The following is a 57,671-nucleotide window of genomic DNA, read 5'->3' as shown; positions in this document are numbered from 1 at the left end:
TGCTCATCAACAATGCGGGGCTGGGCAATTGGTCGTGGTTTGAAGAGAAGGAGATAGCTTTTTATAAAATGCAGATAGAGCTTAATGTAGTAACGCCGGTATTGCTTACCCGTTTGTTTTTAAAGCAGGCCGATGGTAAAGTAACATCTTACATTTTAAATGTGGGTAGCCTTGGCGGCTTGTTTGTAGTACCAAAAAAGCAGGTTTATGGCGCCACTAAATCATTTATCCGTTATTTTACAAAATGTTTGCAGCTGGAGTTATCCGGCTCAAATGTAAGCATCAGCTTACTTAGCCCCGGTGGCATTAATACCAAACCAGAATTGCTGGTGCTTAATAATAAATTAAAAGGTGTATCAAGGGCCACCATCCTGGAAGCCGAGGATGTGGCGCGTATTGCTATTGATGGCCTGTTAAAAGGAAAAAAAGAGATTATCCCCGGCGTAATTAATAAAATGATGTTTATTTTAGATAGTATTTTACCTGGATTTTTAAAACAAGCTATTATTCAAAGCCGTTTAAAAGTCATCCTTAAAAATCAATGATCATAGCCCTGCACGCATATCGCCCTATTAAACAACTTTGTCGTTATTGCCGGATCAGCAGTAGCGGCTTCAGGTTGCTTGATGAAGAAACAGTGGCATTTATCTCCGGTATTTTTCGCGGTATCACATTTGAGTTTCACAGCGATTACTGTGACGTAAAGATTGGGCATATGCATACCAGTTTAGATTTGGCCGGAGATTTTTCGACAGATGTTTTGATTGGTTTTTTGACAAAACATAATGTACTCAGGGCAGGCGAGCTGGATAACCAGGCGTATATGGCTTAAAAGAAGTTAAACCCGGCATTCCAGCCCAGCCACCAGGAATGATGCTGGTTTGCGCTGAAATTGTGCTGCAGGTTTTGCGCCAAGCCGTAGTCTTTAACCGCATTTTCCTGGTCCGAGTAGTAAAAATTCAGGGAGGGGCCACCAAATAATGATGCTTTTTTGCCCAGTTTAAGGTTCAGATTAGCATCAAGCCGTTGCAGCAGGTTGGTATAGCGCCAGTTTCCTTCATACAGGTAACGACTGCTAATTTCGGGGTTAAAAGTAAGGTGTTTGCCCATGTCAAGTACTGTACCCAGTCCCATTCCCATGCCGTATATCTTACTGTTTTGGTTAATCCTTATGCCTCCGGTGTAAACCGTATAAAAATTATTGCTGCCGGTTTTTATGGCTATGTTGGCATTCAACGTTTCGCTTGATGACAAAGTTAATTTGTTATACCCATTGCGGATATAGTTGATAAGCCCAAAACTGAACCCCGATGAGGTATCGGCCACATTAATCAATCCTAACTGAACGCCCCTTAGTTTTTTGGCAAAATTGAAAAAACCAAATTGCACGCCCTCAAATTTTTGCTGCGCTATATTGCCCACGCCTATCTGCAGGCCGCTTACGTTTTTGCCGGCAATATTGCCCAATAGCGCTACCTGTAAACCAGAAACCTTACCCCGCACATGGTTGTAAGTGCTTAATTGCACGCCCGATAAGTCGCGCTTAATGCTGTTGTGTAAAAATGTAAACTGAAAGCCTTCTACACTGCCCAAAACATTGTTGTACAAGCCGCTTAACTGCACGCCGCTAACGTTACCGCCAACCACATTAAAAGCGCCTGCCACCTGTACGCTTTGTACATCGCCTTTATCAAGGTTAAATATAATGCCCATTTCGGCACCACGTACCCCGGCACTGTAGCCGCCTATAGCGTTTATAGATACAATATTGATAATTTGGCCGTTTAAGGCGCCATGTGTGCTTACATTGGGTATAGCCGACGCCTGGAACGGTGCATTAGCCACCAGGCCGCGCAAATTGGCTGCCTGTATTTGTTGTTTTGTTGACAGCAGCAAACGGCCCAGCCCTGTTTTGGTTATATCGTCGTTGCTATCATTGGCTATATAGCTAAACAGGCCACTATCCGGCCGGCTTGTAATTTGTACATCGTTTAAAAATGTGATGGTTGTATCTTTATAAAGTTCTTTACTGATGGTTAACCGAACCGGCCGGCCTTCATTTTTCAGGTGCAACTCAAAGTAACCGTTCTGGTCGGTCATGGCCGATTGCAGCAGGCTTTTTTCGTATACACTTGCGTTAGGTAGTTTTTTTCCGGTTTGCTCGTCGGCAACAAAACCGGTTATAATGTATTCCCTGTTTTCGGTATTTGATTTTTCGGTAGTTAAGCCAAGTTGCAGGGGGGCGTAACGCAGGATGATAAAGCCTTTGGCATCCTTGTATTCAAAACGCTTCATCAACATCTGGTCAAGCACCTCTTTAACGGTCCAGTTATCGGCATCAAGGCTTACCAGGCTATCGGCTTTTATCAGGTTGCTGTTATATGAAAAGTAAAAGCTACCCTTATCTTCCATCGTTTTAAAAACCATGCCCAGGCGCTGTTTTTTTACGTGAATGGTGATATTACGGGCTAGATTAACCTGCGCCGCTGCATGGTTATGCAGGCTGGCGAAAAACGCGACCGTAAAAAAGACTAAAAGCACCCGGTTTAAATAATACATAGTACGAGGTAGAAATAGTAATTATTTCAGGATGATTTGGTTGCTTTTGTGTACCGCTGTAATGGGGAATGTGCCTGTGACTACCAATAAAATTTGCTCAAGCGATTGATTTTTAAACACGGTTGTAATGGGCAGTTTATTTAATGATGGTTTTGCTATTACAATATGTGCGCCGTAAATCTCATTCAGGGCGGCTACCAGTTCGCTTAAAGGGGTGCTGTCGCATACTAACTCTTTGTTGATATAGTAGCTGTACAATTTACCCCGCGTGCTTTGTTTGGTAAGGCTGTTACCGCTTTTTAATACCACAGTCTTTTCGCCGGGCTTTAGACTGATGCTGTTTTTATCCCTGTTTACATTCACAATTCCGGTTTCAACAATCACTTCGGTTTTTCCATTCCTGCTTTTTACATTAAATGACGTGCCAACCACCCTAACCGTTACACCATTTACATTAATAATAAAAGGTTTTGTTTTATCAGGAGTGATTTTGAAAAAAGCCTCGCCAGATAGATAAACCGCGCGGGTATCGCCGCTAAACCTGTTTGGATAGGATAATTGCGATAACGCGTTCATGGTAACTACAGATCCGTCGGAAAGCGTATCTACCAGTACTTTATTATTGCTTTGCAGGTTAATGATAGTAACCCTGCTAAAATAATTTAGCCCCCAATAGCTGAGCATGCAAACCAATACCACGGATGCTGCTATAGCCAGCCAGTTTGCCCGATTTAAACGGCGTGTTTGAGTTTTGGATGTGGCCTGGTTATTATTTATCCTGTTTTGCAGTCGTATAAACGCGGCGTCCTCGTCAACAAGGCGGGTGCCGGCAATCTTTAAGCTTTGGTCCCACAGTTTTTTAAACTGGTCATAATACCGGCGGTTTTCCTCCGCGGCATTACACCATGCCTGCACTTGTTCCTGCTCTTCAATGGTGGCTTCGCCAAGCAGGTGTTTTACCAGCAAATCATCGGTCATATGGGGGGTACTGTTGCTCATGTGCTAACGGCTGATAATTAAATACAAAATGATCATTAAAAATTCGGCCAGTTTGGTTCGCATCAGTTTTAATGCTTTGCCCATCTGGTTTTCTATGGTTTTTATAGAAAGCCCCATCTGGTCGGCAATTTGCTGGTATTTCAGTTGCTCAAAGCGGCTGAGCTGAAAAATGGTGCGGCATTGCTGCGGCAGCTCGCTCATAGCCCGGCTAATGTGTTTTTCCAATTCATCGGCCAGCATTGCTTTGGCCGAATGATCTTGCACCTGGTCCATTTCATCAGCATAATAAACCTGGAAAGATGCTTTTACTTTTTGATGTTTCAGGTAGTTCAGGCTTTCGTTATGAACGGCCCGGTATAGGTATGATTTTATCGATCCATCGGTTTTTAACAAGTCGCGCTTTTCCCAAATCCGGCAAAATACGTTTTGAACTACTTCTTCGGCTTGTCCGTCGTCCTTTAAAAAAGTATAGGCATAAGCATGTAGGTTTTTAAAATGGCTTTTGAACACCATTTCAAATACCTTTTGGTTGCCTTGCTTTAATAAGGAAATGACCGTGCTATCGCTGTATTCCACTGATAAAGGGTGAAAATATGCGTTAAATATAGGGGCTTTCCCGGTCATATACCTCATGTTGTTTACTATGGCTTAGGCCAGCTGTACCTGGATGGTGTATAAAGAATGGTGGATATCTACCTTACTGCAAATACCATTGGCGTAAGTATAATAGTTGTAATTGCCATCGGGCAGGTCAATCCGGTATACATGCGCCGCCGCCTTTTTTACAGTTAAAAATTGCTGAAAGTTATCGGAGTAAACAAGGTTGCCATCTTCCGGCTCATGGCAATACAACAGCATCAAGTTATTGCTTATACCGGCTTGCTCAACCCGGCCGCTTTTGCCTTCGGCCAGGGTGAGGTAGGCGTTCCCTGCTGCCTTTGTTTCCCGGTTAGCCTTCTCTTTACCATTAACATGCCGCAAAACATGCGAGCTGATGAGCTTGCCGTTCTTAAAGGTCGACTCTTCGTTGCAATTAACATTAATACTGAAGATGAACTTCATTTTAACTTCTGATACCATTTTGAGGTAAAGTTCATCGCCTGTGTTTTTTTGATAAAAGTTAAGATGGCCAACCACTTTACCGCTGTGCAAAACATTGTATTTGGTTACTGTTTCGGTAGCATATAACCGCACACTGGTTATCGACAGCAGAACTACGGCCACAGGTACTTTTAGCAACTTGCCAAATTTTAAAGCTGCCCTGCCTTTATAATTAACCATGGCAGGTATGGCATATTTTTTAAACAACCAGATAATTAAAGTGATAATCATGGACGGTGTATTTTGTTTTTATACACCTGATACAACTCAAAAGCAAAACACCCCTATTGGAGGAAGGGAAAATTCTAAATAAAAAAACTCTAAATTCTAATCCCGTCGCAACTTAACATCTACAGGTAAGCCTTTCCTTTTAGATTTAGAATTTACGATTTAGAGTTTTTCCCTTCAGCTACTCGCTTTTACTTTTTTTCTATACTCGTTGGGTGAAGTACCCATCAGTTTGGTAAACATTCTTGAGAAATAATATTGATCTTCTATACCCAAAGTCAGGGCAATGTTTTTGATAGACATGGCAGTAAATGAGATATACTGACAGGCTTTTTGAACCTTTAGCTGGTTAAAATACTCAATAGGAGAGTAGCCGGTTTTTGACCGGAAAATGGCCGAATAGTGCGAGGTGGACAACTTGGCAAAGCTGCTCAGATCGTCAAGCCTTATCATGGTATTTACATGATCCTGCATGTACTGGATGGTTTTTTCAACAATATCGTTATCGGCAGGCTTGTCATCAACATGGTTAAACTTATCCTCGTAAATAAGCGATGACAGGAAGTGCGAGAATATCATATTTACATAACGCAGCGCATCGCTGCTATAGCCTTTCTCCAGGTTAAAGCAAATATCTTCAAACAGCTTTATCCGGTCTTCATTAAAAGACAGGTATGGCTTGTAATTTTCTGAGTTTTTCAGGATCAGTTCTACTATAAAAGATGCTATCTCGCCTTTGAAATGAATCCAGTATATCGTCCATGGTTTATCCATGTTGGCGGCGTACTTATGCGGGGTGTTGGCTGGTATGGCAATAAATTGCGATGGCGAAACTTCTACCTTTTTCTTGTTGATCTCCAGCCAGCCATAGCCTTCGGTACAGTAAATTATTATATGCTGGTTAATGCCGTTGGGGCGCTCGGCGTAATGGTGCCGGGCTTTGGGGTAATAGCCGATATCGGTAATGTAAATTTGTTTGGTAACCAAATCCTTACTTAAAAAGTTGGTAATGATCTTTTTGGGTAGCACAATAAGCTTTTGCCCTTCAAAACCGTCCCGCCGCCTGATAGCTGTACTTTTAGTCATTTTTTTGAATGGATACCGTGATAATTGGTGCTCCGTGTTAACTGGTTGATCTTCGGATACAAACATTAACAAAAAATATCAAAACATTGGTAAAAAATAGAAATAATTGAAATTGACAGGGCGTAATAAAGTCCATCATTTCCGTAACATTGACTATTTTTTTATTCTGCTCAATCCATGACATTTACATTGTAACCAATTAGCGATACCAATAGTAGGAAATGCCTTTTAATTGTTTCTATAAAAGAGATAAGCCGGCAATATTAGTGTGTTAAGCGTTCAGTGTTTATTCCTGATAATAACAGGAATAGATGTACCGACGAACACGATTCAAAAGATTTAACAAGGTTATCGCGATAACAAAAACTATAACAACATTAAATGCAGCACTTAAAAAAAACAACAGGTAATTATAAAATCAGCTTCATCAAAACTTCCGGCCTGATAGCTTTTTTGATTTTATCCGTGACTGTGTTGAGCGCACAGGAACTCCAACAAAGTGCAGATAATACCGCTATTAGCAGCCCGCAGGTAAAAATTACGGTTGATAAAACTACCGGTGCAATTAGCTATGTGTTTGCCAATGGTATGCACATGGATAACACGGTAGCTTACGTGCGCGATTTAACTTCGGGATATTTATCAACTACTGATCTTTCTAACCATGCCTGCACAACCCGGCAGGTTAACGATAATGTAGGCAAAGGCTTAAGCCTTGTTGTCAAGCACGGTGATGCAAAGCACAACATCAGCATCACACAATCCTTTACCCTTTACCAGGGCAAGCAATATGCGCTTGTTAATGTAAGTGCTACATCCACGGGTAAACCTATCGAAACCCGGGATATCAGCCCGATAGCTATCCTGCCGGCCAATAAAGGCAGGTTATTTATTCCCGGTACCGAGCCGCGCATTTTGGATGTACCTTTTGATAACGACAATTGGACCCCAACTTTAGAGCGGAGCTGGCCGAAAGGCGACGAGCCCAAAAGCAAAGGCATCAGCTACGAGTTTTTAGCGGTGTATGATCAGCTTAAAAATTCGGGCCTGGTAATAGGTAGCGTAAGTCATGATTTCTGGAAAACAGGTTTATCCTATCAAACCGGAACCCAATTGGGTTATGTAGATTCATTAAATGTTTTTGGCGGTGTGGCTACGGCCGATAATCCATCCCTTAAATCGGGATATGGCGGCCTGGATGGTACGCATGACCATGCCGACCACGGTACCATGCTTGGCCAAACCGTAAGCTCGGCCACTGTTTATATCTGCGGATCGGATGATTTGCACGAGGCTTTTAAGGATTATGGGCGGGTAAATTCCATCATCAATGGCAAGCAAACCTGGGAGGGACCGGCCCCCGTTTACTGGAACAGTTTTGGGGTTGAAGGCGTGCTGGGTTACGAAAAGGTGATGATGCCACCCGCTGTAAACCAGATCTCGGATTTTATCCACTCTATGCCCAACTTTGGTGCTTACTCCAAACCGGTTTTGAGTATCGACTCGTACGACCAGGGCATCTATTCAACAGACGTTTTAAAATCGATAGGAGAATATGGCGCGAAAAACGGCCAGCAGATGGGATTTTATTTTACGCCATTTGCCATGTGGAGCTGGAAGAATGATACCAAAGGGCGCAAGCTGCCGGGTACCGATGTAATGTTTGAGGATGTGCTGTTGCAGGATAAAAACGGTAAAGCTATCATGTACAAAGATGGCGAATGGGGTGCTTATGCCATGGATCCCACGCATCCGGCGGTCAGGCTTGCTATCATATCGCAGCTGAGAAAGGCAAAAGCCATCAACGCCAAATTTATCAAGATAGACTTTTTAACGGCCGGTGCTTTGGAGAGCACCAAACGTTACGATCCAAAGATCCGTACCGGGATACAGGCTTACAATTATGGGATGAAAACGTTGCGGCACCTGGTTGATTCAATTATGGGTAAGGATGTTTTTATCACCCAGGCCATCTCGCCGTTGTTTCCGCACCAATATACCCATACGCGGTTTGTATCTACCGATGTATACTCGCACCTGCGCGATGATCAGAAAGGTTTTCCTAACTGGGGTAGTACGGAGTCGTCGTTAGCCACAGGATCACATATGGGCTGGGTGCAGGGTACTTTGTTCCCTTATACCAACCTGGATGTAAGCATCATGAAAAACTTCCAGAAAAACCCGGATCTGAACGAGCAGGAAATAAAAGTGCGCCTGTATGCTATGATGGTGATGGGCAGTATTTTGGGCGATGGATCTGATTTCAGGAACCCGATAGCCGCCTACCGGGCACAGGAATTTTTGAATAATAAAAACATAGCCAAATTTTTTAGCGATCCTAAAGCATTTATGCCCCTTAAAACAGCCGATGGCGAAAGCTTTGATCAGCAACTGTCGTTTTACCTGCCGGGCGATACCACCATGCTGGCCTTATTCAATTTCGACCTTAAAAATGATTTTAAACAATCGTTTACCAGGCAGGCCTTGGGCCTTGATGCGCATAGAAAATACGAGTTCCGCGATTTTATGACCGATATGGCAATTGGTGAACTTAAAGCTGACGCCCAAACATTTAGCATGGCTGCCAACACAGGCGATGCCCTGCTGGTAAAAATAGTAGCGGTAAATTAATGATAAAAATAAACTGTAATATTATGCCACCACCAGTTAACCATATCCAACCTAAAAAATGAGTAGTTCAAAAAACTTCAACAGTAGTTATATTATTGGCATTTCCTTTATTTCGGCCCTGGGCGGGTACCTGTTCGGGTTCGATTTTGCGGTGATTTCGGGCGCGTTACCTTTTCTGCGCACCCAGTTTGCCTTAACGCCGGTATGGGAGGGCTTTTTAACCGGTTCACTGGCTTTAGGCTGCATAGTTGGCTGTTTGCTGGCCGGTAACATTGCCGATAAATATGGCCGTAAGCCGGGGCTTATTATCGCTGCCCTAATTTTCGCGGTATCATCTATAGGGATAGCGTTTTCTGCATCCTTAACTTACTTTTTAATCCTGCGTTTTGCCGCCGGGATAGGCGTGGGCATGGCGTCGATGCTTTGCCCCATGTATATTGCTGAGGTTTCGCCTGCCGAAGTACGCGGCCGAAACGTGGCTATAAATCAGCTTACAGTAGTAATAGGCATATTGGTGACCAACCTGGTCAACTACTTCCTGGCCGATCATGGTGCCGATTCATGGCGCTGGATGTTTGGCCTGGGGGCAGTACCATCGGCTATATTTTTGATAGGTGTTACCTGGCTGCCCGAAAGCCCGAGATGGCTCATGAAATCGGGTCAGCCTGATAAAGCCAGGGTTATCCTCAACAAAATTGGCTCGCCTGATTTTGCCGAATCAACCTTTAAAGCGGTCGAAAAATCATTGATTGGGTCAACAAAACAATCATACGCCATGGTGTTTGAAAAAGCCGTACGCCCGGCTGTGGTGGTGGGTATAACGCTGGCGGTGTTTCAGCAGTTTTGCGGTATCAATGTGGTATTTAACTATACATCTACCATATTTGAATCGGTAGGCGCTAACCTGAACCGGCAATTGTTCGAGACCGTGGCCATAGGCGTAGTGAACCTGGTATTTACCTTATTAGCCATGTGGCAGGTTGATAGACTTGGCCGCCGCCCGCTAATGCTTTGGGGATCGCTGGGCTTATCAGTATTGTACATTATACTGGCTTTTCTGCTGCAAAATCATTTCCCGGCGGGGCTGGTATCCATATTTGTGTTGCTGGCTATCAGTACTTATGCTATTTCGCTGGCGCCCGTTACCTGGGTGCTTATATCCGAGATCTTCCCCAACAAAATTCGTGGTGTGGCATCGTCGGTAGCCATTGTATCGCTTTGGGGGGCCTACTTTATCCTGGTGTTTACATTTCCTATCCTGGCCAAAATATTAGGCGCATACGGGCCATTTTACCTGTACGCGGCCATCTGTTTTGCAGGCTTCCTGTTTGTAAAAGCAAAAGTGAAAGAAACCAAGGGCCAAACTTTAGAAGAGTTAGAAGACAATTTAATAAGACATTAAAATATAATACATAGTATGCAAAGTTCAACTGTTTCCGTTTGGGAAGAGCAAGTAATTATCCCCACTTATGGCGTTGGCAAGCCGGATAAAAACCCCATGTTTTTTGAGAAACGGGTTTACCAGGGCAGCAGCGGGGTGGTTTATCCAAACCCGGTGATTGAGAAAATTGCCGACGAAAAAGAAGATAAAGAATACACAGGCCTGTTCCTGGAGAATAAATACCTCAGAGTGATGATACTGCCGCAGTTAGGCGGCCGTATTCAAACAGCCTTTGATAAGGTGAAACAGCGCCATTTTATTTACCATAACCAGGTAATTAAGCCCRCCCTGGTAGGTTTAACCGGCCCCTGGATTTCGGGCGGCATCGAATTTAACTGGCCGCAGCACCACAGGCCAAGCACCTTTGATCCGGTTGATTACAAGTTGGAAGAGCATGCCGATGGCAGCAAAACCGTTTGGGTTAACGAGGTGGAACGCATGTTCCACACCAAAGGCATGGCAGGTTTTACCCTGCATCCCGATACGGCTTATATCGAAATAAAGGCGAAACTGTTTAACCGCTCGGCCCTGCCGCAAACCTTTTTATGGTGGGCAAACCCGGCAGTTAAGGTGAATGATTATTTCCAATCGGTATTCCCGCCAGATGTGAACGCTGTTTTTGACCACGGTAAGCGCGATGTATCCGATTTTCCGATAGCTACAGGTACTTACTACAAGGTCGATTATTCGCCCGGTACCGATATCTCGATGTACAAAAACATCCCGGTACCCACATCATACATGGCCATCAACTCCGATTATGATTTTGTGGGTGGCTATGAGCACGATAGCGAGGCCGGTTTACTGCACGTAGCCAATCACCATGTATCGCCCGGTAAAAAACAATGGACCTGGGGCCACAGCGATTTTGGCCAGGCCTGGGACAGGAACCTCACCGATGAGGATGGTCCGTACATTGAACTAATGACGGGCGTATTTACAGATAATCAGCCCGATTTTAGCTGGCTGATGCCTTACGAAGAAAAAACTTTTACCCAGTATTTTTTGCCCTACCGCGAGTTAGGCATGGTAAAAAATGCATCTAAGGATATACTGTTAGCTTTAAGCAAAAATGGGGATAAGGTAACCATCAAAGTGCAGGTAACATCGGCCCAAACAAACCTGCATATCAGCCTCAGCTATAGCGGCGAAGAGCTGTTTGCACACACCTGCACAATTGTGCCTGAAATTGTTTTTGTAAAGGAACTGACGGTAGCCGCAGGTTTGAACGAGAATGAACTGCTGCTCATCATCACCAACAGCAGCAACCAGGAAGTGTTACGTTACGAACCCGTCAAAAACAAAAAGAACGAGATGCCCATCCCGGCCAAACCCGCTTTGGAGCCAGCCAATGTGGAAAGCGTGGAGCAATTGTTTTTAACTGCACAACATTTGGAACAATACCGCCACGCCACGTATAGCCCGGTACCATATTATGAGGAAGCCTTGCGTCGCGAACCAACCGATATCCGCAACAACAACGCTTTGGGTAAATGGTATATCCGCAAAGGGCAGTTTGCCAAAGCCGAGCCTTTTTTACGGCAGGCGGTGGAAACCAGCATTCAGCGCAACCCTAACCCATATGATAGCGAGGCTTATTATAACCTGGGCTTATGCTTAAAATATTTAGGCAGGGCCGATGAAGCTTATACGGTTTTTTACAAATCAACCTGGAGCAATGCCTGGAAAGATACCGGCTTTTTTGAGGTGGCCAAAACAGATATGGCACGTGGTCACTTTGCGTTGGCTTTAGATCATATCAACCAATCGCTGGATAGAAATGCCAATAACAGCAAGGCCTACGTAATAAAAATGGCTGCCCTGCGCAACCTGAAAGAGCTGGATAAGGCGCAAAATGTGGCCGGTGTGGCGCTTGAAAGGGATGGCTTTAACCTTGGGGTTATTTTTGAAAAAATTGAGCTTTATAAGCTGGATAGTAATGCCGCTATGGTTGCCAAATGCCTGGATGAGTTGATAGCCCTGTCAAGAAACGACGATCAAAATTATATAGAATACGCACATGATTATGCCGCCGCCGGTTTATATACCGAGGCTGGCGAGCTATTGCAGTTGGCGTTGAAGGATAACGGTAACAACCCAATGGTTTATTACAGCCTGGGCTATTTTTGCCATAAAAACGGGGCACAGGATGAAGCCCAAAAATGGTTTGAAAAAGCCGCCGCTGCTGATCCTTACCTGTGCTTTCCTAATCGTTTGGATGAGGTGAATATCCTTCAGCTGGCTATGGAACTTAACCCCGCCGATGCTAAAGCGCCTTACTATTTGGGCAACCTGTTTTATGATAAGCGCCAGTATGATGATGCCGTAAGCAACTGGGAAAAAGCGGCAAAGCTGGATGAAAGCTTCCCTACAGTATTCAGGAATTTGGCTATTGCCTATTTTAACAAGCAAAACAATTCCGAAAAAGCCTTAAACTACTTTGAAAAGGCATTTGAACTGGATAAAACAGATGCCCGCGTGCTGATGGAGCTGGATCAGCTTTATAAAAGGCTCAACTATCCTGTTGATAAACGGCTGAAGTTGCTGGAAGATAACCTTCAAGTTGCCGAACAACGCGACGACGTTTATTTGGAACGGGTAACCCTTTATAACCTGTCGGGCGAGTACGATAAGGCACTCGGTTTGCTGATGAAACGCCAGTTTCACCCATGGGAGGGGGGCGAAGGCAAGGCATCGGGGCAATACGTGTTTAGCCTGGTGCAGTTGGCTAAACAGTATATTGACGAAGCCGACTTTAATAAAGCCATTACCAATTTAAATATGGCCAAAAGCTATCCGCATAATTTGGGCGAGGGCAAGCTGTACGGTACACAGGAAAACGATATTGATTATTGGCTGGGTCGTGCTTATGAAGGTTTAAACCAGGCTGATGCCGCCAAACACTATTTTACCCAGTCAACCATCGGTTTGGACGAGCCGTCGGCCGCTGTATTCTATAATGACCAGCAGCCCGATAAGATTTTTTACCAGGGACTAAGCTGGAAAAAACTGGGCGACCAGGGACATGCCAAACAGATTTTTGATAAGCTGATAGCCTATGGCAAAGCCCATGAGAATGATGTAGTGAAGATAGATTACTTTGCCGTATCCCTCCCCAATCTGCTCATTTTCGACGACGATTTAAACCTGCGCAACACCATTCATACCTACTTTTTACAGGGATTAGGAATGCTGGGTTTGCACGAGTTTGATGTAGCGCTGGCCCTGTTTACCAAAGTGCTGCAACTCGACAGTGCCCATGCAGGTGCAAAGGCTCATTTAGAGATGACCAAGCAGCAACTGAACGTGACAAACTATTAATTTAGTCTTAAGCCCGGAGTCTTAAGTTTTAGGTCGAAAAATGCCGGGTAGCATTTGGGATTTAAGGCTTAAGACTTCTGGCTAAATAAACAATGCAACGCATATTTGTGTTGCCCTTATGCATCATTTGAGCAAGCTAAATAGTTTTAGCTTAATTAAATATGTGTTATAATTACAATAATTTAATTTACCTTGAGCCATAATACCAACCAAATCATGATCAAAAGCCAAAACAGGATATCGCAACAGGAATGGGGCGAACATGTTGGCTGTAAGGTTTACTTTTTCAGGCTCGAAAACAGTTCAGGGGCGTACGTGGAGCTTACCAATTATGGTGCAACGCTGGTATCGGCAGTAGTACCAGATAGGGCGGGCAGCCTGGAAAACGTAATATTGGGCTACCATTCATTGCCGGGTTATATTGCCGACGAATGCTATTTAGGCGCTACCATAGGCCGCTTTGCCAACAGGATTGGAGGGGCGGAATTTACTTTGGACGGAGCAGCTTACCACCTGGATGCCAATGATGCCAACAACTCCAACCATGGCGGCAATGCCGGTTTTAACACCCGGGTTTTTGATTATCAAATAACCGAAAGTGGCGTATCATTCAGTCTGCTGAGTAAAGATGGAGATGGCGGCTACCCTGGAAACCTTAAGCTGGTAGTAACTTATGAGTGGAGCGAGGATAATGAACTGAAAATCAAATACAAGGCTACAACTGACAAGCAAACAGTAGCCAGTTTTACCAACCACGCTTACTTCAATCTATCTGCCGGTGAGAGTGGCATTTTTGACCATACCCTTAAAGTTTATGCGGATAACGTGCTGGATGTAGATGCCGCCTACGTGCCAACCGGCCTGGTTAAACCAGTGGGTAAAAGAATTTTAAATGGCGAAGTGTTAAGGGATAAAATGATTGCAGGCGGCGATGCCATCAACGGCTATAACAATTGCTTTTTGCTGCAAAACGATGCCGGCCATACCCTGAAACCTGCCGCGCTGCTTATAGATAACGCCTCGGGGCGGCAGGTTGAGATAGCTACTTCCTATCCTTCAATAGTTGTGTATACCGGCGATTATCTTCAAAGCAAAATCCCCGGCAATTATTCAAGGCCATACAGGCCTTTTGATGGTTTATGCCTGGAGTGCCAGCATTATCCCGATAGTCCCAATCATGCTCACTTTCCATCGGCCACATTAAGCCCAGGCGAAGCCTTTCACCAGGTTATTTTGTACAAATTTGGCGTGGTGGCTTAAGCTTTCCTTCCTTTTTTTATAAGCCGCTCTTTTCGTATAAAAAAACAATACTTTTTTATACAAACGAGATACTTATGCTATACTTTTTTTCAAAAAATTCACAAAAAGTTTCAACTTTTTTGCACTCCCCAAAGTGCTGTTTTTCCCAGGGTTCGGGAATTAATGGACGAACCCATTTTGATGGTCAAAAATCATAAAATTGTCCATCCTTTTTGAAAGTAAATCCATTTTTTGGAGCACGCTCCCCGCCTACATTTACAGAACCAATTATTAACTAAACCCATAAAGTATGTGAAGATTTTGACTCTTGACCTTAGGGGAGAAAAGCAGAACAACCAATTACAGGCAACGGAAAACCGGCGGATGCGATTAAGAAAACCACGGCCTTATGGAGAAGAGGCCGACCGTTTTACAATTAACTCCGCGCAGATGCCTGGCTTAACAATCCAAAAAAAATTGCTTTCCCCGCCAATAACTGATCCTGCATTTGAAAACAAATATTTGATCGCAAACCAATTAATGAATAACAAATTATGAACCAAATTTTATGAAGCCACTTTACATTTTTAGTAAACTACTTTCAAAAAATAACAGGCACCTTATCCTGGGGCGTTGCACAATGCTTTTTGTGCTTACCCTGTTTTTTGGCAGTGCCTATTCGCAAACCAGGGTTACCGTTACAGGTAAGGTAACCGATACCCTTGGCGTAAAAATACAGGGTGCTACCATATTGGCCGAAAACGTTAAAAATATCTCGACGTCGACTGATGAGAACGGCCGCTTTGTATTGGATGTGCCCGTAGGTACATCATTACGTATCAGCTTTGTGGGTTTTACCGAGCAGCACGTTGTTGTTACCGCCGATAAAAAGATCTTCAACATCATCCTGAAAGAAAACAAGCTGATTGCCGAAGAGGTTGTAGTCACAGCCTTTGGTAAAAAAGAACGCAAGGAGGCATTGGTAGGTTCGGTAACCAGCATAAAGCCTGGCGAACTTAAAATACCGGCAAGTAACTTAACCAACGCTTTGGCAGGGCAGGCGGCCGGTATCATTGCCTACCAGCGCAGCGGCCAGCCGGGGCAGGATAATGCCTCCTTCTTCATCAGGGGGGTAACTACCTTCGGTTACAAACGCGATCCACTTATTTTGATTGATAACGTGGAGCTATCAACCAATGACCTGGCACGCTTAAATGTGGATGATATTGCCAGCTTCTCTATCCTGAAAGATGCCAGCGCTACAGCCCTGTATGGTGCACGCGGCGCAAACGGTGTTATTTTGGTAAGTACCAAAGAGGGTAAGGAGGGCGCACCTAAAATCAATTTCCGGTCGGAGTATTCGTCCTCGCAATCAACCCAGACGTTGGACCTTGTGGACCCGATACAGTACATGAACCTGTACAACGAGGCAACCCTAACCCGCGACCCTAAATTGCCCCTGCCTTTCCCCGAAAGCAAGATCAGGAACACGCAGAATACCATAAACGGCACGCCTGGCAGTAACCAATACGTATACCCGGCTGTTGACTGGCTTAACCTGTTGTTTAAAAAACGCGCCACCACCCAACGTAATAATTTAAGCGTGAGCGGCGGCGGTAACATTGCCCGCTACTATATAGCAGGCGCATACAATGTGGATAACGGTGTATTGAAAGACGATATCCGCAACAATAACAACAATAACGTTAAGTTTAAAAACTACCAGTTACGTTCAAACATCAACGTAAACATGACCAAAACCACCGAGGTAGTGGTAAGGCTATCCGGTACTTTTAGCGAATATAACGGCCCTATTACTACCGATGGTTCTTTCGCGTCCGATTTATATAACGTGGCCATCCATACCAGCCCCGTGTTGTTCCCGGCTTATTTCCCGGCCGATTCGGCAAACCTGAACGCCCAGCACATCCTGTTTGGTAATACCGGTTTAACAGGTGGCTCTACAAGCAACAGTATCTCCTATAATAACCCCTACGCGGCTTTGTTAAGGGGGCATAAAAACTCGTCAGAGTCAAGGATGTCGGCCCAGCTGGAGTTAAACCAAAACCTTAAGTTTATTACCGATGGTTTAAAGTTCAGGGGGCTATTTAATACCAACAGGTATTCTTATTTCACCTCACAATCGGCCTATTCGCCATTTTATTATAACGTTAATACCTACGATAAGGAAACCAACAAGTACACCCTTACCTGGCTTAACCCGCAGCCAACAGGCTACAACGTAGCGCAGGAATACCTGAGCTACTCGCCCGGCGGCACACAGGTAAATACCTTTATTTATTTACAGGGCGCTTTGGAGTACGCCAAATCATTCGGCAGCCATACCATAAACACCACATTGATAGGTACACAGCAGCAAACGTTGTATGCCAATGCCGGCGATTTGTTATCGGCCTTGCCATATCGTAACCTTGGTTTGGCAGGCAGGGTAACCTACTCTTTTAAAAGCAGGTATTTTGCTGAGTTTAACTTTGGCTATAACGGATCGGAGCGCTTTTCGGCCAATCACCGTTACGGTTTCTTCCCAACCATTGGTGCATCATGGGTAGTATCTAACGAAGACTGGTGGACACCGGGTATCGTCGATCGTTTAAAAATCCGCGCCAGCCATGGTTTGGTAGGTAACGATGCTATTGGTTCGCAGCGTTTCTTCTACCAGTCGGTAGTGCAGTTTAACCAGGGTTATAATTATGCGCAATTTGGTATCAATAACCAGTACGAGCGTAAAGGGGTAACCATCCAGAACTACGAGAATACCGATGTAACCTGGGAAACCTCGAGACAAACCAACGTTGCCGTTGAAATGACACTTTTGAAAAATTTCAACATCGTGGCCGAGTTTTATAAAAACCACCGCTATGATATTTTGCAACAACGTACCAGCATCCCTGTAAGCGAAGGCCTGGAAGCGCCAATCAGCGCCAACCTGGGCGTGGTTGATTCAAAGGGTATCGATTTATCTATGGATTATAAACAAAGCTTTGGTAAAAGCGCCTGGGCGTCAATCCGCGGTAACTTTACCTACTCCAATAACAAGTACACTTACATCGAGGAGCCCGACTATAAAGAGCCATGGCGCCACGCTATTGGCCAGCCCATCAGCCGCGGCTACGGCTACGTTGCCGAACGCTTGTTTGTTGACGACCAGGAAGCGGCAAACTCGCCCACCCAGATCTTTAATGGCAGCGGTATAAAACCACAGGGTGGCGATATTAAATACCGCGATTTAAACGGCGACGGTAAAATTGATGTACTTGACCAGGCCTATCTTGGTTATCCGCAAACGCCCGAAATTGTGTATGGCTTTGGTTTTTCAACCGGTTATAAAGGCTTTGACCTTTCGGCATTTTTCCAGGGCCAGGCAAGGGTATCGTTCTTTGTCGACCCAACCAGGGTAAGCCCTTTTATTCAGAGTCCTGATCCTTATGTGTACGGCAATACACAGGTATTAAGCGAGTTTGCCAACAGCCACTGGAGCGAAGAGCACCAGGATTTGTATGCAGCCTATCCGCGCCTGGGTGTTAACTCAAACGTGATATCAAACAACCTGCAGCCAAGCACCTGGTGGCTACGCGATGGCAGCTTTATGCGCCTTAAATCATTAGAGGTTGGTTATACACTGCCTGCACACATAGCCAAATCATTAAGGGTATCTAACTTAAGAATTTACTTTAACGGCCTGAATTTGCTTACCTGGAGCCCCTTCAAACTATGGGATCCTGAGCAGGGTGGTAACGGCTTTGCGTACCCGATACAAAAAGTATACAACATAGGCTTAAACGTGAATTTATAATTAACAGAAAAAAGCAGAAGATATGAAATCGTCATATTATAAATTGATTTGTGTGATTGTGCTGTGTTCAATGAGCCTTTCATGTAAAAAATACCTGGATGTTACCCCCGATAATGTGGGCACGCTTGAATATGCGTTCCGTAACCGTAACGAGGCCGAAAACTACCTGTTTTCGTGCTACGCTACCATGACGCAGATGAACAACGTGGTAAATGATCCGGGTTTTGCAACATCGTCAGAAATTGTGTACCCCAACACCCTTAACGATCATTACTTTAACGAGGTGGGCTTCAACATCATCAGGGGCCTGCAAACCACCGCAAACCCAAGTATTAACTACTGGGATGGCACCAACGGGGGCAGCAATTTGTTCCAGGCCATCAGGAGGTGTAATATCATGCTCGAAAACATTGATAAGCCTATTGATTTAAGCGCATCAGAAAAAAAGCGATGGATTGCCGAGGTTAAATTTTTAAAGGCCTACTATCATTATTACATGATAAGGTTGTACGGCCCCATCATTTTAATAAAAACCAATAACCCGGTTAACGCCAGCACGGCCGATGTAAAACGCAGCCGCTCGTCGGTTGATGAATCGTTTGCCTATGTGGTATCGTTATTGGATGATGCCATACCCGATTTGCCGCCTGTTATTGAAAGCCAGGCTACCGAGTTTGGCCGCATTACCAAATTCATCGCCATGAGTGTAAAGGCCGAGGTTTTAACCACGGCTGCAAGTCCGCTGTTTAACGGCAATCCCGATTATGCCAATTTTAAGGATAATACGGGCAAACTGCTTTTTTCGGCAAGCGCCGATGCTAACAAATGGAAACTGGCTGCCGATGCCTGTAAAGCCGCTATAACCGAGTGCGAGGCGCAGGGCCTGCACCTGTACAACACGCCGCCAACGGTAAGTGTGGGCAACGTGTCAGATAAGCTGAAAAAGGTATTAACCCTGCAGGCCATGATCACCGATAAATGGGAGCAAAACCCCGAACTGATCTGGGCCCTAAATTACGGTTTTGGTTACCAGGGCTTTACTATCCCAAGGATGACGGATAAATCCGAAAGCCTGGCATCAACCTATCCATCAACATTCGCGGTGCCTATTTCAACTGCCGAGCTGTATTATACCAGCAATGGCGTGCCCATTAACGAGGATAAAACTTTTGACTATGCCAACCGCTACACCCCGCAAACCGGTGATGATGCCAATGGATCGTACATCAAATCGGGCTATCAAACAGCAAAAGGCCACTTTAACCGCGAGCTGCGTTTTTATGCCAGCATCGGTTTCGACGGCGGCATCTGGTTTGGCAACGGCAAGCTTGATGAAAGCAGCGCTTATTACGTGCAAGCCCGTGGCCCTTATGCCTTGGCAGGCCCAAAAAGTTTGAGCGGCACCAATATTACCGGTATGTGGCCCAAAAAACTGGCCAACTACCTGTCGGTTTATGATGAGGTTTTCACCGCCGTTGATTTTCATATGCCGCGGATGCGCCTGGCGGGCCTTTACCTGCTTTATGCCGAAGCGCTTAACGAATCGCAGGGGCCCGTTGCCGAAGTTTATACTTACATAGATAAAGTAAGGGCAAGGGCAGGTTTGGGCGGCGTACAGGCTTCATGGGGCAGCTATTCAAAAACACCCGATAAGCCAAATACCAAAGATGGCCTGCGCGAAATTATCCACCGCGAAAGAAGGATTGAGCTGTGTTTTGAAGGCCAGGCCGGCTGGGATTTGCGCCGCTGGAAAGAATTGCAGGATGTGTTAAGCAGGCCCATACAAGGCTGGAACGTTAACGAGGGCGATGCCGCAAATTACTACCGCCCGCAAACGGTTATTATACCCGTGTTTGGCATTAAGGATTATTTATGGCCTATCCAGACAAGCGATATTGTGGTGGATAACAACCTTAACCAAAACCCATACTGGTAGTTTACCTGTGCTGTAAAAATTTCAAATGATTAATATTAAAATATAAATTATGAAAAAGATCAATAACCGCAGATACCTTTCAGGTTTGCTGTTAGCGCCCGTTTTGCTCATGATGCTTTTTGCATCCTGTAAAAAAGCAGAGTCGAACATCGAGGTGGTATCTAACGATCCTACCAAACCCGGGCCTGTAACCAACGTTAACGTAACCAATTTAAACGGCAGCGCCAGGTTAACCTACACCTTGCCCAATTCAAAAAACCTGCTGTACGTTTTGGCCAAATACGCCATAAACGATAAAACCGTGCGCGAAACCAAGGCCAGCTATTATACCGATACCATTACGGTTGATGGCTTTGCCCGTGCCCAGGAGTACACGGTTACGCTGTATGCCGTAAGCCGTGCCAATATCATGTCGGATCCGGTTACGGTAAAGGTAAACCCGCTTACACCAAACTACGAATTGGTTAACGCCGCACTAAACATTACTGCCGATTTTGGCGGCGCAAACTTTTTTGGCCTCAACCCCAATAAAGCGCCTATTGCCATGCACGTGCTTAGCTTTAACACCAAAACCAACAAGTACGATGAGCAGGACCCTAACTACATCAGTACCGATACCGTTAACTTTTCGGTACGTGGGTTTAGCGCTGTAGCCACCAAATTTGGTATTTACACTACCGACAGGTTTGGCAACCACTCCGATACCCTGTTTAAAACATTAACACCGCTGTTTGAAACCCTGCTGGATAAAAGCAAGTTTTATGTGTACCACCTGGCCAGTGATAGCCCTATTGGCTACGGCTGGGAGTTAAAATACTTGTTTGATGGCAGCACCAATGAGCCGGGCTGGCATACTTTAGGCGCGCCAACCAACCAGTGTACATTCGGTTTGGGTGTAACCGCCAAGCTGAGCCGTTTTGTGCTGTGGGAAAGGCTTAACAGTATCTACTCGTACCAAAACATCCAGAATTTTACCCTATGGGGCACCACGGTTGATAATCCGCATGATTCCGTTCTGCCAAAAAACTCGGCACCGGGCACCATATCCGGCGATTGGGTTAACCTGGGYAACTTCGCGTTTCCGCCGCCGCCCTCGGGCCTGCCAAATAACCAGGCCAACGCGTCAGATCTGGCCTTTGTTGCCGCGGGTGTAAACTTTGCCATTCCGTTTGCTGCACCGGCTACCAAGTATATCAGGCTGGATGTATCGCGCACGTTTGGCGGCTTAAACTATGTAAACGCTATTGAGGTATCGTTATACGGCAATCCTTTGTAATACAACGTGTTGTTAAAATTAAAAATTAAGAAAATGAAAATTAATTTCAAGGTTGCTGTTTTCTTTTTGCTGTACCTGTCGCTGGCCGGCTGCAAAAAATACGATACAGACTATAAATCTTTTTTAGATCATCACGAGGTAACTTATCCTGGTTTAGCCAGCGGGGTTACCTACCATACCGGCAATTTGCGGGCCGTACTGGTTTGGCACCCCAGCCCCGATCCAAGCATCAAAAACTACGTGGTAAGCTGGAATAATGGCAGCGATTCGGTAGTTGTTAATGCCACCTCGCACAGTCCGGCCGATTCCATTACCGTATCAATCCCCAATTTAAAGGAGTATGTATATACTTTCACCATTGTGGCACATGATAACGATGGCAATAAATCGGTAGGGCAGGATTTAAACAACGTGCGGGTATACGGTCCATCGTACATATCGGCGCTGTTTAACCGGGGCTATAACACGTCAAACCCATATTCGTTAAATGACGACGGCACCGTAACGCTAAACTTTAACAAGGCCGATACCGGTAACGTATCAACCACCATGATGTATACCAATAAGCTTGGTGTTGCCGCCCAAAAATCATTCGGGCCAAATGATAACTCGGTAACTTTAACCGATTATAAACTGGGCAGCCCAATAAGTTACCAGTCGGCATATAAACCAACGCCCGACGCGGTTGATGCGTTTCCGGTAAAAACTGCCGATAACTTCCCAACCATTTACAATATTGTGGAGTGCGATAAATCATTGTTCAAGGCCTATAACCTCCCAACAGATGTGCCATCGGCCTACGGCTGGGAAACTTATTACCTGTGGGACAAAAGCACCGGCGAGCCTGGTTTTCATACCCCCGGCCAAAGTTTCCCAATCTGGTTCACCTTTGATATGGGGCAATCGGCATCGCTGGCCAAAATGAAAATCTGGCAGCGCGAATCGGGCCTGTATAACTACGGCAATCCAAAACGCTTCGAAATTTACGGCAGCAACAACCCAAGCTCAAACGGCGACTTTAGCAACTGGGTAATGCTTGGTAGCTTTACCTCGGTTAAGCCATCGGGCCTGCCGGCTGGCCAAAACACTGATGCCGACCTGGCGTTTGAACGCGCCGGCGAGCCATTTACCTTCCCGGCTAATTTAGCGCCATACCGCTACATCCGGTTTAAAGTACTGGAAACATGGGGCGGCGGCAACTACTTCCACCTGTGCGAACTGACGATGTACAAAACAGATAAATAATAGGTTTATAAATTGGTTAAATGTAGCCGGTAACTGTAATGGTTGCCGGCTTTTTTGTGGGGGAAAATGTGACAAAAAGCGAAGGGAAGACGCGATTCGCATTCTATAAAGGATACTAACGTACAAAGTTGCACCGGACATTGTCTTAAAACGGATTAAGGCTTTAATTGAGATGGGTGAATGTAATAATAATGGTTTGGATAATACCAAACGAAAACGTACCAAAGAAGAACTGCGATACCAACGAATGCAGCAGACAATGTCGCGTAAAAAATCTTATTGTCGGCGCGAATCAATCGCTTGCCGATTCGGGCGTCGAGATCAATTTTATTTTCATAACCAATGAACACCCAACCGTCAAATGTTATCCTGTACTTGAAATAGTCTTTCTTTTCCTCTTCTACTCTAATAAAATTATCGTTTATCAGTTTATCAAGTATTAAATCCAGTTCTTTTAAATCACAATTACTACCGCATTTAAGATAAAATAAATCAATGGGGGGCTTATAAACATATTTGTATTCATACTTCAAAAAAAACAAAACCTTATCCAGTTTTTGAATTGGTGTTAATTTTTCCATTCCCAAATCTACACTATACAGCGTAAATTAAGCCTATAAATATGTAGATTTGGATTATCAAGAAAGACAGAATGAATAACGAAGAAACAACACAACCAGTTAATACGCCACCTCCAACGCAAGTTCAACAACCAACTGAAACAACTAAGCCCAAAGAGAGAACAACCATTGATACAAGGCCAGGATATGATACCTTTGGCTCTGAAAAAGGAAAAGACAACAAATAGATATTATCAATGATAGTAAAAAGCATTTAACGCTTTTTACTAAATAGCGTTGTCTTCTATCTATCAAATCTCTATTATTATCAAATGCGTTATTACTGGCAACAATTGTTTGAATTTGTAATTCAAACAATTGGCTTTCTTTGCCCGCATTTTCTATCTCAGGTATTAACAGTTTGACCGGCTGAGTGCCTGGATATATCATTTTACCTGGGAGTAAGTTTTTAAATATCAAGAATATACTTACAAATAACCCAGCAAACATCAAATAGTAATAAGGAGAAACTAAGAAACTATCGGATGATATTTTAGCGAAACAATAAGATAAAAAAGTTCCATATAGTCCAATTGCATAATAACATCTATTCGTCAATTCTCTAAGCGATTTAAATGTTTCTTGTACAAGACTGTCAGATTCTTTGAGAATAAACTCAATAGCCTTATTATCGTAATTGTCCCAATTTATATCTTCTACTTTCATGTTTTAAAAATACACATTTTGAATAACCTACTCCTCCCTGTGTAAATTTGTATGTTAGTGCTTGAGAGGGGCGGAGGGGTGTGTTTATACAAGCGAACATGAACGCTGGTAAACACACCCCTGCCAGTGATCAATTCGGAGCGCCTCCAGTCGAAAGCTACACCGTGTATCCATCTATAGTTAGATACTCGATTATCAATAATAAAATGTCATTTCGCACGAGGTACGAGGAGAAATCTTAGACGCCCTGCATTCCAAAAGACTTGTCGTGATGCAGGGTGTATAAGATTTCTCCTCACACCGCGCTCAATTCCTGCCCCGGTTCGTTCGAAATGACTAACATTTGTGTATACACGGTAGTTTTCGAGAGTGGATTTTGATTGCCCTGTGCGGATTACCTTTAGCTCACTTTTTTACAAACTCATCTTTTTCCCTATATTTAATCCCAAACCCGCCCTACATGAAAAAGCTGATCTTATTCATACTCCTTATCTCCCCATTTTTTGTAAACGCCCAAACCTTCCGGGTAAATATTGATCCTTCGCTTGGCGAAAGCAAAGAACTTGATGGCAGGCTGTTATTGTTGTTATCGAAAAACAACAAGGCCGAGCCCCGTTTCCAGGTGAGTGACGGCGCCGAATCGCAGCTGGTTTTTGGGATGGATATAAACGGGTGGCAGCCGGGCACCAGCCAACTAATAGATGTGCAGGCTTACGGTTACCCGCTGGAACGTTTGAAGGATGTGCCTGCCGGCGATTATTATGTGCAGGTGCTGTTACATAAATACGAAACATTTCACCTTAAAACCGGGCAAACCGTAAAGCTGCCGATGGATAGGGGCGAAGGCCAGCACTGGAATATGGCGCCGGGTAATATTTATTCGGCCCCGGTCAAAATTCATTTCGACCCGGCTGCCTCTAATGAGTTAACGCTTAATATCAGCAAAGTAATCCCGCCTATTGAAGCGCCTAAGGATACCAAATACATCAAACACATCAAAATTCAAAGCAAGCTGCTTACCGAATTCTGGGGCAGGCCGATGTACCTTGGCGCAAACATATTGATACCCGCAGGTTTCGACGAGCACCCTAATGTGAAATATCCGCTGGCTATTTTCCACGGGCATTTCCCTGCCGACCTGGAAGGCTTCAGCACCACGCCGCCCGACCCGAATTTGAAGCCCGATACTTCGGCACGCTTCCATATCACGGGCTATAACAGGATAGTGCAGCAGGAGGCCTACGATTTTTATAAGCAATGGACAGGGCCGGCCTTCCCGCGGGTATTGGCCATCGAGATTCAGCATGCCAACCCGTATTATGACGATTCATATGCCGTAAACTCGGCCAATCTTGGTCCGTACGGCGATGCGATAACTTACGAATTGATCCCCGAGATTGAAAAGCAGTTCAGGGGGATAGGTAAAGGATGGGCCAGGTTTATGTACGGCGGCTCCACAGGTGGCTGGGAAGTGCTGGCCGCGCAGGTTTTTTATCCCAACGAGTATAATGGCTGCTATGCCGCCTGCCCCGACCCGGTAGATTTTCATCACTACATGACCATCAACCTTTATAACGATAAAAACGCCTATTTCCTGTCGTCAGATTTTAAACAGACGCCGCGACCTGAAGAACGCGACTACCTGGGCCACGTAGGATCGACCATGAAGGAGGTTAACCAAAGCGAACTGGCAATAGGTACACGCAGCCGCAGCGGTGGTCAGTTTGATATCTGGGAGGCCGTATTTTCGCCTATGGATAAGGATGGTTACCCCAAACGCATCTACGATAAAAATACCGGCGCTATAGATACTTCGGTTGCCGCCTACTGGCGCGAGCACTTTGATCTTACACACATCATCCAACGCGACTGGCCAAAAATTGGCAACAGCCTAAAGGGCAAAATTCATATCTACGTAGGCGATATGGACACCTACTACCTCAACAACGCCGTTTACACCGCCGAAGACGTGCTCAAAAAGCTCAATAATCCCAACTGCAACTGCGAAGTTGACTACGGCGACCGCGCCGAACACTGCTGGAACGGCGACCATACCCAACCCAACTATATCAGCCGCCTGCGCTACCACCAAATGTTCATCAAAAAATGGGCCGCCGAGGTTAAAAACAGAGCACCAAAGGGAGCGGATTTGAAAAGTTGGAGGTATTAACAATGAGGATTATGTGCGAGGATAAGTGCGTTGTTAATGGTAAAATCGATTTGGAAAATTTCAAATAAAAATTAAAAAACAGGTCGCGCAAAGACGCTAAGCCGCAAAGAAAAAAATAAATGAATTGCGGTTCCATGAGGTTTTGTGTGGGTAACGCAGATGGGTTGTTGATTTGCTTCTAAAGATATATTTTGTTGACTCATCGAGGCCTGTTTGACACGAATAGAGAGGCGTAGCCTCGGCCAATCTTGTAGCCACGGGTTTTAACCCGTGGAAAAAAAACGAAGAAAACCAAGGAGAGCCGTAGGTTCGATCCATATGAGCAATGCGTATATATCGGTTGAACAAATTAAAAATACCTGGATTTAGATCAAAATATGGGCCGTGCCTATGGCACTCTTGTCGTGTTTTGACCAATCATCCCCGGGTTGAAACCCGGGGCTACAATATGTTTCGGGCCGATGGCCCTTAGGAAAAGAGTTATGTAGAAGCTAATTGAAATTGATCAACCCATAAAGGTGTCATAGAGCCTGAATTGCTTTGCCGCTTAGCGTCTTTGCGCAAAAAAACAACCCATTTCCTGTCAAATACCCGGCTATCTGGTGCAAAACCTTATATTTAAAACAACTAATTAGATAGGCTATGCTCAAGCGTTTATTGTTGGCGATTTTTTCATGCGGCTTAATTGGGCTGCTAACAGGTGGTACTTTAAAAACACCTACCGATAAACCACTTCCCCGGATAGCCATTTGCGGCCTGGGTATCGAGTCGAGCACGTTTTCGCCGGCACTAACGGATGAAGCTGCTTTTCATGCCAAATATGGGGCCGAAGTTTTTAGTTCGTACCCATTTATGGCTGCCGACTCGCCTTTGCGCAAAAGCGCGCTTTGGTTCCCGGCTTTGGTGGGCAAAAGTCTGCCCGGCGGGGCGGTCACCAGGGCAGCTTATGAGTCGCTGGTTAGTAAAACTTTAGATTCGCTTAAAAAACACCTGCCTTATGATGGGTTGTATTTTGATATCCATGGTGCCATGAGCGTGGTTGGGTTGGATGACCCGGAGGGCGACCTGATAACCAGGATCAGAAAAGTAGTGGGAACAAAAACACTTATCTCCACATCTATGGATCTGCACGGCAATGTATCCTGGCGGCTGGCCCAAAATACCGACCTGATTACCTGCTACCGCATGGCCCCGCATGAAGATGCCATGCAAACCAAACAACGGGCTGTTGCAAACCTCATCAGCCGGATTGAAACAGGCAAAGGAAAACCGGCATTCAAAGCCTATGTCTCTATCCCTATTTTACTGCCCGGCGAAAAAACAAGCACCCGGATTGAGCCAGGTAAAAGCATATATAAGGCCGTAGCCCCGGCTTCGGTACAGCCGGGAGTTATTGATGCCGCCATCTGGATTGGTTACGCCTGGGCCGATGAGCCGCGCAACCATGCCGTAGTAATGGTAACCGGCGACGATAAAACCGTAGTGACAGCCACCGCCGAAAAGCTGGCCCAAAACTTTTGGGATGCCCGCAAAGCCTTTGAATTTGTAGCACCTACAGGCACTTTAGCAGAATGCCTTGATAAGGCCGTAGCCAGCCCAAAACATCCATTTTACATCAGCGATTCGGGCGATAACCCAACCGCGGGCGGGGCAGGCGATGCCACCTGGACACTGACACAGATATTGGCCCGGCCGGAGTTTAAAACCGATGCAGGCCCAGCGTTGCTGTATGCATCCATCCCTGCGCCGCAATTGATAAAAAGCGCCATTGCCGCGGGTGTAGGCGGCCATGTGGATGGTTTGGCCGGCGCAGCCGTTGATGCCCGTTTTGCACCACCCGTAAGGCTATCGGGCACGGTAGAATCTATCCAATACGGCGATAAGGATGCCGAAGTGGAGGCCGTGATAAAAGTGGGCAGCGTACACGTGATCATCACCCAAAAGCGCAAACCCTATCACAAAGAAATTGACTTTACCCGCCTGGGCCTAAACCCGCGCACCGCCGGTATTGTGGTAGTAAAAATTGGCTACCTTGAACCCGAACTATATGCCATGCGCGCCGACTGGCTGCTGGCCATAACCCCCGGCGGGGTTGATCAGAACATCGAACGCCTGCCGTACCATCGCATTCAGCGCCCTATGTTCCCGCTGGATAAGGATATGAAAGACCCGGATTTGAAGGCAAAGCTGGTGCCGGCGACGGGTGAATGAATAGAATATATCTATAAGATAAGTTTTGTATATTTGGTAAAAGATAAACTAAAGATGGAAACGGTTTTGCTTCAGATAAATAACAGTAAAGCGTACAAACTGATCGAAGATCTTGAAGCTTTACATATTGTGAAGGTTCTTGAGAAAAGTAGTAAGCCAAAGCAAAAACTCTCCGAACGATTTGCCGGCTCACTTAATCTTTCTGAAGAGGAATATAACAACTTTCAAAACTCAATCGAACAAAGTAGAAACGAGTGGGAAAGGGATATTTAATAGATTCTAATGTGGTAATCGGGTATTTGGATAACAAATTACCTGAATCAGGCATGAAATTCATGCATGCTATAGTTGATGAAACTCCCAATATCTCTGTTGTTACTAAAATTGAAGTCCTTAGGTTTAATACGTCTGATGATGTTTATAAAACGTTGCAAGATTTTGTTTCAGAAAGCATCGTTTTCGAAATTAATGATCAGGTTGTAGATAAAACGATAATCATATGTAAAGGCCATCGCATTAAACTCCCTGATGCTATCATTGCAGCTACAGCCATCGTCGGTGATCTGACGTTGATCACACGTAATACTTCTGATTTTAAAAATATTGCAGATTTGGAATTTTTAGATCCGTGGAACCAATAACGATCATATCAGATAATTAATATCAATCAATTTCAATGAAAACCACCGTCCTTATATCCCGCTTGCTGCTTGGCTTTTTATACCTGGTGTTTGGCCTTGATTATTTTCTGCATTTTATACCGTACCAGCCATTACATACCGGTGCTGCGGGTGCATTCATCGCCGGGTTAAAGGGTACGGGGTACTTTTATCCTATTCAAAAAGTGATACAGATAACAGGGGGCTTATCGCTGCTCACTAACCGTTACGCGCCCTTTTCGGCAGTAGTACTGTTCCCTATCAGTTTAAATGTGTTGTTGTTTCACACCTTCCTGGTGCCATCGGGCTGGCTGATGGGTGTTTTCCTTGTAGCCCCAAACCTGCTTTTAGGCGTTGGGTATTGGAAGTATTATAAAGCAATGTTTGTTGCAAAGGCGGTGGTGTAACAGCTTGGTTAATACATTTCATTAAATCGCTTCTAATCAGTAATCTCCGCAGCTAAGACAACAAAAAAACAGGTGTCGATTGCTTGTTTGTATGCATCAAATACGCTAAATTCGTTCATGACCAATAATCGACGCAGTTTCATCAAACAGGCCGCCGTACTAACCGGCGCTTTTTCGGCTACAAGCCTGTTTAACCAGGCACATGCAGCCGACTGGACTTCAGCATTAAACAGGGTAAGCCGTTTAACGCCGCAAGAGGTGGCGCAGGACGAGGATTTTTGGGGCGTTATCCAGCGGTCGTACTCGGTGAGCGCTAATATCATCAACCTGAACAATGGCGGTGTGTCGCCGTCGCCAATTGTGGTACAGCAGGCTGTAGAGCGTTATAACCAGCTTACCAACGAAGGCCCGTCGTACTTTATGTGGCGCATCCTTGACCAGGGGCGCGAGCCGTTGCGCGAAAAACTTGCCTTGCTGGCCGGTACCCTGCCCGATGAAATTGCGGTAAACCGTAACGCTACCGAATCATTGAATACCATCATCTGCGGCTTGCCCCTAAAAAACGGCGATGAAGTGATTGGCGCAAAGTTAGATTATCCGCATATGGTACAGGCCTATCGGCAGCGGGCCCTGCGCGAAGGCATAGTATACAAACAGCTTACCTTCGACTTCCCTATTGAGAATGATGAGCAGATTGTAAAAGCTTATCAGGATGCCATCACCTCCAAAACAAAACTAATACACGTTACGCATATAGTAAACTATGTAGGCCAAATTATGCCTGTACGCAAAATTTGCGATATGGCGCATGCCCGGGGTATAGAAGTTATTGTAGACGGGGCCCATTCTTTCGGGCTGCTCGACTTCAAGATTCCCGATTTAAATTGCGATTACTTTGGCACCAGTCTGCATAAATTCCTGTCGGCACCTATAGGCAGCGGCATGATGTGGATTAAAAAAGAAAAAATAAGTAAGGTGATGCCCCTTTTATGCGATGATAACCCACTGGGGCCCGATATCCGCAAGTTTGAAAACCTGGGTACCCGCAGTTTTCCGATAGAGCAGGGGATAGGCGAGGCCATCAACTTCCAGCTGGCAATTGGCAGCAAACGTAAGGAGGATCGCATCCGTTATCTTAAAAATTACTGGGCTACCAAAGTACAGCACCTGCCCAAAGTAAAGCTGCATACCTCGTTAAAACCCGAATACTCCTGCGCTATCTGCGGCATATCTATTGATGGCATGACACCCGCGCAACTGGATGCCGCGTTATTTAGTCAATATAAAATTCACCAGGTATCCATTGTATTTGAAAATGTAAACCTGGTGCGCATAACCCCGCACGTATACACCACCCTTGCCGACCTGGATAAGCTGGTTAAAGCAATTACAGAAATAGCCGGCAAGGCCACCTGATGGTAGGTTAATGATGATAGTCCTAAGTCGAAAATTTTAAGTTCTAAGAGGCTGTCTGAAATTAAAAAACAGACCGCCGTTGCTAGTGACCATCAGCCTATGCTGAAAAAAGCAGTAATGACATGGCTGCGACCGGAATTTTTGTAGAGACGCATCACATGCGTCTCCCTTCAGACCGGCTTCGATTTGCATGTGGGAGACGCATGTGATGCGTCTCTACAAAAAAACATTAATAATCAATATATTATAAATCCGTCATTACAAGGTACTAAGCAATCCCCTATATGCTAAGTCCCACATAGTTTGGGATTGCTTAGTACCTCGCTATGACGATAGTTTAGTGCATTAGTTTAACTATATCTGTTGCGCGTCATAACATTTTTTTTCAGGTTTATCTGATAGATACTCGCAATGACTGTGGTTTGGGACATTGGGTTAACTATCTCTGTTAAGTCAAAAATAATAATGTCTTTTTAACTCAATGCTCTGTACTGCTCACCTGACACCAACACTTGTTTTGGCTGCCAAAGAATGGTATAAAAAAATCCGGTTAACATTTGCTGTAGAAACTGTAACATTTGTGGCATTAAAAAAAAAGGCAATCGTATAGTTTTACGCTTTAAACCGTAATTCCTGGTTGCCAATAATTTAAATGTATCAAATGTCGGTTCCTAATGTGATGCGCGAAACAACGTCCCTGAATATGGGCGATTGTTTTTCGATATTTTCGAAAGTGAAGGAAAAGTTTGATTTTCCTTTACATTACCACAACGAATATGAGTTAAACCTGATCATAAATGCCAAAGGCGCCAAACGCATTATTGGCGATAGCATGGAAACTATTGACGATATCGAGCTGGTGTTTATCGGCCCAAACGTTTACCATGGCTGGTTTACGGGCGAATGTACCAGCGAGGCCATTAATGAGGTTACTATTCAGTTTCATACCGATTTATTTGATGAAAAGTTTTTGCAACGTAACCAGTTGTTTTTTATCAAAAGCATGTTTGAAAACGCAGGGCGTGGCCTGGTTTTCTCGTATGAAACCACCCGCGATATCGCCCGGCGTATATTAAACCTTAGCAATAAGGATGGCTTTAACTCGGTATTGGAGCTGCTTGCTATACTGCACACCCTATCTACATCCAAAAACAGGAGGATGCTATCTGATCCTGGCTTTTCGGACGAAAAATTCCGGTATACCAACGGGCGTGTTGATAAGGTTTTTGATTATATGAAAACCAATTTCGACAAGCGTATAACACTTGCCGAAGTGGCCACGGTAGCCAACATGCCCGAGGCCTCGTTTTGCCGGTTCCTGAAAAAAAGCACGGGCAAATCGTTTATTGAAAGCCTTAATGATATCAGGTTGGGCAATGCCTCCCGTATGCTTATTAACACCACGCATTCCATCGCCGAAATTGCTTACCAGTGCGGCTTCAATAATATTTCAAACTTCAACCGGATATTTAAACGCCATAAGCTATGTGTCCCAAAAGAATTCAGGAAGGCCTACACACTTGGTACCAGGGTAGGTTAACCTCTTTTTAATAATTAAAATATATTGATGTTAATATAACACTTATTATGTAATTTTATAAATCCCGTAAACCGGATTATTAAACCCCGCAATCGATTGTTGGTAATTGCTAAATAATGAGTTTTAAAGTTTATATAACATTTATATTTCTTGTTTTTACCCATCAGTGGCTGTCTGCCCAAAATCATTTATATAAATTTTCGCGGTTGGATATTACCGATGGCTTATCTGATAATCACGTCAATTGTATTTTTAAAGACGAAAAAGGGTTCATGTGGTTTGGCACAAACTCGGGCCTCAGCAGGTATGATGGGTTTAAATTTAAAGTTTTTAAGCACGAGGCCGATAACCCTAATTCGCTAAGTGAAAGCTTTGTTTCGCGCATCAGCGAAGGGCCTGATAAAAAGCTGTGGATATTTACGCACAGCAACATCAGTATTTATGACCCCACAACCGAGAACTTTGCCATTAATGTTGCCGATGAGCTTAGGCGTTATAAAATTATAACCAGCGATGTAACCCTCATACGAAAGGATAAAGACGGCGGCTTTTGGTTTATCACCAAAAATAAAGGCGTGTACAGGTATAACCCTGCCGACAGTTCCACGTCGTTTTATTGCACATCGTCCTTTTCAAAAACCATTTTGCATTCAGATGCCATAATGGATGTGGCGGTTACAAAAAACAATGCTGTTTGGTTAATTTATAGCGATGGTATTATCGATTTGTTAGATACCCGGTTAAATAAAATCGTCAAACGTTTTGATGGCCTGGCCAAGGCTAACTTATATAAGCTGGAATCGTACACGCTGGCAGTTGATAATAAAAATAACCTGTGGATTTATTCGGCCGCTGGACCTTTTGGTACCTACTGCTTCAATACCCAAAACTATTCGCTATTACACTTTAGTAAAGATACGCCCGATGGCCGGCTAAACTCCAATATTGTAAATACCGTAATACAGGGCGATGATAACAAAATATGGATAGGTACCGATCATGGCGGCATCAACGTGCTTGATCCGGTAACCCATAAGGTAAGCTACCTGGTTAATAAAGAGGATGATCCGCAATCCATTAGCGGCAACAGTGTTTTTTTATACAGGGATGATGCAGGCATTGTTTGGGCGGGCACTTTTAAGCAGGGCATAAGTTATTACCATAGCGTCATTATGCAATTCCCGGTTTACAGGCATTTATTAACAGATAAAAACAGCCTGCCCTATGAGGATATTAATGCTTTTGCCGAAGAACGGAACGGTAATTTATGGATAGGTACAAACGGGGGCGGCCTGATTAATTTTAACCCGGAAACCAAAAAATATACTCAGTTCAAGCACGATGCGGCAGATCCTAATAGTTTATCAATCGATATTATCATAAGCTTATACGTTGATCATGAAAATAAACTTTGGATAGGTACCTATTTTGGTGGCCTGGACTGTTTTGACGGTAAAAAGTTTACCCATTACCGCCACAGCGATAAAGATAAAACTACCATTACCGACGACCGGGTTTATACCATAATTGAAGATGCCGCCCGGAATTTATGGGTAGGAACCTTTGCCGGCGGATTGAATGTGCTTGACCGTAAAAGCAATACCTTTAGCCATCCCGAGTATAAAATGGTATCTGATTATACCGCTTTTTTTTACCGGGACAGGCAACAAAATATTTGGATAGGCCGCGATAAGGGCGTTGATGTGATAGATAGTAAAACAAACCGGGTGCGGCATTACTACTATCTGCCTAAAAATCCAAACAGCCTTGCCGGCAGCGATGTAAATATTATAACCCAGGATAGCCGCGGATTAATGTGGATTGGCACAAAAAGTGGCCTCAGCATACTTAACACCCAAACCAACACATTTTTAAATGTAGATAAGGGCATGGGCTGGCCGGTAAACAATGTGTCGAACATTTTGGAAGATAACCAGGGCCGGATGTGGGTAAGTACAACCAACGGCCTTTCAAACATCAGCTTAACACCGGCAGGCGGGCAGTATAAATTCCAGGTTGATAATTATAATGAGGCCGATGGTTTACAGGCCCGTGATTTTAATTTATATGCCGCAACCAAGCTAAGGAACGGGCAATTGGCATTTGGCGGCGCACATGGGTTTAACTTATTTGACCCTGCAGTAATAAACACCCTTAAACCCAACCCCAAACTGGTATTTACCGATTTTAGGCTATTTAATAAAAGCGTAGCCGCCGGCGATTCGGTAAAAGGTAGGGTTGTGCTGGATAATGCCATAGCGGAAACAAAATGGATAACCCTGAACCATAATGAAAATGTATTTGATATAGAGTTTGCCGCCAACGAATATTTTTATCCCAATAAAATAAGTTACCAGTATACCCTTGAAGGCTTTGACAAAGGTTGGATCACTTTCCCGGCCAACAGCCATAGTGTTACCTACACCAACCTTGACGGTGGCGATTATACTTTTAAAGTGAGGGAATTAAATACAGGTAAAGAGATCTCGCTCAAAATTACTGTTCAGCCACCCTTTTGGAAAACGCCTTTAGCCTATATAGCTTACATGCTGCTTGCCCTTGGGCTGTTGTTTTACATCAGGCACCGCGGTATAACTAAACTGGAGCGGCAATTTGAATTTAAACAGGCCGAGATAGAGGCTGAAAGAAAACTTGCCAGCCAGCGCGAAGAAGCGCAGCGCATGCACCAGCTTGATTTAATGAAGATTAAATTCTTCGTTAACATCAGCCACGAGTTTCGTACGCCATTGTCATTAATCCTGTCGCCAATTGATGATCTTATTAAGGTATCTGATAACCCCGATCAGCAACATCATTTAACCATGATTAAGCGCAACAGCAAGCGCTTACTTAACCTGGTTAACCAGTTGATAGATTTCAGGAAAATGGAGCATAACGAATTGAAGCTTAGCTTAAACAAGGGCGATATTATTCAATTTATAAAGGAGGTTTCGTCGTCATTTACAGATGTAGCCCATCAAAAGAAAATTCAATACCTTTTTGAAAGCGAGCTGCACTCATTTACTACCAAATTTGACCAGGATAAAATAGAAAGGATACTGTTTAACCTGCTATCAAACGCGTTTAAGTTTACGCCGGCAGGCGGCAGCATCAGTGTAATTTTAAATACCCCGCAGGTTGCTAATTTGCCGGCTGATAAAAGGATGCTCGAAATCAGGGTAATTGATACAGGTATCGGGATTACGAAGGAAAACCAGGAGATGATTTTTGAACGTTTTTTCCAGGATGATATCCCCGAAAGCCTGTTAAACCAGGGGAGCGGAATAGGTTTATCAATCACAAAAGAGTTCATAAAAATACACGGCGGAACTATCAGGCTGGAAAGCGAACCCGAATATGGCAGTTGTTTTATTGTAAGTATACCATTTGAAGGCAAAACCGAGAAACTGACGCTTGCACCTGCAATACAGGAAAATAATACACTGCCAACTTTAAAAAACACCGATGGCATACAGGGCTCAAACAAAAAACCAACGGTTTTATTAATTGAAGACGATGATGATATGCGTTTTTACCTGAAAGAGAACCTGAAAGATCATTTCCACATTATTGAGGCCATAAATGGTAAAGAAGGCTGGCAAAAAGCGCTTGCCCTGCACCCCAAATTAATAGTGAGCGATGTAACCATGCCCGAAATGAATGGTTTTGAATTGTCGCGAAAGCTAAAGGGAGACAGCCGTACATCGCATATCCCCGTTATATTGCTAACCGCTATGGCCGGCGAAGACGATCAGCTGGTGGGGCTGGAGTGTGGGGCTAACGATTATATTGTTAAGCCATTCAATTCGGGCATCCTGCTGTCCAAAATCAACAATTTATTGCTGATGCAGCAAACGTTTAAAGAAACCTATCAAAAGCAGGTTGATATTCAATCGCAAGGTGTGGTGGTCATATCTGAAGACGAAAAATTCCTGAAAAACGCGCTCGATTTTATTGAGCAAAATATCACCAAGCCCAATTTCTCGGTAGAAGAGCTGGCCAGGCACCTGGCATTGAGCAGGGTATCCCTTTACCGTAAATTATTAAACCTTACCGGTAAAACGCCGGTTGATTGTATCCGCACCATCCGTTTGCAGCGTGCCGTACAGCTACTGGAGCGCAGCAAGCTTAGCATTGCCAATGTTGCCTACGAAGTTGGTTTTAATAATGCAGCCTATTTTGCAAAGGTGTTTAAAGAAGAGTTTAGCATGCTGCCATCTGAATATATTGCCGAGCTGAAGAATAAAGAGCATGAAGATATTTTGGCGTAGCAATAGCACAATTTATACCGGTAATTGATAAAATTGTTAATTTGCGCCTCATGAGGATATTTAAAACGCCGTTGCTGATAACATTATTTTTTAGTTTTTTGCTGACAGCTGGCGCGCAAACAAAGGCTATAAATAACCCGGTTGTTAAGGGCTATTATGCCGATCCTACTATAATTAAAGATAAAGGGCTTTTTTATATCTATGCAACCATTGATCCCTGGGGAGGCAACGAGTTGGGTGTATTGGTGACCAAAGATTTTGTGACCTTTAAAACAGAACATATTAACTGGCCAACTAAACAAGCCTGTACAAGCCCAACGTCCAATAATTCCATGGTATGGGCGCCTTCTATCCGCAAGGCAGCCAATGGCAAGTATTACCTGTACGTAGCAGTCGGCAGCGAGTTGTGGGTAGGGGTAAGCAGCCACCCGCTTGGCCCGTGGAAAAATGCGAAGGCCGACAATACACCCCTGGTTGCAGGCAATAAATACCCGGGGGTTCATAATATCGATCCCGATTGCTTTATTGACCAGGATGGGCAGGCCTATTTATACTGGGGATCGGGCTTTAAATGGGTAAATGGCCATTGTATGGCAGTAAAGCTTAAAAAAGATATGGTCACTTTTGATGGCGAACCAAAGGATATTACGCCACCCCATTATTTTGAAGCCCCGCATATGGTTAAGCGCGGCGGCTTGTATTACCTGATGTATTCATACGGTAAGGCTATTGATGCTACTTACCAGGTTCGCTATTCGGTAAGTAAAACACCTTTTGGGCCATGGACAGAGGGCCAGTATGATCCTATCCTGGCAACCACACCCGATAGTACAACAGTCGGGCCGGGTCATCATACTGTTTTTCAGCAAAACGGTCAATACTATATTTTATACCACCGCATCCATCCACAAAATAAAGAATATGTATTGCGCGAGCTTTGTTTAGATAGCCTGAACTTTGATAAGCAAGGCAATATTCTAAAAATCAAGCCATCGGCCTTGAGTCGTTTTTAAAGAGCTCTATTTTTTAAGTCGAAAGTCTTTAGCCCAAGGTCTTAAGAAACTTTTTAATTTTGATTAAACTATCGTCATTGCGAGTATCTATCAGGTAAGACCTGAAAAAAAATGTTATGACGCGCAACGGATATAGTTTAACGAATGCACTAAACTACCTCGCAATGACGGTCTCTTTTTAATTAGACAGCTTCACCAGCTCGGAATAAATAGTATTACCAGGTCCTTTTCCTTAATTCGTGAAGCTTTACGCTTGTAGTTTCCCCTAGGGTTTCGCCCTGACACATTTATTAGCAACGGGTTTCAACCCGTTGCTAATAAATGATCCCTCCGTTATGCGCACTCTGGCCTTCCCCCGGAAATCTACACTTATCTCCCAATCTATTTTAACGCTGTTTTGCCTCAAATTACAGCTCTAATGTCTGTATCAAAAGTTGTATCGGCTTAGCGCTTATGATATTTTTTTGACCATTAATACTCAGTATTCTGTTTATCTAATTGATAATCATATGTTTAAATGTGTGTAACATTTGTTGTATCAATTTAAACATAAGTAGTACAATCGATTGTGCGGGTTGTATAGTTTTGGTATCAAGGTTCGGTGAAATTTTGCCGACATGAAAAAAGCTGAACCGCTTCGATCGCAAACCAATTTTCAAAATCTAATAATTAATGTATGAGAGGAAAACTACACATCAAAAAGTTTGTGGCTTTAATCTGGATCAACTTAGCACTTATGCTGGTAAGTATGTCTGGATATGCACAAAGCAAAATTACCGGTAAGGTAACCGGAGCCGATGACGGGCTGCCAATACCGGGCGTTACCGTTAAAGTAAAAGGCGGCGCAGCCGTAACAAGTACCAATACCGAAGGTACTTATTCAATTACAGCAGGCAGCAATGCTACACTAATATTCAGCTTTATTGGCTACACCAGCCAGGAAGTAGCAGTTGGCAGCAATTCAAGCGTAAACATAAAATTAGCACCCGAAAATAAAGCGCTTAACGAGGTAGTTGTTGTGGGTTACGGTAGTGCCAAACGCAGCGATGTTACCGGCGCAATTAGTTCTGTTAACGCTGCAACCATTGCAAAAGTACCCGTTACATCGTTAGATCAGGCTTTGCAAGGTCGTGCTGCCGGTGTACAGGTTACCAATAACGATGCTTCGCCGGGTAGTAACATTACCGTATTAATACGTGGTACAGGTAGCCTGGCCAGTGGCGGTAACACACCGTTATATGTGGTAGACGGTTATCCAATAAATGCAGGCGGTATCAATAACATCAACCCAAGCGATATTGCATCTATAGATGTGCTGAAAGATGCTTCGGCAACAGCTATTTACGGTGTTAGGGCAGCCAATGGCGTGGTTATGGTAACCACCAAAAAAGGTAAAAAAGATGGTGGCGCGCAGGTGGAGTTTAACGCTTACAACGCGTTTCAGAGCAAGCCTAAGCAGTACGATCTGTTAAATGCCCAACAGTTTGCCACCCTGGCCAACGATGTAGCCGCAAATGACCCAAACAAACACTTCACAACATTGGCCAACTGGGCCAGTCCATCGTCATTAACCAATGCCGATTGGCAAAATGCCATTTACCGTAGCGGATTAACCCAAAACTATGATTTGGCTATCCGTGGTGGTAACGAAAAAGTACAATCATCAACATCTATAGGTTATTATGATCAAAAAGGGATTGTACTGGGCTCTTACTTTAAAAGGATCACCGTAGGTGAAAATTTAGATTATCAGCCAACAAAATGGCTTAAATCTGCAACCAGTGCCAAATACTCTTACCAAAATTTAAATAACCCATTTGGTACCGGTAATTTAGGTAATATAAACCAGTTGCCACCAACACTTGATGGCGGTAATAAATTAACCAGCCAGATAAAAGATGCTAATGGCAACTACGGTTTTTTTAACCCTATTTACACTTATGTGGCCAAAAATAACAACCCAATCTATTCAATCGAGACCAATCAGTATAAAAATATAAACAACTACTTTTTGGTTAACTCGTCATTAGAAGCTACTATTTTTGACGGCCTTAAATTTAAAACCAACGGCGGTATTACTTATACCGGCTACAACGGTTCTTACTTCCAGCCTTCAGATAGCCGTAAAATTGACCAGTATGGCGCTGCTGCCGGTGCATCGGGTACAGCTTTATATTCGCAGCATATCAACAGCACTTTTGACTGGTTGTGGGAAAATTACCTGTCGTACGATAAAACATTCGGCTCACATACCATCAATTTTGTAGCGGGTGTATCTCAACAGGAAAGCGATTACAATAGTTTAGGTGGTAGTGTTACGCCGCCAAACAACACTATTAAAAGCTTAAGCCAGGGTACCAACCTTATATTGGATGCTAATACCAATGGTGCTGTTAACAACGGCGAAGTAAAACGTTCTTACGCCTCGCAATTTGCGAGGTTGGCATACAACTACGCCAGTAAGTATTATTTAACAGGTACGGTTAGAAGAGACGGTTCATCGCAGTTTGCGCCAGGCCATCAGTATGGTACTTTTTACTCAGGTGCTGTAAACTGGAATGTTAAAAAGGAATCTTTTCTTACCAATGTAAACTGGCTTTCGGGTTTAAAATTCAGAGGAAGCTATGGCGAGTTGGGTAACCAGCACGGCATAGGCGACTTTACCTACCAATCATTATATTCTGCAGGCGCTTCTGCAACAGCCAGTGGCAACCTTGGTTATGCCTTTGGTAAAGTAGGTGGCTCAAACGGAACTTACCAGGCAGGTGTGGCTTCAATCCAGCCAGAAAATGATAACATCAGATGGGAAACTGATTATGTAACGGACATTGGTATGGACGCGTCGTTTTTAAATGGCGAGTTAAGCCTTACTGTTGATTATTTTAATAGAAAATCAAAAGATTTCCTGTTAAACATAGCGGCATCACCACAAACAGGTTATAATACATTACCTTCAAATGTGGGCTCGATGGTAAATAAAGGCTGGGAGTTTGCCCTCAATTATAATCACGCTGTAAATAGTGATGTACACATTGATTTAGGTTTAACGCTTTCATTCATTAAAAACAGACTTACAGGCTTATATTCTGGTACTAATGCAATCTCCAATTTTGGTGGCCTTGGATTAACAGGCGATGGCTGGAGTGAATTTACCAGGACTTATATAGGCCAGCCAATTGGCGAGTTTTATGGATACAAAGCAATCGGAATTATCCAGAGCCAGGCTCAATTAACGGCCTTAAACTCAGCTGCACAGGCAAAAGGTAATGATTTTTACTATAAAGCTACTACAGGCGTTGGAGACCGTTTATATGCCGATGTGGATGGCAGCGGTAAAATAACAGCCGACGATAGGGTAGCCCTTGGCAGTCCGCAGCCTAAGTTTTTTGGCGGGTTTAACCTTGGCGGGTCTTACAAATCGTGGGATTTTAATGCCTATTTCTACGGTGTTTACGGTAACAAGATTTTGAACTACCAGGAAAGTAACCTCGAGAGCTTTGCACAAAGAGGATCGGTAAGTATCGAAAACGTAAGCAAGCAGTATTACAATAACTATTGGACTCCTACACGCTCGTCAAACCGTTATGCCGCGGTACATTATGATGATACCGATTACGGTAACCTTTTGCCATCAAGCGCCTGGATTGAAAATGGTAGTTTCCTGAAATTGAAAACTGTTACGGTTGGATACTCGTTACCACAGGATTTGGTTAAGAAACTTACATTATCCAAAATCAGGGTATATGTTTCGTCTCAAAACCTGTTCACCATTACCAAATACACTGGTCTTGATCCCGAAATTGGCACTCAAAACGCTAACCCAACCCAAAACGGTGTTGATAATGGTACTTATCCATCATCAAGGTTTTACACTATCGGCTTAAACGTAGTATTCTAACCAAGGACAAAAAAATTAATGATATGAAAATCAATAAAAAATATTTCACTATAGCGGCCTTGTGTGGGGCTATGCTGATCCCGCTCAGCTGTAAAAAGAATTTCTTAACACAAACCAATACAACAGCATCAAACGCTGATGCTACGTTTCAAAAATCGCAGGATGTAGTAGCGTTGGTAAACAGTATTTACGATGGTTACCAAAACAGCGATTTGCTGAAAAAATCAATCTGGTACTATGCCAATTTTACCAGCCATGATTGGTTTAATGATGGTGGCGATATTGCCTGGAACAACTATACCATCAGCCCGACTTTTGGTGCCTTATATACCTTTTGGCAAAACGCTTATTTTGATATCATCAGGGCAAACTCGGCGTTAGAAATTATTGCTACTGCGAAAACAAAAGGCGTAGTTACCGCAGAATTAGGCAACCGCTTATTAGGCGAAGCCTACTTTTTACGGGGGATGAGCTATTATTACCTGGCCGGCAGCTTTGGCGGAGTACCTTTGGAGTTAAAATCAAACCCGAATGGTTTGGCGCCAAGAAACACCCAGGCCGAAGTATTTGCACAGGTTGTAGCCGATATGAAACAGGCTGAAACCTTGCTGCAATCAAAAACAGTATTGCCGGCTACCGAAAAGGGTAGGGCTACCAAGGGCGCGGCTTACGCTTATGAAGGTTCGGCGCAAATGTGGTTAGGTAAATATGCCGAGGCACTTACCGCGTTTAACAATACCGAATTGACAGCCAATTACCATTTATTGCCAAAATTCATTGATGTACATGAATTTAGCAATCAAAATAACGACGAATCGTTATTTGAAATTCAGTTTGACATTCAGGGCTCACAAAGCTGGGATGGCGGCTGGCAAAATGGTGGCGAAGTAGCATGGATTGATGACTTTAGCTGGCCACATGAGTTAAGCGGTTTTGGTTATGATTATGGTAACCCAGGTTTAGAATACTCATACCAAACAGGCGATTTACGTAAAAATGCAACCATCATTGGTCCCGGCGATCAAAACATCAGCCCAGGAATTATTGCCAAATGGGGTGGTATAAAAGGCTACCAGGTAGTTATTGACGGTTTCAAAAACGGAACAAAAGATAACTCGGCTCAAAAATACGGCTCATTTGTAGGCGATGATGGCAACATCATTAATACCTGCGGTGCGTTAAGGCAGCCATGGTACGGCGATGACCTTACCCGTTCTGGTTTCTATTGTGCAAAAAAATGGCGCGATCCAAACCTAACAGGTGCCAACGGTTCATCAACCATATTTGGTTCGCAAAACCAGATCTTGATGCGTTATGCCGAAGTGTTATTGTCAAGAGCAGAGTGTAAAGTGCGTACAGGCGATATTCCGGGTGCCATGGCCGATTTGAAATTGGTTAGAGACAGGGCTTTTGGTGGCTCGGCCCCTGCGGTTATGCAGGATGGGCTTACTTATGATGGTAAAGCAACTACCCCTATCACTGATCCATTGCAGATGGTGTTAAGTGAGTACAGGCACGAATTAACGGGTGAATACTCGTTGTTTTACCTGCTGCGTAGGGCAGGTCCGGGTGTGGCTGCTACATTTATTCAAAAAAATTATGGTACCGATGCTACTGTAACTCCGCAGCCTTATCCTTACGGCCCAACTGCCGACGGAAAACTGCATGGAGTTTGGCGCACATCGTTACCTGCAAACCACGATATATTGCCTATACCGCAAACCGCTATAGGGCTTAACCCTAACCTGAAACAAAACCCAGGTTATTAATAAATGGGTTATATATTAAACAAAATAAGTTTTTTATATAATTGGTTTCCTTGTTTTGGCTTTCTCCCGAAGGAGAAAGCCTTTTTAAATTCAAACGTTATCCTATTTATTAATTAAAAAATGTCATTTCGATAGAGCAGGGGGGGCGTGAGTGGGAGGGCGAAAGAGAAATCTTATACGCCCTGTATTCCGAGATGATTGTCGTGATGCAGGGCGTATAAGATTTTTCGCTATCGCTCAAGAGATAGTTTCTCCTCACACCTGCGCTCAAACCCGACCTGGTTCGTTCGAAATGACATTCTTTAATTAACGATGTGGCTTTGAAGTGCATACACGGTAACTAACCGGGGAAACTGGTTAAAAGTTCCCCTACCGGGGGAGATTTAGAGGGGGCCGGGGGCTCGCAGTTATGAAGAAAATACTAATAGTAACAAGCATATTAATTACCCTGCTGGCAGTCATTTACTTCCAGCTTAGGAGTAATAATGCACTGGCCGATCCCCGCGGCCCTTTATACGCCGGTTCAAAAGCCTGTGCTAAATGCCATGGTAAGCTTTATGATTCGTACTTGCATACTGCGCATTATATGGCGTCAATCCCTGCATCGGCAAATACAGTACACGGCAGTTTTGCAGCAGGCTTTAACGTGTTTAACATCAGCCAAAATCAAAAAATAGTGATGGAGAAACGCGATAGCGGCTTATACCAAACCCTTTACCAGGATGGGAAGGTTAAGCAAAGCAACCGCTTTGATATTGTTTTTGGCGGGGTAAAAGGCGAAAGCTATTTATACTGGAAAAACAACCAGCTTTACCAGTTGCCGTTATCTTATTACAACAAACAGGAGCAATGGTCAACCAGCCCTGGCTATCAATTTAATTTTGTCAACTACCGGTCGATAGGGAAGCGTTGCCTGGAATGCCATGTTTCGTATGTTGATGAGCTGCCCCAGCAAAACCAGCAGTTAAGCCGCGATGAGCAATTTGATAAAAGCACCATGGTATATGGTATTGATTGCGAACGCTGCCATGGTCCCGGTGCACAGCACGTGGATTTTCAGGCAAACAATCCTGGTGTTAAAACGGCAAAATTTATAGCCCGCTACGCAAATTTAAGCAGGGAGCAAAGGATGGATATGTGCGCGGTATGCCACTCGGGTATCCATACGGCATTGTTAAAAACAACATTTGGTTTTATGCCCGGCGATACCTTTGCCAAATATAAACTTCCCGAATTTCAGCGCACGTTGGATACCAGCCATTTAGATGTGCATGGCAAGCAGTTGCAGTTATTACAAAGCAGCAAATGCTACATGAACAGTACCATGGATTGCGCAACCTGCCACGATACGCACCAGAATACGCGCGGCAACGATATTTTATTTACCCAAAAATGCCTCAGCTGCCATAACAAGCCCAATCATGTTTATTGCAAAATGACAGATAAGCTGAGCGCCAGTGTGCTTAAAGGTAAATGCATCAGCTGCCATATGCCCGAATTAACTACCAATGTAATATCTGTGCAAACAGCCGATAAGGCCCCGCCTGTACGGTTTTTTGTGCATACTCATCATATAGCCATATATCCGCAGGAGGTTAAAAAGATAATGGCATTTGTTAACAAATAATTGAATATCCCCCATATGAATAAGATCCATTTCCCGGTGCTGCTTTTATTGTTGATATGCCTGTTTTCCTGCAAAAAGCATACGTTGTTTCAGCAAATTTCTTCGTCGCATTCGGGTATTCATTTTAATAACCAGATTATAGAAACCGATACCATCAACCCCATCGACCTCACCAATATTTATAACGGTGGCGGCGTTGGCGTAGGCGATTTTAATAACGATGGTTTACAGGACCTGTACTTTACGGGCAACCTGGTATCAAACCGGCTTTATCTGAATAAAGGCGATTTTAAATTCGAGGACATTACCGATGTGGCCGGTGTAAACGGCATGGGCCGCTGGGGCAGGGGCGTTGCCGTTGTTGATATCAATAACGATGGCCTGATGGATATTTACGTTTGTAATACCATTTATCCCGATTCGTTGCGCCGTAAAAATATTTTATACATCAACCAGGGGCTTGATAAGGATGGCATCCCTCATTTTAAAGATGAGGCAAAAGCCTATGGCCTGGAGCTGACCAAACAATCAACCATGGCCAGCTTTTTTGATTACGACAATGATGGCGACCTGGATATGTACCTCACGGTTAATACCGCGTCATCGGCCTATTACCCCAACGTTTTTGGCAAAGCCACCCGTACCAGCAATAGCAGTACCGGGCAGTTGTACCGTAACGACTGGGACGAAAAGCTGCACCATGCCGTTTTTCATAACGTATCGGCACAGGCCGGCATCAATTTAGATGGCTTTGGTCACGCGGCTACCACGGTTGATATTAACGGTGATGGCTGGAAAGATATTTATGTATCTGATGATTTTGTATCCAGCAATATTCTGTACATCAATAACCACGACGGTACGTTTACAGATCGCTCCAAGGAGTATTTTAAACATACATCCTATAACGCTATGGGGCAGGATATTGTGGACATAAACAACGATGGCCTGGCCGATGTGATAGAGCTGGACATGAACCCGGAGGACAACTATCGTAAAAAAATGATCCTGGGAGCCAACAGCTACCAAACCTTCCAGCTTTTTGATATGTTTAAAACGCAGTATCAATACGTGCGCAATACACTGCAGGTTAACCAGGGGCCGCGTTTGGGGCAAAACGGAGCCATTGGCAGCCCGGCCTTCAGCGAAGTAGGTTTCATGAGCGGCCTATCCCAAACCGACTGGAGCTGGACGCCATTGGTAACAGATTTTAACAATGACGGCTTCCGCGATGTAATTGTAACCAACGGTTTCCCCAAGGATGTATCCGACCGTGATTTTATGACTTATCGCAGCCAGGCCTACGCAGCCGTGCCGAAGAAAAAAGTGCTGGAGCAAATCCCCCAGATCAAGATTCCTAACTATGCCTTCCAAAACAACGGCGATCTTACTTTTCATGATGTAAGTAAAAGCTGGGGACTGAATACACCGTCGTTTTCAAATGGTGCAGTTTACGTCGACCTGGATAATGATGGCACTATGGATATGGTGGTGAACAATATCAACGATGAAGCATCGGTATATCGCAACACATCACGGGATGATAAAACGAAATCAGACAGCAGCCATTACCTGCAGATAGCCTTTAAAGGCGAGAAAAATAACATCAACGGACTGGGTGCACTGGCCGAAATTTTTTATGATAAAGGCAAACACCAGGTTTATGAACACGACCCTTACCGGGGATATTTGTCATCGGTGCAGGCCATAGCCCATTTTGGTTTAGGGACTATTAGGAAGGTAGATTCGGTAGTTATAAAATGGCCGGGTGGCAAAAAACAAGTATTACGCGATGTAAAGGCTGATCAAAAACTGAGCGTAAACATTGCAGATGCTAAAGGTAATTATTCATCGATATTGCCTAAGTTTTATACCAAATCGCTGTTTAAAGAGGTTACAGACTCCTTGGGAATAGGTTACGTAAGCAAGGATGCCACCTTCATCGATTTCAATATTCAAAAACTTTTACCCCATAAACTATCAGAATACTGCCCGGCTTTGGCCGTTGGCGACGTAGATAATAATGGGCTGGACGATGTGGTGATAGGCGGCAACTCCAATTTTCCGGCACAAGTATTTTTGCAAAAGGCCAATGGCAAATTCATCCAGCGCGACCTGGTTAAAAATAATCCGGCACAAAGCCAGGGTAAATACAAAGATGGCGGCTTGCTGCTGTTTGACGTCAATGGCGATGGCAAGCTGGATTTATACGCGGCGGGCGCCGGGTACGAAACGGCAGCGAACAGCCCCGAATACCAGGACAGGCTTTATTTAAACGATGGGAAGGGCAATTTTACCTTAGCTACCGATGCTTTGCCCACAAACTTTACAAGCAAACTGTGTGTACGCGCCTGCGATTATAATAAAGATGGCAAACTTGACCTGTTTGTATCGGGCAGGGTTGAGCCTTGGAAATACCCGCAGCCGGTATCAAGCATTATTTTAAGGAACGATAGCCAAAACGGGCACATCAAATTTACCGATGTTACCGCCCAGGTTGCCCCGGCATTAAAAAATGCGGGCCTTATTTGCGACGCCTTATTCACCGACTTTGACAACGACGGCTGGCCCGACCTGGTCATGGCCGGAGAATGGATGCCTATTACTTTTCTGAAAAACGATCATGGCAAATTTGTGAACATCACCCTTAAATCGGGCGTAGCCGACAAATTGGGGATGTGGAACACCATAACCGGTGGCGATTTCAGGCATACCGGGCGTACTGATTACATAGTGGGCAACCTTGGCCAAAACAGCTTGCTGCAAGCCAGCGACCAGTACCCGATTTACATCACCGCAAAAAACTTTGACGGCAGCGGATACAGCACCATCCCATCCGTGTTTTTCCCGGATGTAAATGGCGAAAAGAAAGAGTTTCCGTTACACGGGAGGGAAGACCAGCTGAAACAAATGATCAGCCTGAAAAAGAAGTATACCAACTACAAATCATTTGCCACCGCTACCCTGCAGGATATGCTCACGCCCGAGCAGTTAAACGGTGCTTTAAGGCTCAAAGCCAACCTGCTTAAATCATGTTACCTGCGCAACGATGGCAACGGCAAATTTACGCTGATACCCCTACCAATAGAGGCCCAGGTATCCGTCCTCAACGGCATGCAAACCGGCGATTTTGATGGCGATGGCAACCTGGATGTGGTGATGAATGGAAACGATTATGGCTCCGATGCATCTGTAGGGCGCTACGACGCCTTAAATGGCTTAATGTTGAAGGGCGATGGAAAAGGCGGTTTTAAACCGATGAGTATTTTGCAAAGCGGTATTTACATTCCCGGTAACGGCAAAGCCTTGGTGCAGTTACGCGATAAAAGCAACAACATCCTGCTGGCTGCCAGCCAAAACCAGGATAGCCTGAAAGTTTTTAAACAAAATACAAAGGTTAAAACCATAGCGGTACAGGATCGGGATGCTTATGCTATCATCAAATACGCTGATGGCAGGGTAACTAAGCAGGAGTTTTACTACGGCAGCTCGTTCCTTTCGCAATCTGCAAGGTTTATACAGGTTGATGATGGAATGAAGAGTGTGGTTGTTTTTGATGATAGGGGGAATAAGAGGGTGGTGAAATAGGGGGGCATCAGCTAACAGCGTTTTCAAATTACACCCAATGTCATTTCGAATCCCTTGAAGGGTGGGGAAGTGCGGGGAAAGGGTGAGAAATCTTGTACGCCTTGCATTCCGACGGCTTATCGTGATGCAAATCGTATAGGATTTCTCCCCGTACCTCGTTCGAAATAACAACGGGTTAATGCTTTTAGAAATCGGGAAAGGATATGTATGCACTACTTATTTTGTATCAAACAAGTTATTCAAATAAATCCGCAATCGATTGTATAATTTATTAAATTGCACGGGTATAAGGTTTAATCATCTTATGCCACATAAACCAAATTATAATTAAAATAAAATGTATTGTATCAAGTATCCTCCTATAACCCTTGGCGGTAAAAAGCTGGTTATGTTGTTGGGCTGCCTGTTGGGTTGCCATCAATTGATGGCACAAAACACAGTGCCTTTAACCGATCTTTCGGCCTTCCGGGAGCCATCATCTAACTGGAAACTGGCTGCCGGCGCACAAGCCGACCTGGATAAAGACGAAGTTTTAACCACTAAAGATGGTACCGGCATATTGGTTAACCTGCCCGGCAAAAAAGGCGCCCAGGACCTTTATACTAAAGCTAATTACGGCGATATGGACCTGGAGCTGGATTATATGATGGCCAAAGGATCAAACTCAGGCATCTATTTACAGGGCCGGTACGAAATTCAGCTGCTGGATAGCTGGGGTAAAGTTAATCCCCAATCGGGCGATAATGGGGGCATTTACGAGCGTTGGGACGATAGCAAGCCCGACGGCCAGCAAGGCTATGATGGCCACGCGCCAAGGCAAAATGCCAGCAGGGCTCCCGGCTTATGGCAGCACATGCGTATCTCGTTTCAAGCTCCGCGCTTTGATGCACAGGGCAAAAAGATAAGTAACGCCAAAGTAATTTACGTTTGGTTAAACGGTGTTTTGATACAGGATAATGCAGAGCTGGCAGGCCCAACCCGCGGTGCGATGGACAGCAAGGAAACAACCGCTGGTCCGCTGCGTATACAGGGCGATCACGGTGCGGTAGCTTTCAGGAATATCAGTATTACCAGTTTTGATAAAACGCCACCTGTTTTATCTAACCTAAAATATGCGATTTATAAAGGTGCAGCCACCGCAGCAAATGATGCTAAGGTTAAGGCGGTTGCCGAAGGAAATTCGACCATATTATCATCAAATGTAGGTAAACTAAACAACGACTTTGTAATCCACTATACAGGAACCATGAAGATAACCGAGGCCGGGCAGTATACTTTTAAACTAAGTGTACCGGGAGGCAAAGGCTCCTTACGTATCGGCGGCAATGATGCCATAGCATCAGCCAATAACCGCGGCGATGGAAAAATCCAATTGCAGCCCGGCGATCAGGCTTTCGATTTGTACTATTCCAAAACTGCTGATTGGGCCAAGCCTGCTTTAGGCTTAACCGTTTCGGGCCCCGGTATCCGCGAATATCTGCTGACTGATGCCAACGTAAGTAATAACGATCCGGTTGATCCTATCCTTATTAATGCCTCATCAAATACCATTTTGCGCAGTTTTTCTGATCTGCCAGGCGGCGTCCGCGTTACCCATGGTGTGAATGTGGGCAGTGCCGAACAGGTACATTACACTTACGACCTGGATAAAGGGATGATAGTACAACTATGGCGCGGCGGCTTTTTAGATGCCACCCCAATGTGGCACGATAGGGGCGATGGCTCATCGCGCGTAGCAGGTTCGGTACAATACCTGGGCAAACCCGTACCGGGGATTGAAAAACTGGCTGGTCCGCAGGCTGCCTGGGCGGCAGATACCGCCGGCACAGGTTACCGGCCTAAAGGCTATATCCTGAACGCTAATGATCAGCCCGCTTTCAGGTATATCATTTATGGTTCGATGGTAAATGATGCCAGTTCGGTGATAGAAGGCGGCCACGGCATCCACCGCGAAATTTCTTTGCAAAACCCGATTGACGGCTTGTTTGCGCACCTGGCTACCGGCAACAATATTGAGGATGCGGGTAACGGATTATATATAGTTGATGATAAATCTTACTATATCAAAGTAGAAGATGCTGCTGGGGCTAAACCCGTCCTTAGGGATGCGGGCGGTAAGCAGGAGCTCATTATCCCTATCAAAGGAAAATTAACCTATTCAATTATCTTTTAAGCAGCCGTCATCATGAAATACACATTAAAACAAATGATAAACAGGGCCGGCTTATTTACTACACTGATAGTTGGTGCGCTGTTAAGCAATACGCAATACACATTAGCCCAGGCCGAATCGCCTAAAGAAGACGATTTTTTCAAGATCATGAAAGTACCCGCACCCGAAGGTACTATACTGGAAGTTGGCGGTTTGTGCACCCTGCCTAATGGCACTTTGGCGGTAACCACCCGCCGGGGCGATATTTTTATGGTAGAGAACCCCACCGGCCAGCATCCGTATTTCAGGAAATTTGCATCGGGCCTGCACGAGGTTTTGGGCGCGGCCTGGAAAGACGGTGCTTTATACGTGGTACAACGCGGCGAGTTAACCAAACTGCAGGATACCAATATGGATGGCAAGGCCGATGTATTTGAAACCATTTATGCCTGGCCATTATCGGGCAATTACCACGAATACAGCTTTGGGCCAAAACTGGCACCCGATGGTTCATTCTTTGTTACCCTTAACCTTGGCTTCCCGCCGGATTGGTGGCACCCCAAAAGCTTTGTACCTTACCGTGGCTGGGCTTTAAATATTAAGGAAGATGGTACCGTTACCCCATGGGCTGCGGGCTTCCGCTCGCCCTGCGGTATCAGTATGATTGATGGCGAACTGTGGTACAGCGATAACCAGGGCGACTGGGTAGGATCGGGCAGTATCATGAAGATAGAAAAAGGGGCTTTTATGGGCCACCCCTCAAGCCTGGTGTGGACGAATTTGCCAAACTCGCCCCTGAAGTTAACGCCCGAGCAGTTCTTCGCCAAAAACAAACCACGCATCGAATTCGATAAAGACGGCCAGCCTTTTAAACCACAGGATATCGTCAATGAAAAATTCAGGACAGAATTTGAAGTGAAGAAGGAAATTCCGGAACTAACCTTGCCAACGGTTTGGTTACCTCACGGGATATTAGGTATCTCCAATTCCGAGATTGTAAAAATTCCCGAAGATGCCTTTGGCCCCTTTGCCGGCCAGTTGTTGGTTTGCGACCAGGGCCAGAGTATGGTCGACAGGATCTTTTTAGAAAAAGTTAACGGCCAGTACCAGGGCGCGGCCTGGGCTTTCCGCAGCGGTTTTCAATCGGGCATTGTGCGGTTAGCATGGTTACCTGATGGTTCATTAGCCGCCGGCGAAACCAACCGTGGCTGGGGATCTGCAGGCGAGGCCACTATGGGCCTGCAACGTTTGGTATGGAACAATAAGGTACCGTTTGAGATGCGCGCCATCCGTGCCATGCCTGATGGTTTCGAGATTGAATTTACCAAACCGGTTGATAAAAAGGTAGCAGAAGATATCGCTTCTTACTCGGTAGAAAGTTACATCTATAAATACCAGGCGGTGTACGGTAGCCCGCCGGTGAATACCGAAAAATGCCCTATTGTAGGGGTTAAAGTATCGGAAGACGGCATGAAGGCCAGGTTAATTGTAAACAACCTGCGTAGGTATTACATCCACACTATTACGTTGGATGGCATGCGCGATAAGGAAAATTATTTTAATCTTGTTCATCCAACGGCTTATTACACACTCAACAACATCCCCGAAGGGCAAAAGCTTTCGATGGTGGGAGTAAGTACCCTGAATTCGGCCAAAACGGTAAAAACTACGGCAACAGCAGATGCTAAAAAGGGTGCTTTAGCTAAAGGCGCCGGTGCAAAAGCATTGGCTATGGCCAACGCGGTACCTACGTATGACGAGGTAAAACCGCTGTTACTAAAAAACACCTGTTTATCGTGCCATAACGCGAATAAGCGCCAGGTTGGCCCGGCGTATGTTGACGTGGCCAAAAAGAAGTACAGCGTGAACGAATTGGTGCAACTGATCCACAACCCCAAACCAGAACACTGGCCCGATTATTCGACACCGATGCCACCAATGCCGCAGGTGCCTAAAGATGAGGCCCGGAAAATAGCGCTCTGGATTAAATCACTGGCTAAATAATTTATTAAAACAGATCATCAATAGTTTAAAATGAAAAATGTTTTCATATTATCAGCTTTATTAGCTGTTTCGGCAATAGTTGCAAATGCGCAGCAAAAGGGAAAACCAGAGGATACCGAATACTGGACACCGGTACCCACGGTAGTAACACCCGGCCAAAAAATGGGCGAAGCACCATCTGATGCCATCGTTTTGTTCGGCGGCAAAAACCTGGACGAATGGGTTGCCCTTAACGATTCTACCTCGGCCCATAAGTGGATAGTGGCTGATAATGCAATCACGGTTGACAAAAGCGTAGGCGATATCCGCACTAAAAGGAAATTCACAGATTTTCAATTGCATATTGAGTACCGCATTCCATCTAACATTACCGGTACCAGCCAGGCACGTGGTAACAGCGGTATTTTCCTGGCCGCTTTGCCTTGGGGTGCAGGTGGTTACGAGTTGCAGGTATTAGATAATTATAAAAACCCAACCTATGTAAACGGCCAGGCCGGCAGCATGTATAAACAATCGCCACCTTTGGTAAATGCCTGCCGCAAACCCGGCGAATGGCAGTACTACGATGTAATTTGGACAGCCCCACGCTTTAATGAGGATGGAACCTTAAAATCGGCAGCCCGCGCCACGGTTTTGCATAACGGTGTACTGGTACAAAACAATACTATCCTGAAAGGAGATACCCCTTACATCGGTCAGCCTGAGTACCGCAAGCATGGCGCCGAGCCTATTAAGCTACAAGCCCATGGCGATAAAAGCGAACCTATCAGTTATCGCAATATCTGGGTAAGGGAGCTTTAAAAAGCAGCAGGATAAAATAACTCAGGGTGTTTGCTTTTAGTTGATGGTACTACGTACATAAACTTTAGCAAGCACCTTGTTGTTAATGAAGTTTTTAAATACGGTTATTTTTCCTGTACGGATAAGGTAACCGGTGAGTAAGGCTATCAGCATAATTTAATTTATTTAACAATTCCTGCAAAACGTTGATAAAATGCGGTAGGGCTATCAGCATTTTTTGGTTCGAATTTGCCCGCTATGATGGGTATGTATATTACCATGCGCCTGCTTGCTTCGCCGGTTATGGTTGATTGTGCCACACGGTGCCATAAGCGGCCATCGTGTATGGTCAGGTCGCCGGCATTTGGTGTAATTGCTACCTCATTTTCATCAGTATCATGATCCAGGAAATACTTTTTACGGAAAAGCATCTGGTAAAGATTCTGCCGGTGGGTGCCGGGTAAAATGCGCAATCCTCCGTTTTCGGGTTTTAATGTGCTCAGGTGGATACCTACATTCAGCATCGGGTTTAAACGCTGCCCGTGAAATATATCGCGGAGGCCATCGGTGTGCCAGCCCATTTTGGTAAAGCTGCTTTCGGGGCCGTTAACATAATGGTTAAAAACCATTCCGTCTTTTTCCTCGGTGCCCAGCCGCGCACCTTCGCCGATAAGGTTTAACAATACCTGGAACCTTGGGTCATGCGTAAATTCATTGAGCACCGTATGGTGTTGGTTTATGAATGCGAAGCGCTGTACAATTGGCGATCCATCCAAATCCTTGCCATATTTAACAGGGACGCCGTTTATCTTTTCTACTTTATTATCTATCCATTGCTGCTGTACCTGTTCAGATGCCTTGATGATATCGGCCACGGTTTCGGGTTTAATAAAATTGGTGAAATGGATGAAACCATGCTGGTTAAAAAAAGCTTGTTGTTCGGCCGTAATTGTTGTGCCTAAGGTGAATTTTTGATATACCGCTGCCATAAAATGGGTAGTTAAAATAATAGATAATTAAATGTTGAATTGGATAAAAGCGCTAAGCAACTTTTAAATGGGGAGCCTTGGGGCCGGTGATAATTAACAACAACAGCTACACATCACCCTTTTTGCAAAGGGCATTCGCATGGAGAATGCAAAGGTTTTATGTTGTGTTTTGTTCAATGTATATAATGTCTATGTATTTTATAGACTATGCAAATGTAGATAAATTGTTTAATCAAACAAATTTTCCTGAAAATATTTTTATCGTTTATATAAACCGGCCGTTATACGCTCAATAAGGCGTTTTGGGCTGTGCCTGGCCGCTGTTGACGATAGCTTATTTAAAAAGCCGGGTACAATCTCGGCTTTGGTGGCAAACATACCGGCGATGCCTATGGCCGCTACATCATCAGGACTCATGTTAAATTTGGCTGCCAGTTCTGCTATGGCATCCATGCCTGCACGGTGCACAAAGTTGGTATCGGTAGGGCCAGGGCACAGGCAACTTACAGATACAGGAGTGTTTTTTAGTTCGTAGCGCAAAGCCCTGCTAAATGATAAAACAAATACTTTGGCAGCCGCGTAAATAGCCATCGTAGGCACAGCCTGGTAGGCTGTAGTGCTGCTTACGTTAAGTATATAGGCTTGTTGCTGTAATTTTAAAAGCGGAATAAAATAATGCGATAACTCAACAACTGCGTCTATATTAACCCTCATCATGGCCATTTGGCCTGGTAGTGGCAGTTCATCAAAGTTACCCCACTGGCCGTAGCCCGCATTATTAACCAGTATAGATAGTGGTATAGATAAACCGGCAAACCAGGCGGCTATATCTGCAGCCGCGTCCGCGTTTGATAAATCGGCCGCGTAATAGTGCACATCAACATGATGTGCTGATGTGATAGCTACGGATAAAGCATTCAATTCGGCCTCTGAGCGGGCAACAAGCAATAAATTATAACCTTTTTGTGCCAATAGCCAGGCTATCGACTTGCCAATACCTTTACTTGCGCCGGTTACTAAAGCATATTTTTTCATCCTGTAATTGTCATTTTAAACCAAAACCCAAAAAACTCCGCAAGTTAAATAAATACTCTACTAAATTTGTAGACTATTTAAAATGTTATTACGTTTGTAACGGATATGAAAAACACGCCCACATGTTTTAATTTTTTAAGTTGTAGCAGCAACTATTGTTGTTGCAGGTAAGCAAGCCGCATATACCGTTTACCAATAAATTACGTTAATACAATATCCATCTAAGCTCCTTTTCATGAATAGCCATCGAATAGCGCAATGTTTGAAAGCGTTTACCATTATAGGTTATCTTTTATATAGTATACCCCTGCATGCCCAGTTATCGGCCGCGGTGCATTATAAGCCAATGCGGGCAGATACATCGGCAGATGTAATAACTGATTACGATGTTAAAAAAGCGTCGTCACCAGGTGAAAATAAAGCATCTGTAATAATTAATAAAACACGCGTACCGGCCGAAGGCAACATCAATTTCCTGGAAAATATGGAAACCCATTTAAACAGCCGCCAGGAGCGTAAGGCACTGATGGGCTATTTAAAAGAGTTTTCGACTGCGGGGAACGAAGTAAATTATAATAGGTCGAGGGTTAAGATATACTACAAACTGGCTAATGTATTTGCCCGGTTGCGCATGTACCCGCTGGCCATGAAATGCTTTTTTAAAACCATGCAGTATAAAAAAGATTCAAAAGAACCAGCCTTGCAAATAAGGCCGGTGGTTGATTCTGTATCGGTAGATACGCTGAGTGCTGATTCGGGCCTTAGCACACGTTACCTGGCAATTAGCGCAAAAGACGATTCGTTATTTGTAAACGATCCAAAACCTTTGGCATTAAATGATAAGGCCGAAGAGAAAAGCAAGGCGGTTACTTACCAGCGTATTGTAAACACTTTTAACGATGGCAAAAAGGCGGTTGCTTATGCGCTGTTATTTCATGTAAAACAGCCGGTGCCCGGTAAACCACGGATATTTAAGATAGTTAATACGGGGCATACTTTTATTACGCTTATAAAATACAATACCGATTCAACCTCGGTTTCCATATCGTTTGGATTTTATCCTCAAAAAGACAACCTGTTTTCGGCAACGCCGCTTGACCCTTCCTGCTCGGGCACATTTAAAAACGATAACGGGCATAACTGGGACGAGGTAATGGGTAAGTTTATCTCCAAAAAAAGGTTTGATAAAATACTGCTGCTCACCAAAAGCTACGATGGACTTGAATATCATTTATCTAAGAATAACTGTACCGATTTTGCAATTAAAGCCGCTTCATACGCAGGCATCGGCGTGGCTGATACAAAAGGCTCGTGGCCCCTTGGCCATGGGAACAATCCGGGCATAACCGGGCAAAGCATTATAGCAGGCGGCGGTTATAATACCGAAGGCAAAGACGGCCTTTTTATTGATTTTGATGCTGCGCTGGGTAAGTAAAATTACCGGGTGTTCGATCTCAATTAGCTTCTACATGACTCTTCCTAAGGGCCATCGGCCCGGCACATATTGTAGCCGCGGGTTTCAACCCGCGGACGATTGGCCAAGCACAACAAGAGTGCCATCGGCACGGCACATATTGGGGTATAAATTTGTTTAAACGATATATACGCGTTGCTCATATGGATCGAACCTACGGCTCTCAATCGTTTTCTTCGTTTTTTTCCACGAGTTAAAACCCGCGGCTACAAGATTGGCCGAGGCTACGCCTCTAATCCGATTGAACAAGCCCGGATGTATCGGCAAAATATATCTTTAGAAACTAATCGGCAACCGCATCTGTGTTACCCACATAAACCATCATAGCATCAAAAGTATTCATTGCCGTTGACTAAAGTTAACGGCAATAATATTTATGTGATACATAAATAACCTAAATCAAAGTCAACCAACTTCGCAGAGGTCAAAAAGCTGCACAGATATTTCTATATATTAAAACACGTCTTCATAAATTCAGAATTATATTTTACAGGCATATTAATATG

Annotated in this window: 37 protein-coding genes (1 of these 37 only partly in view); 28 read left to right on the top strand and 9 right to left on the bottom strand. The window is 44.4% G+C overall.

Translation table 11 applies throughout. The features are described 5' to 3' along the window. Together AC1DV1_RS09235 and AC1DV1_RS09230 are read left to right on the top strand one after the other, a co-directional pair. Positions 1–545, top strand: the 3' portion of a protein-coding gene (locus tag AC1DV1_RS09235) for an SDR family NAD(P)-dependent oxidoreductase (protein ID WP_477357889.1). It extends 250 nt beyond the left edge of the window; only the last 545 of its 795 coding nucleotides appear in the window; its start codon lies off the left edge, out of view; it ends in the stop codon at positions 543–545. Further along, on the top strand, positions 542–832 hold the full coding sequence (locus AC1DV1_RS09230; RefSeq protein ID WP_477357886.1) for a hypothetical protein: 291 nt from the start codon (positions 542–544) through the stop codon (positions 830–832). Before AC1DV1_RS09235 ends, AC1DV1_RS09230 begins: the two co-directional genes overlap by 4 nt. Here AC1DV1_RS09230 and AC1DV1_RS09225 read toward each other — a convergent pair. The 5 genes from AC1DV1_RS09225 to AC1DV1_RS09205 all read right to left on the bottom strand — a co-directional run bounded on the left by AC1DV1_RS09225 (position 829) and on the right by AC1DV1_RS09205 (position 5,973). Continuing rightward, positions 829–2,559 (bottom strand): LA_2272 family surface repeat-containing protein, encoded by a 1,731-nt coding sequence (locus AC1DV1_RS09225; protein WP_477357883.1) that lies wholly within the window; start codon positions 2,557–2,559, stop codon positions 829–831. The genes AC1DV1_RS09230 and AC1DV1_RS09225 overlap by 4 nt on opposite strands. A 21-nt stretch (positions 2,560–2,580) precedes the next feature. Beyond that, entirely contained in the window at positions 2,581–3,558 is a 978-nt protein-coding gene (locus AC1DV1_RS09220; protein ID WP_477357881.1) for a FecR domain-containing protein, read from the bottom strand. Between the two features lie 3 nt (positions 3,559–3,561). Beyond that, complete coding sequence (locus AC1DV1_RS09215) at positions 3,562–4,182, bottom strand: RNA polymerase sigma-70 factor (protein ID WP_477357878.1); 621 nt, start codon at positions 4,180–4,182, stop codon at positions 3,562–3,564. 24 nt (positions 4,183–4,206) lie between these two features. Further along, positions 4,207–4,890 (bottom strand): DUF6134 family protein, encoded by a 684-nt coding sequence (locus tag AC1DV1_RS09210; protein WP_477357876.1) that lies wholly within the window; start codon positions 4,888–4,890, stop codon positions 4,207–4,209. 174 nt (positions 4,891–5,064) lie between these two features. After that, positions 5,065–5,973, bottom strand: coding sequence for an AraC family transcriptional regulator (locus tag AC1DV1_RS09205; protein ID WP_477357873.1), 909 nt, complete (start codon positions 5,971–5,973; stop codon positions 5,065–5,067). Positions 5,974–6,354: 381 nt separating this feature from the next. On the opposite strand from AC1DV1_RS09205, the gene AC1DV1_RS09200 reads away from it, so the two are divergent. The 9 genes from AC1DV1_RS09200 (at position 6,355) to AC1DV1_RS09160 (ending at position 22,876) form a co-directional block, all read left to right on the top strand. Next, on the top strand, positions 6,355–8,604 hold the full coding sequence (locus AC1DV1_RS09200) for a hypothetical protein (protein WP_477357870.1): 2,250 nt from the start codon (positions 6,355–6,357) through the stop codon (positions 8,602–8,604). Between the two features lie 58 nt (positions 8,605–8,662). Then, a complete protein-coding gene (locus AC1DV1_RS09195; protein ID WP_477357867.1) occupies positions 8,663–10,006 on the top strand; it encodes a sugar porter family MFS transporter in 1,344 nt (447 codons plus the stop codon). A gap of 15 nt (positions 10,007–10,021) precedes the next feature. Continuing rightward, positions 10,022–13,366: a DUF5107 domain-containing protein gene (locus AC1DV1_RS09190; protein WP_477357864.1), complete on the top strand. Its 3,345-nt coding sequence runs from the start codon at positions 10,022–10,024 to the stop codon at positions 13,364–13,366. 216 nt (positions 13,367–13,582) lie between these two features. Next, positions 13,583–14,626 carry an aldose epimerase family protein gene (locus tag AC1DV1_RS09185; protein ID WP_477357862.1) on the top strand — a complete coding sequence of 348 codons (1,044 nt, stop codon included), beginning with the start codon at positions 13,583–13,585 and terminating at the stop codon, positions 14,624–14,626. Between the two features lie 291 nt (positions 14,627–14,917). Continuing rightward, entirely contained in the window at positions 14,918–15,163 is a 246-nt protein-coding gene (locus tag AC1DV1_RS09180) for a hypothetical protein (protein ID WP_477357859.1), read from the top strand. Between the two features lie 10 nt (positions 15,164–15,173). Beyond that, entirely contained in the window at positions 15,174–18,419 is a 3,246-nt protein-coding gene (locus tag AC1DV1_RS09175) for a SusC/RagA family TonB-linked outer membrane protein (RefSeq protein ID WP_477357856.1), read from the top strand. A gap of 22 nt (positions 18,420–18,441) precedes the next feature. Further along, on the top strand, positions 18,442–20,355 hold the full coding sequence (locus tag AC1DV1_RS09170; RefSeq protein ID WP_477357853.1) for a RagB/SusD family nutrient uptake outer membrane protein: 1,914 nt from the start codon (positions 18,442–18,444) through the stop codon (positions 20,353–20,355). A gap of 49 nt (positions 20,356–20,404) precedes the next feature. Then, the gene (locus tag AC1DV1_RS09165; protein ID WP_477357850.1) at positions 20,405–21,631 is read left to right on the top strand and encodes a DUF4959 domain-containing protein; all 1,227 of its coding nucleotides are present in this window, start codon (positions 20,405–20,407) and stop codon (positions 21,629–21,631) included. Positions 21,632–21,664: 33 nt separating this feature from the next. Next, the gene (locus AC1DV1_RS09160) at positions 21,665–22,876 is read left to right on the top strand and encodes a DUF4998 domain-containing protein (protein WP_477357847.1); all 1,212 of its coding nucleotides are present in this window, start codon (positions 21,665–21,667) and stop codon (positions 22,874–22,876) included. Between the two features lie 155 nt (positions 22,877–23,031). Here the strand turns inward: AC1DV1_RS09160 and AC1DV1_RS09155 are convergent, their stop codons facing one another. After that, positions 23,032–23,457 carry a hypothetical protein gene (locus AC1DV1_RS09155; protein ID WP_477357844.1) on the bottom strand — a complete coding sequence of 142 codons (426 nt, stop codon included), beginning with the start codon at positions 23,455–23,457 and terminating at the stop codon, positions 23,032–23,034. Between the two features lie 144 nt (positions 23,458–23,601). Then, the gene (locus AC1DV1_RS09150; RefSeq protein ID WP_477357841.1) at positions 23,602–24,162 is read right to left on the bottom strand and encodes a hypothetical protein; all 561 of its coding nucleotides are present in this window, start codon (positions 24,160–24,162) and stop codon (positions 23,602–23,604) included. A gap of 460 nt (positions 24,163–24,622) precedes the next feature. Between AC1DV1_RS09150 and AC1DV1_RS09145 the strand changes: the two genes are divergently transcribed. From AC1DV1_RS09145 to AC1DV1_RS09070, 16 genes are all read left to right on the top strand, one after another. After that, positions 24,623–26,332 carry a hypothetical protein gene (locus AC1DV1_RS09145; protein WP_477357838.1) on the top strand — a complete coding sequence of 570 codons (1,710 nt, stop codon included), beginning with the start codon at positions 24,623–24,625 and terminating at the stop codon, positions 26,330–26,332. Positions 26,333–26,974: 642 nt separating this feature from the next. Further along, complete coding sequence (locus tag AC1DV1_RS09140; RefSeq protein WP_477357835.1) at positions 26,975–28,543, top strand: M81 family metallopeptidase; 1,569 nt, start codon at positions 26,975–26,977, stop codon at positions 28,541–28,543. A 54-nt stretch (positions 28,544–28,597) separates the two neighbouring features. Continuing rightward, the gene (locus tag AC1DV1_RS09135; protein WP_477357832.1) at positions 28,598–28,816 is read left to right on the top strand and encodes a hypothetical protein; all 219 of its coding nucleotides are present in this window, start codon (positions 28,598–28,600) and stop codon (positions 28,814–28,816) included. A 26-nt stretch (positions 28,817–28,842) separates the two neighbouring features. Beyond that, positions 28,843–29,184 carry a type II toxin-antitoxin system VapC family toxin gene (locus AC1DV1_RS09130; protein WP_477357829.1) on the top strand — a complete coding sequence of 114 codons (342 nt, stop codon included), beginning with the start codon at positions 28,843–28,845 and terminating at the stop codon, positions 29,182–29,184. 35 nt (positions 29,185–29,219) lie between these two features. After that, a complete protein-coding gene (locus tag AC1DV1_RS09125; RefSeq protein ID WP_147058702.1) occupies positions 29,220–29,609 on the top strand; it encodes an acyltransferase in 390 nt (129 codons plus the stop codon). Positions 29,610–29,726: 117 nt separating this feature from the next. After that, positions 29,727–31,025 (top strand): aminotransferase class V-fold PLP-dependent enzyme, encoded by a 1,299-nt coding sequence (locus AC1DV1_RS09120; protein WP_477357827.1) that lies wholly within the window; start codon positions 29,727–29,729, stop codon positions 31,023–31,025. Positions 31,026–31,686: 661 nt separating this feature from the next. After that, on the top strand, positions 31,687–32,565 hold the full coding sequence (locus AC1DV1_RS09115) for an AraC family transcriptional regulator (protein ID WP_477357824.1): 879 nt from the start codon (positions 31,687–31,689) through the stop codon (positions 32,563–32,565). Positions 32,566–32,681: 116 nt separating this feature from the next. Then, on the top strand, positions 32,682–36,836 hold the full coding sequence (locus AC1DV1_RS09110; RefSeq protein ID WP_477357821.1) for a two-component regulator propeller domain-containing protein: 4,155 nt from the start codon (positions 32,682–32,684) through the stop codon (positions 36,834–36,836). A gap of 50 nt (positions 36,837–36,886) precedes the next feature. After that, a complete protein-coding gene (locus AC1DV1_RS09105) occupies positions 36,887–37,849 on the top strand; it encodes a family 43 glycosylhydrolase (protein ID WP_477357818.1) in 963 nt (320 codons plus the stop codon). Positions 37,850–38,525: 676 nt separating this feature from the next. Further along, positions 38,526–41,747, top strand: a complete 3,222-nt coding sequence (locus tag AC1DV1_RS09100) for a SusC/RagA family TonB-linked outer membrane protein (RefSeq protein ID WP_477357815.1) — start codon at positions 38,526–38,528, stop codon at positions 41,745–41,747. 23 nt (positions 41,748–41,770) lie between these two features. Further along, entirely contained in the window at positions 41,771–43,516 is a 1,746-nt protein-coding gene (locus AC1DV1_RS09095) for a RagB/SusD family nutrient uptake outer membrane protein (RefSeq protein WP_477357812.1), read from the top strand. 409 nt (positions 43,517–43,925) lie between these two features. After that, positions 43,926–45,143: a multiheme c-type cytochrome gene (locus AC1DV1_RS09090; RefSeq protein WP_477357810.1), complete on the top strand. Its 1,218-nt coding sequence runs from the start codon at positions 43,926–43,928 to the stop codon at positions 45,141–45,143. A 15-nt stretch (positions 45,144–45,158) separates the two neighbouring features. Continuing rightward, positions 45,159–48,731, top strand: coding sequence for a VCBS repeat-containing protein (locus AC1DV1_RS09085; RefSeq protein WP_477357807.1), 3,573 nt, complete (start codon positions 45,159–45,161; stop codon positions 48,729–48,731). A 337-nt stretch (positions 48,732–49,068) separates the two neighbouring features. After that, on the top strand, positions 49,069–50,904 hold the full coding sequence (locus AC1DV1_RS09080) for a 3-keto-disaccharide hydrolase (protein WP_477357804.1): 1,836 nt from the start codon (positions 49,069–49,071) through the stop codon (positions 50,902–50,904). Between the two features lie 12 nt (positions 50,905–50,916). Beyond that, the gene (locus tag AC1DV1_RS09075; protein ID WP_477357802.1) at positions 50,917–52,887 is read left to right on the top strand and encodes a c-type cytochrome; all 1,971 of its coding nucleotides are present in this window, start codon (positions 50,917–50,919) and stop codon (positions 52,885–52,887) included. A gap of 30 nt (positions 52,888–52,917) precedes the next feature. Further along, positions 52,918–53,688, top strand: coding sequence for a 3-keto-disaccharide hydrolase (locus AC1DV1_RS09070; protein ID WP_477357799.1), 771 nt, complete (start codon positions 52,918–52,920; stop codon positions 53,686–53,688). 161 nt (positions 53,689–53,849) lie between these two features. Here AC1DV1_RS09070 and AC1DV1_RS09065 read toward each other — a convergent pair whose 3' ends face one another. Continuing rightward, positions 53,850–54,656, bottom strand: coding sequence for a phytanoyl-CoA dioxygenase family protein (locus AC1DV1_RS09065; RefSeq protein WP_477357796.1), 807 nt, complete (start codon positions 54,654–54,656; stop codon positions 53,850–53,852). Positions 54,657–54,914: 258 nt separating this feature from the next. After that, complete coding sequence (locus AC1DV1_RS09060; RefSeq protein WP_477357793.1) at positions 54,915–55,691, bottom strand: SDR family NAD(P)-dependent oxidoreductase; 777 nt, start codon at positions 55,689–55,691, stop codon at positions 54,915–54,917. 235 nt (positions 55,692–55,926) lie between these two features. Here AC1DV1_RS09060 and AC1DV1_RS09055 point away from each other — a divergent pair, with 235 nt between their 5' ends. After that, positions 55,927–57,126, top strand: coding sequence for a hypothetical protein (locus AC1DV1_RS09055; RefSeq protein WP_477357790.1), 1,200 nt, complete (start codon positions 55,927–55,929; stop codon positions 57,124–57,126). Positions 57,127–57,671 lie beyond the last annotated feature (545 nt).

This window comes from Mucilaginibacter sp. P4_D1 (assembly GCF_056401935.1).
Note: the sequence above shows the minus strand (reverse complement) of the source record. Positions and strands in the feature narration are given on the sequence as shown.

What these genes read in the sequence shown, in the direction of transcription:
- AC1DV1_RS09230 (WP_477357886.1), top strand. Translation starts at nt 542, where the DNA reads ATGATCATAGCCCTGCACGCATATCGCCCTATTAAACAACTTTGTCGT.
- AC1DV1_RS09225 (WP_477357883.1), bottom strand. Translation starts at nt 2,559, where the DNA reads ATGTATTATTTAAACCGGGTGCTTTTAGTCTTTTTTACGGTCGCGTTT.
- AC1DV1_RS09220 (WP_477357881.1), bottom strand. Translation starts at nt 3,558, where the DNA reads ATGAGCAACAGTACCCCCCATATGACCGATGATTTGCTGGTAAAACAC.
- AC1DV1_RS09215 (WP_477357878.1), bottom strand. Translation starts at nt 4,182, where the DNA reads ATGACCGGGAAAGCCCCTATATTTAACGCATATTTTCACCCTTTATCA.
- AC1DV1_RS09210 (WP_477357876.1), bottom strand. Translation starts at nt 4,890, where the DNA reads ATGATTATCACTTTAATTATCTGGTTGTTTAAAAAATATGCCATACCT.
- AC1DV1_RS09205 (WP_477357873.1), bottom strand. Translation starts at nt 5,973, where the DNA reads ATGACTAAAAGTACAGCTATCAGGCGGCGGGACGGTTTTGAAGGGCAA.
- AC1DV1_RS09200 (WP_477357870.1), top strand. Translation starts at nt 6,355, where the DNA reads ATGCAGCACTTAAAAAAAACAACAGGTAATTATAAAATCAGCTTCATC.
- AC1DV1_RS09195 (WP_477357867.1), top strand. Translation starts at nt 8,663, where the DNA reads ATGAGTAGTTCAAAAAACTTCAACAGTAGTTATATTATTGGCATTTCC.
- AC1DV1_RS09185 (WP_477357862.1), top strand. Translation starts at nt 13,583, where the DNA reads ATGATCAAAAGCCAAAACAGGATATCGCAACAGGAATGGGGCGAACAT.
- AC1DV1_RS09175 (WP_477357856.1), top strand. Translation starts at nt 15,174, where the DNA reads ATGAAGCCACTTTACATTTTTAGTAAACTACTTTCAAAAAATAACAGG.
- AC1DV1_RS09170 (WP_477357853.1), top strand. Translation starts at nt 18,442, where the DNA reads ATGAAATCGTCATATTATAAATTGATTTGTGTGATTGTGCTGTGTTCA.
- AC1DV1_RS09160 (WP_477357847.1), top strand. Translation starts at nt 21,665, where the DNA reads ATGAAAATTAATTTCAAGGTTGCTGTTTTCTTTTTGCTGTACCTGTCG.
- AC1DV1_RS09155 (WP_477357844.1), bottom strand. Translation starts at nt 23,457, where the DNA reads ATGGAAAAATTAACACCAATTCAAAAACTGGATAAGGTTTTGTTTTTT.
- AC1DV1_RS09150 (WP_477357841.1), bottom strand. Translation starts at nt 24,162, where the DNA reads ATGAAAGTAGAAGATATAAATTGGGACAATTACGATAATAAGGCTATT.
- AC1DV1_RS09145 (WP_477357838.1), top strand. Translation starts at nt 24,623, where the DNA reads ATGAAAAAGCTGATCTTATTCATACTCCTTATCTCCCCATTTTTTGTA.
- AC1DV1_RS09140 (WP_477357835.1), top strand. Translation starts at nt 26,975, where the DNA reads ATGCTCAAGCGTTTATTGTTGGCGATTTTTTCATGCGGCTTAATTGGG.
- AC1DV1_RS09135 (WP_477357832.1), top strand. Translation starts at nt 28,598, where the DNA reads ATGGAAACGGTTTTGCTTCAGATAAATAACAGTAAAGCGTACAAACTG.
- AC1DV1_RS09125 (WP_147058702.1), top strand. Translation starts at nt 29,220, where the DNA reads ATGAAAACCACCGTCCTTATATCCCGCTTGCTGCTTGGCTTTTTATAC.
- AC1DV1_RS09120 (WP_477357827.1), top strand. Translation starts at nt 29,727, where the DNA reads ATGACCAATAATCGACGCAGTTTCATCAAACAGGCCGCCGTACTAACC.
- AC1DV1_RS09115 (WP_477357824.1), top strand. Translation starts at nt 31,687, where the DNA reads ATGTCGGTTCCTAATGTGATGCGCGAAACAACGTCCCTGAATATGGGC.
- AC1DV1_RS09110 (WP_477357821.1), top strand. Translation starts at nt 32,682, where the DNA reads ATGAGTTTTAAAGTTTATATAACATTTATATTTCTTGTTTTTACCCAT.
- AC1DV1_RS09105 (WP_477357818.1), top strand. Translation starts at nt 36,887, where the DNA reads ATGAGGATATTTAAAACGCCGTTGCTGATAACATTATTTTTTAGTTTT.
- AC1DV1_RS09100 (WP_477357815.1), top strand. Translation starts at nt 38,526, where the DNA reads ATGAGAGGAAAACTACACATCAAAAAGTTTGTGGCTTTAATCTGGATC.
- AC1DV1_RS09095 (WP_477357812.1), top strand. Translation starts at nt 41,771, where the DNA reads ATGAAAATCAATAAAAAATATTTCACTATAGCGGCCTTGTGTGGGGCT.
- AC1DV1_RS09090 (WP_477357810.1), top strand. Translation starts at nt 43,926, where the DNA reads ATGAAGAAAATACTAATAGTAACAAGCATATTAATTACCCTGCTGGCA.
- AC1DV1_RS09085 (WP_477357807.1), top strand. Translation starts at nt 45,159, where the DNA reads ATGAATAAGATCCATTTCCCGGTGCTGCTTTTATTGTTGATATGCCTG.
- AC1DV1_RS09080 (WP_477357804.1), top strand. Translation starts at nt 49,069, where the DNA reads ATGTATTGTATCAAGTATCCTCCTATAACCCTTGGCGGTAAAAAGCTG.
- AC1DV1_RS09075 (WP_477357802.1), top strand. Translation starts at nt 50,917, where the DNA reads ATGAAATACACATTAAAACAAATGATAAACAGGGCCGGCTTATTTACT.
- AC1DV1_RS09070 (WP_477357799.1), top strand. Translation starts at nt 52,918, where the DNA reads ATGAAAAATGTTTTCATATTATCAGCTTTATTAGCTGTTTCGGCAATA.
- AC1DV1_RS09065 (WP_477357796.1), bottom strand. Translation starts at nt 54,656, where the DNA reads ATGGCAGCGGTATATCAAAAATTCACCTTAGGCACAACAATTACGGCC.
- AC1DV1_RS09060 (WP_477357793.1), bottom strand. Translation starts at nt 55,691, where the DNA reads ATGAAAAAATATGCTTTAGTAACCGGCGCAAGTAAAGGTATTGGCAAG.
- AC1DV1_RS09055 (WP_477357790.1), top strand. Translation starts at nt 55,927, where the DNA reads ATGAATAGCCATCGAATAGCGCAATGTTTGAAAGCGTTTACCATTATA.